Source organism: Akkermansia sp. 54_46 (assembly GCF_001917295.1).
Lineage (GTDB): Bacteria > Verrucomicrobiota > Verrucomicrobiia > Verrucomicrobiales > Akkermansiaceae > Akkermansia > Akkermansia muciniphila.
In genome coordinates this window covers 1-57,671 of sequence record NZ_MNUD01000023.1, presented here as the reverse complement: position 1 = coordinate 57,671, position 57,671 = coordinate 1, and the positions used below count along the sequence as shown (strand labels likewise).

Below are 57,671 nucleotides of genomic sequence, written 5' to 3'. Positions count from 1 at the left end.
CACGGTGGCGGCTGACTGGAAAAACCTTCCGGAAACGCTGGAAAAGGCCGTTGAACGGCTTCGGAACGTGTACATTGAACAACGGGACGCCCTGGAACTGATCTCACGGCATGACGACCCGGAAACCCTGCATTTCATTGATCCGCCCTACCTGAAAAGCACCCGCACCCGTGAAGGATCCTACACGCACGAATTCACTGATGCACAACACGAAGACCTGTTGCGGCTGGTTCTGGATTGCCGGGGGAAAGTGGTGTTGTGCGGGTACGACAACGCGCTTTACAACAACGCCCTTTCCGGCTGGTGCAAGGTCAGCTACGGAGCCCGCGCCGGCATGGGGAAAAAACGGGTGGAATGCCTGTGGATGAACTATCCTGACCAACTTTCACTTTTCAAATTTCACGCATGAAATCACACAAGGAACTTGCCGAGGAAATTTTAGGCTATCCAATCGGGGAAGACGGGTGCGCCCCCTGCCCCGGCGCCGCGCTGCATACCACGCAAAGCGGGCCGCGGGATTGGCGTATCTGGTTTGACGGCGAAGGAAAGCCGCATGAATATTGCTTCCATCAATCCTGCCAGAGCGCCCGCGACGACTTCATGAGGGTGCTTTACCGGGCTATCAGCGCGGAGGAACGCGGGGCCCGCAGCACCCGCAAGGCAACCCCCAAATACCAGCGTCCCCTGCCCCCGGCGCCCCAGGCGCGGAAGGTAAAAGCGGAAGAATTGAATGAAGATCTGGCCCTTGCGCTGGCGGGCCGGGTGGAGGAAGAAATCACGTTTGACTGGCTGAGGGATCATAGCCCGGTGGAAATCCCCGGCAACCCCCGCGCCTGGGGGGAACTGCTGCTGAATGAACTATATCCCGCCGGCGCGCGGATCCTGGTATTCACGGCCTTTGCCTCCCAGGGTCAATATATGTATATCGTGAAGGATGGCGTTTACAAGCTGGGGCGGAAACCCGGCGTGGAGCCCGTAAAAGCCCCGCGCCTGCCTGCCGGCGGGGATGCCGGCGTCTGGTACTTAACGGCGCCCGTGACGGGCAAATGGGAACCCAACCCCGGCAAGCGGGATGCCATGGGAAATTTGATGCCGGGGCGGCGGCATGCGGCATGCTGCACGTCCTTCCCCTTCCTGGTCCTGGAAAGCGACGTACTGACCGCGGACGTATGGCTGAAAATTCTGGTGCAGCTTGCGGATCCGGTTGTGGCCGTTTACACCAGCGGCGGGAAATCCGTCCATGCCCTGGTGAAAATTTCCGCCGCCACGCCGGAGGAATTCAACGCCATTAAGTCAGAATACGTCTTGCGGCTGTCCGCCGTGGGAGCGGACGCCGCGGCCATGACGCCTGTACGGCTGTCCCGCCTGCCCGGCTGCATGAGGCACGGAGCCACCGGGGAAAACGGAACCTATTTCAAATACGACCAACCGCGCCTGCAGGAATTGCTTTACTTGAACCCCGGCGCGGTCCACGGCGTTCCCATCCTGACCATGCCCGCGCGGCAACCAAGAAAGGCGGCAAGATCATGAGTGATTTGACCACCGCGCAAATATTAGGCGCGGCGCCCGTCATGGTGGACGGACGCCCCAATATCCGCACCAACCAGCAAGTGAGCCTGATCGCCCAGGCGGTAGCGGACAACCTGCCAAGCGGCGCCCTGTACCGGTATCATGACGAGTATGTGACCATCAGCACCATCAAGAGCACCAACCAGGACGGGGAAACGACGGAACTTGAAAAAAGGCCCATGGATCCCCGGCGTTTCACAACGTGGATCGAACAATACATGACCTTTTCCGCCAGTGCGGAAGATCCGGTGGAAAGCATGGGGAAAAATATGGCGGAATTGATTCTGGCGAGTGATTATCTGCGGGCCGCCGTGCCGGAAATTGCGGAAATCATGCCCGTGCGTCTGCCCGCCTGGGGCGTAGGGCCCAAGGGAGAACGCTTCCTGCGGATCCTGCCCGCCGGCTATGATCCGGCCACGCGCATTTACAGCGCGGAAACCGTGGCATGGGACGCCAACAAGGTTTGGCCGGTGGATGCTGTTCTCCGGGCGATGAACAGAGCCCTGGCGTCCTTCCCATGGGCGGAAAAATCCGCCGGGCCTATCACGCATATCCGTTCCGCATCCTGCTTCATGGCGTATATGCTGGGGCAGTTCTGCCGCCACCTGATCGGGCGACAACCCATGATTCTTATTATAGGCAACCAGCCGGGGACGGGTAAAACGCTGCTTGCCAAATTTGCGCTAGGCCCCATTTATGGAGTGCCGAACGCCACGCCGTTTCCCAAGGATGACGCCGCCCTGCAAAAGCTGTTGTTTACCAAGCTTATTTCCGGGGCGCCGTATGTCCTCATTGATGACCTGATCAATTTAAGCAGCACGACTTTGAACCAGTATGCCACCAGCGAGGCCATTTCTGATCGCGTCCTGGGAGGCAATAAGGAGTTTTGCGGGGTCAACCGCATGCAGATTGTCAGCACGGGGAACAATTTGACGGTAACGCCGGACATTGAGCGACGCAGCCTGATTATTGACCTGTTTGACGTGTGCAAGTCCGTCGAAAAAAACATTGCCAATCCATTAACGGAAAAAGTATTCAGCCGCCCGCAATGGCGCCGGGAAATGCTTATGGCCTTGTGGTCCCTGGTCTGGCATTGGAATGAACAGGGCTGTCCGTCCGTGTGTTCCGCGTCCGCCATGCCGTCCTTTGAAGGATTTTCGGAGGTAGTGGGATCCATCGTCATGACGGCGGGCTTTATCTCCCCCTTTACCAAACGCCCGGCCACCACGGACGGCGGGGACGTCCGGGGGAATGCCCTGGAACGGCTGCTGGTGGCCCTTGCGGACAAGATACAGCCGGAAACGCCGGAAGCGCCCCATACGCAGCTGACGCACCTGTACACGGTGGAAGCTGTGATGGGCGTGGCCGGGGATCTGGGGCTGGTGGACATTATTTGCAGCGGCAAAAACCAGAATCAGAGCATGGGGCATCAACTGCGGAAGCTCAAGGGGCGGCAATTTGTGGACAGTTCCGGGCGCGTCTTTACCTTTGGCCGCCGGGAAGACGCCGTGTCTTCACAATATAATGTAGTCATTCTTTCCGAACCGCGCATGTAAGACGGCCTTTCAAGGGAGATCCCCCTTCCGGGATCTCCCTTTTTTGTCCCGTCAAGCCGTGTGGCCGGCTGTTTCGCCGCCGGTGGCCAGATATTCCGGCGTCAGGGACCAGTAACGCGCGGCAGAATCTTTGGTCAGTCCGCGCATATTCAGGTAACGGGTTTTCAACAAGTCGGTTCCGACATGGCCCATATCATGGCTTAACTGGTTCAGATCATGCCCGGCTTTCATGGAGTAGGATGCAAAAGAATGTCTTAGACAATCATGCGGCCAGGGATTTTCCGGAGAATAGCCGGCGCGGGTGCGGAGGGCAAACAGGCGCGTTTTCAGATCCCGCGGATTGATGACGGGATCATCCGGGCCCGCGTTGTGTGGCCGGCACGCCAGGATCCACGCCTTCAGCACGGGCTGAATGGTCACATGGCGGGCGCCGCCGGTCTTGGAATGTTTGGCCCGGACGGAAACAACGCCGTCCTCTAGGGAGATATCCGCCCATGTCAGCCGGGTAAGTTCCCAGGGACGGATGCCGGCAAAGGCCCCCAGGGCGACATACAAACGTAAATCCGTTGTGTCCTGGGCCGCCACGCGCCGCCGATAAACCGGCGCCGTCCTGTCTATCTCCTGGGGCGGCGAGCATGCCCGGAACAAGGCGGTCAACTGATCCGGGGTCAATGCCACTATTTCCGCTTCTTGCACGGGAAGCTTGTCTATGGGATCCACGGGATTTTTAATGATCCAGCCGCGCTTGATGGCAAAGTTAAACAGGGTGGCAAGCTCGCGCTTCAGGTTGTTCCAGCTGGTAGGGTGGCCGGCGTGGCATGTGTCCAGGGCATCCCGGATCATGGCCGGCGTAATGGCCGCGCATGGTCTGGCCACCAGATCCGGGCAAAGACGTTCCAGGCGCCCCAGGCGCGTTTTCCGGGACAGGACCGTCACGCGGCTGTTGTGCGCTTTAGCCGTGCTGGCCGTGCTGGCAAGTTCCCGGAGGGAGGGGGACATATCCGCGTCCGGCGGCGCCACCCCGCGCCCCAGTTCTACTAATGTTCCCAGCTTTGCCACCGAGCCCGCCCGCTTCACAAGCGCCGCGTAATGGGTGGCGGCCTCTAAAGGCGTCACCCCTATTTCTGACAGTATTTCATCAACCGCGTTCCACTTATAAGCATCAAGATCGATCGTTTTTCCGTTTACCGTTCCAAAACGTTTCAAATTGCGTATCTGTTCCGCAATATATCCTTCAGCCTCGCCTTTTGTGGCGAAATATTTTGAGGTCTGTTTCCCCGTGTGGGATATGCGTTCCGGGATGACAACCCGCCACGGTTTTCCAGGGCGGGAAGTGCAGGGGCGCGGCTTCCAATCGTCAACCAAGCTGTGCATAATTGTGCATGCTTTTTTGACCACATTATACCCTTTTTCACTATTTTCCAGCATGGAATGTAAACTATGCTCTAAAAGTAACAAGCCCCTTAAACCGTTGGATTTAAGGGGCTTTGAAGATGGTAGCAGGGAGGTGATTTGAACACCCGACCAAAGGCTTATGAGTCCTCTGCTCTACCACTGAGCTACCCTGCCGTTAAGTGGTTGATGCCGTAAGGCGGGGAGATATTTAGCCCGGATTGGAAAGAATGTCCAGATTTTTTTATGGTTCAGGAGCATTTTATCATGACAATCCGCCTTTCCCTCCGGGGAAATCATTACTGATGAATCATTTTTCCACTCAACCGTCTCATATGGCCCGCGTCCCGGACCATTTCCTGCATACCGACATTTACAACGCAGGGTATGATTATTCCTCCAGCCCCATGCCATTGACAGAGCGGGACAGGAAATAGAGACCCATAAAGATTTTCGGATCCACCACTTTTCCCTGCTCCATCTGCTCCATCAGCCAGTCATGCACCAGAGTAAGAGGAATGCGGTGCACAGTAATATTTTCGTGGGCCACACCGCCTCCTTCCGATATTCGATGCAGGCCTTCCGCCATATAGAAAGATACCATTTCCGTAGTCAATCCCGGAGAGGAAGGCCCCGCAAGAAGATACGTCCAGGAATCCGCCCGGTACCCGGTTTCCTCTTCCAGTTCACGCCGGGCGGACTGCAGCGAGCTTTCCTCCCCTTCATCCCCGGAAATACCCGCAGGCAGCCCTACGGTCCGGGCATGCAGGGGAACACGGTATTCTTCCACCAGAAGCAGTTCTCCTTCTTCCGTCACGGCCACGATCATAACAGCTCCGCTGGCATTCACCCGGCGCACGTATTCCCACCTTCCCTCTTTCAGGAGTTCCAGAAATTTCCCCCGGCAGAGAGACAGGCATGCTTCCTCTGGCTGTTCCATTTGTTCCATGATGCAGCCCACGTTAGGTTTCCGTCCGTCTGTTGTCAACCATGCGGAACGCCTCCCTTCTGCATCTTCCCGTGCAGTTCCAATCCGGTTCCTGTAAGTGGTTGATTTCCGGCGGCGTAATCATGTCCTTTTCGTCACCCAAGCCTGTAACAAAACCATAATATATTGACAATAAATAATTTATAAAATTACACAGAAAATATACTCAGGAGGACTAAATTATCGGAGGAAGCAAGAACAAAATATTTTTTCATGTGGAACCCCCGTGGAACGTAGGGCCGAGGAACGATGACTCGCGCTGTTTCAAAAAGATATTTTTTTCTCAGTCGCAAATCAGTAATTTGGCGCTCCCGTCAACCGGGGTGTTGAGCTGAAAGCGGATGAGTTCGCCTTCTCCACCCCGATGGACGCCACGAGCTGTCACGGCTGCGGATGAACCTGATCCGGTTCCATCCGCGGGCGGCCTCGTAGCGGGACGGAACGCCTTACGGCTATTTCTAACCAGCAACATCTTTTATTTCCAATAACAATGACGCCGCCATCAGAACTGTCAGCCACCTGGTCCAGAATCACGGGAGCCTTGCAAACAATCATGTCCCCGGAGGTTTATGGATTGTGGTTTCCCAAGTTTTCCCTGCTGGAGGATTCAGGGAAGGCGCTGACGCTGGTGTGCGACGATCCTATGGCCGCCCTCTGGGTGGAAAACAGCTATACGCCGGAGCTGAAGCAGGCCGCCATGCTGGCTCTGGGCACGGAACGCCAGATAAAGTTCATCTGCACGGATGAAGTGGCTTCCATGCCCGCTGCAGAAGGCCAGCCGCAAAAGGCTTCCTCCCGGGCCAAAACGCCGCAGACGGCGGATTCCCCGGCCGCACCGGCAAAAAAACAGCGCACACCGGCCGCCAGGGCATGCCTGAATGACTTATATACGTTCGATTCGTTTGTGGTTTATGAAGACAGCCGCTTTGCTTATCAGGCAGGGCTGTCCGCCGCACAGTCGGAACGGGCCCTGTTCAATCCGCTTTTCCTGTACGGAAAATCCGGCGTTGGCAAAACCCATCTGCTCCAGGCCATCGGCCATGAGGTGCTTCATCAGGATTCATCCACCAATGTGGTGTACGTCACGGGCGAACAGTTCGCCAATGAATTTATTGACGCTTCCCGGACCCAGAACGGACAAAGCTTCACCAAACTGCGCCGCAAGTACCGCAAGGCTGACGTCCTGCTGGTGGACGACGTGCAGTTTATTTCCGGCAAGGAAAAAACGGTGGAGGAATTTCTGCATACGTTTGACGAACTGTTCCATGCCCACAAAACCATCGTGATTTGCGCAGACGCCGCCGCATGCGATATTTCCAATCTGGATCCCCGGCTGGCGGCACGCCTGGAATCCGGACTTACGGTAGAATTGAACCTTCCGGACGACAACGCACGGCTGGAAATCCTGCGCAGCAAGCGCGACCGGGCTGGCATGAACGTATCCGACGAAATTCTGGAGTTTCTGGCCAGCCGCATCCAGAAGAGCGTGCGCCGTCTGGAAGGCGCACTGCTCCGTGTAGCCACCTTTACTTCCCTGTCCGGAGACATGCCTGACATCGCCAAAATTGAGCAGCTTCTACGCGACATCCTGCGGGAAGAAACAAGCCGCATCCTGACCGTGGATTCCATCCAGAAGCGCGTGGCGGATTTTTACGAACTCAAGGTCAGCGATCTGACCGGCAAGCGCCGCCCCAACAGCATCGCCTTTCCGCGCCAGATCGCCATGTACTTGAGCCGCCGCCTGACGGAACGCTCCCTGAAAGATATCGGCCAGGCATTCGGCGGCCGGGACCACGGCACCGTCATCCATGCGAATAAGCTGGTCGCCTCCCGTATGGAAGAAGATGTACGCGTGAGGGACATCGTCCAGAGGCTGGAAGAAGAGTTGAGGGATTGATTTCCTTATCTTCATTCCCTCCCGGCCAGACAGGAAAAGCATCGGTCCCGTTAGCCCCCATGGCTTTTCAGGCGGAAGAAGCGCTTCCGCGGCGCAGGGGAGAATAAGCTTGAGGCGAAAGCGGTTTGGATTAGAATCACCCTGTTCCCATTGATTCCATGATCCACGCCGACCAGCTTTCCAAAGAGTTTGGCCGCTTTCAAGCGGTAAAGAATGCCTCCTTCCAGATTGAAAAGGGGGAAATCGTAGGGTTCCTGGGGCCGAACGGCGCAGGCAAGACCACGACTTTGCGCATGCTGACCGGCTATCTGCCCCCCACTTCCGGCACAGCCACGATTGCGGGGTTTGACATTGTGAAAAATCCCCTGGAGGCTCGCAAACATCTGGGCTACCTGCCGGAACACGTGCCCCTTTACGACGACCAGCGCGTCACGGAATACCTGAAATTCCGCGCCAGGCTTAAAGGCATCTCTTCCAAGCAGATCTGGCCTGCCGTCTCCAAGGTTGTAAAACAATGCGGCCTGGATCCCGTGCGCCGCAAGATGATCCGCACCCTTTCCAAAGGCTACCGCCAGCGCGTAGGCCTGGCGGACGCCCTGCTGGGGGAACCGGACCTGCTGATCCTTGACGAACCTACCAACGGTCTCGACCCCAACCAGATACGCCAGATACGAGAGCTAATCAAAGGTCTGGCGGCCAACCACACCATTATTCTTTCCACCCACATTCTCAGTGAGGTGGAAATGATTTGCAACAAGGTCATCATCATTGACCAGGGAACTATCAAGGCGGCGGATACCCCCTCCAACCTGACGGCCAATCTCCGGGCCGCCGGCAAGATTACGCTGGAATTCCGGGGAGACCTGGCCCTGATTACGCAGAAACTGGAAAATCTGGAACATGTGAAGAAGGTCATCCATGAAGGAACGGACGCCGACGGCTGGCATACGCTGACCGTACGCGCGGAGGCCGGGACGGATACCCGTGAAAAGGCCGCGCGCCTCCTTGCGGAACAGGGATGCCCCCTGCGCCATATTTACCGCCACACCCCCACGCTGGAAGAAGTGTTCGTGGAAATGACCCGTAAAGATTAACTCCCATTTTCCATCCCCGCCCATCCACCACCTCCCATTTCCCTTTTCTCCCCATGTCTCCAGTACTTACCATTTTCAGAAAAGAACTCAGAAGCTACGTAATGACTCCGTACGGATGGGTTATCCTGGCTTTCGTCATGGCCCTTCAGAGCGTCTCCCTGTCCGGCACGCTGAAGGCTTTTCAACTGGCCCCGCAGAAGGAAGGCATCCTGTTCTTCATCCTGCATTCCCCCATGTTCTGGTTTTACTTCCTGTTCATCTTCCCACTGCTCACCATGCGCTCCCTGGCGGAGGAGGAAAAGACGGGAACGCTGGAATCCCTGCTTACCACGCCCATCAAGACATGGCAGGTGGTCCTGGGAAAATACTTCTCCGCGTACGCTTTTTACATCATCTTGTGGCTGCCCATGCTGCTATACCCCCTCCTGGCGGACTGGTCCAACCTGATTGTACAGTGGATTTACGGGTATGATGCGGGCATGGTTCTTCCCTACCGCCTTGCGGACTGGGCCGGGGCATACGCTATTCTGCTGCTGATCGGCGCCTGGTTCACGGCCATTGGCATTTTCGCCTCTTCCATGACGGGCAGCCAGATTATTTCCGGCATCATCACCATCGGCCTGCTGGTTCTGATTTTCTTCATGGGGCTGATTCCCGTGGTGTGGGGGGAATTTCCCGCAGCGGGAATTTTCCACTACATGTCCTGCTCGGAACATCTGGACCGCTTTTCCGCCGGGCTGGTTGACACGCGCCCCGTCATATTTTACCTGACCATGACGGTTCTGACGCTGGCCGTCACCATCCGCATCATTGACCACCGCCGCTGGAAACACTGATTCATTCTGCCTTCACCCTTTTTTATTTTTATCTATCTATGAGCGAAACACCAGACACCCCCGCCGCGGCCGCGGAAGCCTCCCAGCCCGCCTCCCGCAAGGTCAAACGCCCCTGGATGACCTGGATCAAGCTTTTCCTGCTGTTCCTTATCGTCGTATGCCTGAATTACGTGGGCTGCCACGAGTATTACCGCCGGGACCTGACGGAAGACCAGCGCTATGAAATATCCCGTCAGAGCATCAACATGCTCCAGTCCCCGGAAATCCAGAAGCGCAAACCCCCCGTCAAAATCACGTTCGCTTTCCTGCGCACCACGCAGAACTACACCCGCATGCGTTCTCTTCTTGAGGAATACGAACGTTATTCCAACGGCAAGGTGAAAGTGGAGTACGTGGATCCCCTCCGCCAGCCGAACAAGGCCCGTGAAATCTCCAATATCTACGGAATTGAATTCAAGAAGAACCTGGTCATCATTGATGCCCGGGAAGATACGGAAAAAGCACTCAAGACGTTTGAAGGCACCCAGGCGGACGCCGCCCACGTGCGCATCCTGCCCGGAGACGCCTTCGTAGTGTACGCCCCCGGGCCGGACGGCAAAAGCATGAAGGCGGTGGCGCTCCAGATTGAAGACATGATGACTGCCGGCATTTACGGAGCGGCCAACGGCGAACCTCGTAAAATCTATATCGCGGCGGACAAGAGCAACTTCAACGAAACCCTGAGCAACAACCAGGAGGAAAGCATTTTCACGACGCTGGGCAAAATCTGCCGTTCCGTCAACCTGCAGCTTGTGCCCATCCGCATGAGCGGTCTGGAAGAGATTCCGGAAGATGCCGCAGGATTCATGATTATCGGTTCCAGGTATGATCTGTCCCCGCAGGAGGCGGAAGTGCTCCAGCGGTACTGGGCGCGACCGAACGCCGCCATTCTGATCATGCTGGAACCCCAGAATGACACCCCCAAACAGCTTTACCGCTTTCTCCGCGAACAGGGGCTGCGGCCCCAGAATGACCGCGTGATGCTCCGCAACAGGAGCAACCGTTCCGTTTTTGAAATTAACTCCATTTTCGCCCCCTCCCTGAATTGCACCCGTGAATTCTGGAATTCCAGCACCGGACTGGAAGGGGAGAGCATCTCCCTCATTCTGGATTCCGACAACGCGGCCATGGAACAGAAGCGCATTACGCCGTATCCCCTTCTGGTGACTACGGAGGATTATTACGGAGAAACCAAATACAACCAGTTCCCAGCCAAGTTCGACGCAAGGGAAGACAATCCGGGGCCTCTGATGATCGGCGCGGCCCTTATCCGGGGGAATGCCGGAGACGTGAACCAGAACAAGACTACCGGACGCCTGGTTCTGCTTGGCAATACGGACCTGCTTCAGCCCCGGCAAATCAAACCGGAGCAGAGGGATTTCATGCGCACGCTGATCGGCTGGATGACGGACCGTGAAGAATTGCGCGGCCTCGGTTCTCGCCATGACCTGACCGTCAAGCTGAATCTGGACCGCAACGCCCTGGGCGTTTTGGAACTCCTGACGAATATCGGCCTTCCCCTGCTGGCGCTGCTGATCGCCCTGATTATCTGGAACACGCGCCGTCATTAACCCCATCCACGCCCATTACCGGAAGCACATGCGCACATTCCGCTTTATCCTTCTCATCCTCATCACCCTCGCTTCTGTCGGCGCGGCGGTGCTCCTCACCATTGACGGCAACCTGTCCCGCATCATCGGGCGCACCGCCTTCAGTTCCGGAGAACGGCTTTTCCCATACACCCGGGAAGAAATGAACGAGGTTTCCTGGATGCGCATCAATTGCGTGGGGGATGTCGCGGAATTCCGCCGTAAGCCCAACGGCGTCTGGTGGTGCGAAAAACCCTGGAACGACCGTATGGACCCTCGCGCGGCGGCGGCCATTCTCCAGTACACGTATTCCACCAGCATTGTGGACGCGCTGCCTCTGCACAAAATTGATTCCGCTTCCCTGAAGGAATTCGGCGTAAAGACCACCCCCGTTACCATCACTCTCAAGGAAATGAGCGACGACGGAAAGCGTTCCTCCACCGTAGCGCGCTATACGCTGGGTTCCCCGGCGCCCTGGCTGGTGGACGATCCGGAGAACAAGACCACGGATGACACCACCTATATGCAGACGGATTTCTACGGACGGGACACCCGCATTCTGGTGGGCACCGGCAACATCCTTCCTCTGTTCAAATCCGGTATCCGCCAGCTTCGGGACCATCGTCCCCTGCTCCTGCATCCGGCCATGCCCGCCTCCATTGAAATCAACAACCGGGGCCAGCGCATCGCCCTGAAACGCGAGACTCCCGGCTCTCCCTGGAAAATCACGTATCCCCTTTCTCTGGATACGGATCCGGCCATGATGGATGTGCTGCTGGGCACGCTCCAAAAGCTGACCGCCGTTCGCGTGTACAACCCGGAGGAAACAAGCGTACCGGACATGACGGATGATCAGATCACCTCCGTTTCCATCAGGAATTTCACAGGCCGTCTTTCAGAAGACGGCAAATCCCTGCAAATGGAGGAACAGCCCGTCACGCTCCGGATTTACCCCCCCTCCGACAACGGAAGCCTGTCCGAACTGGTCAAGGCCACCGTTTCCGACCGCAAGGCCGTCTTTGAACTGGCTCAAACGACGGAAACCAACAAGGAAATTCCCGGCGTACGCAATATTCCGCTGGATCTGGGCCTTTTGCGTTCCAAGCAATTGACGGACATCGGGGATTACAAAATTACCGGCCTTTCCATCCGCAAGAGCTTTCAGGATTACCCCACCATCGCCCGCTTCATTCAGGGGGATGAGAAAAAAGGCATCAAGCCCACCTGGCTGTACACGGCAGAGGGCGCCCGTTACCAGGAAGCGAATCCGGAACATCTCATTTCCCTGCTGAAAACAGTTAAACAGGGGAAAGTGGCCGGATTCGCCTCGGACAAGGCTACGGATCTTTCCGTATACGGGCTGGATAATCCCAGAATGACGCTCACCATGTCCCTTCTGCCCAAGCCCGGTGAAGAGTCCCGCCCCCCCGTGACGGTATTTTTCTCCAAGGGGGCGGACGGTTCCTGGTATGCCCTCCAGGCCGGAAAACCCACCGTTGCCATACTGGACAACGCCTACATGAAGGATTTGCTGACGGATGCACTGGCCTGGAAAAAAAAGAGGCTCTTCTCCTTCAGCAGGTTTGACCTCAGAGAAATGCACCTGGAACGCATCGGTTCCGGAGGCCCCCTGGTCCTGAAATTCGACCGTCTGGACGATTCCTGGACGGCCTCCAAAGACGGAAAGGATGAAACCCTGAATATCAACCCGAACCGCGCCAACCGCTATCTGGACGAACTGGAAAAAATGGAGGTGAGCGCCTGGCTTCCCTATACGGACGCCACAGCGCATGAAGCCCTGAAAAATCCCGTTTTCCGCCTGAAACTCATCCTCCAGTCTTACAAGGAGGCGCCCCCCGTGCCAACCAAATCCGGGACCGGCGACATTACCTTTGCCCCGGAACCGGAAACGGAGGACAAAGTCATCACGCTGGAAATCGCCCCGGCGGGGGAGGCCGGATACAGCAGATTTTATTACGGCAGAGTAAATACAACCCCGAATTATTTTATCCTGAACATGGACGCCGTGCGTTTGCTCGGCGCCAGCCTTTCGGAAGATAACTAACCATTCCTCCCGCATGAGCAAGATTGAGCTGCACACCGCCATCTCCTTTCTGGACGGAATCCTTTCCGTGGACTCCATTCCGGACGCCCCCCGCGCCCTGAACGGCCTTCAACTGGAAAACGGAGGCTCCGTTTCCAAGGTGGCCGCCGCCGTGGACGGCTCAGAAAAGGCCATTCATGCTGCCCTGGAAACAGGGGCGGACCTGCTCCTTCTTCACCACGGCATTTTCTGGCAGCCCATGCAGCCCATTACCGGCATCGCCTACCGGAAGCTGAAAGCCGCCATGGACGGGAACCTGGCGATTTACGCCGCCCACCTTCCTCTGGACGTCCACCCCGCATACGGCAACAATGCCCTGCTGGCGAAGGCCTGCGGCCTCCGGCCATGTTCCCATGATGGGCTGGACTACCACGGCGTTTCCCTCGGTACGCACGGAGAATTTTCAGGTACATGCGCGGAATTGGAGCAAAAACTGGAAACCGTCCTCGGCGCGCCCGTGCAGGCCTTCTGGAAAGATTCCCCGGAGGCTCCGGCCGGAGATGTCTTCATCTGTACCGGAGGCGCGGGAGATGATCTTGCCCAGGCAGCGGCCCTCGGCTGCCGCACCTACGTGACCGGGGAAGGCTCCCACTGGAACATCCCCCTGGCCCAGGAACTGGGAGTCAATCTGGTCTTCGGCGGCCACTACTTTACGGAGACGTTCGGCGTAAAGGCCCTGGGGCTTCTTCTCAAGGATGTTTACGGGCTGGACTACACTTTTATTGACCTGCCGCCCTCCGCCTACAGCCATTGACCAAACTCCACGGAACATGAATCTGACTACGGACGACGCCGACGGGAAAATCCGCCTGGACCAATACCTTGCCGCCCACCTTCCGGAGCTTTCCCGCTCCAGGATTCAGAACCTGATCAAAAGCGGGGACGTGTTGGTCAACGGCTCTCCCGCCAAGCCTAAAAACCCCGTCTCCCGCGGTGATTCCATCACCGTCCGCATTCCGGAGCCGGAACCGGCGGAAGCCCAGCCTCAGGATATCCCCCTGGACATCCTGTATGAAGATGAAGACGTGGTCGTCATCAACAAGGAAAGCGGCATGGTCGTGCATCCCGCGGCCGGTAACCCGGACGGCACCATCGTAAACGCCCTGCTCCACCACTGCGGGGACCTCTCCGGCATCGGCGGAGTGGAACGCCCAGGCATCGTCCACCGCCTGGACAAGGACACCTCCGGCTGCCTGGTCATCGCAAAAAATGACGCCGCCCATCAATCCCTGACGGCGCAGTTCGCGGCCCGAAGCACGGAAAAGCGTTATCTGGCCGTCGTCCAGGGCATTCCTTCCCAAAGTTCCGGCACGGTCTTCACCCATATCGGCCGCCATCCCGTCAATCGCCTGAAAATGGCAGTAGTCAATCCCGGTTCCGGGAAAGCCGCCATTACGGACTACGATTTGCTCTGCGCGGACCCGTCCACGGACTCCTCCCTGGTTCTGTGCACGTTGCACACGGGCAGAACCCACCAGATACGCGTGCACATGCTCCATCTGGGCCATCCGCTCATCGGGGACCCCATTTACGCCAAACCCGCCCGGCAAAAGGCAAAACCCGGCAGGCTCATGCTCCACGCGTGGCGGCTGGGCTTCGACCACCCGCGCACGGGAAAGCGCATGGATTTCGAAGCGCCCGTCCCGCCGGAATACACGCCGTGGCTCCAGCTCTTCCCCAACGGGCTTTACGGGGCCATCCCGGAGCCGCGCCCGGTACAGGAAGACGGAGGACGGAACTAAACCTCCCCGCCATTTCCCGGCAGCGGAAGCCGCTTCAACGGACAGAATACGGGAAAGCGCCATATTCAAATCCCAGAGCCGGCCCGGCCTTCGTCAGCAATCCGCCGTCATCCGGCGCCCCCATCCTTGCGGACAAAGATGCGGCAATAGACCCGTCGTTCACCTTCTTACGCCCCCTTTCCGGCAGGAGCGTCTACGGTCACAGTCAGCCGGGAACAATATTCTTTTCATCAATCAAGGAGAAATGAACCTGCCCGGCATCTTCCGCGCATGCAAGAAGAATCCGCGGCGGAGACCTCCCCTTTAATCTTGATTTGCCCCCCCGGAACCGCTACCTTGACACGGCTTTAACCACACAGCTTTCACAGAGACATGGAGACCACGCACCACGGGGAGGACGCCTCTCCGGACAATCCCCCCAGGCAGCAAAAAAGCGGAAACACGGATGAACAGACCATCGCCCTGACAAAGGCGCGCCTGGCTATTGACGAGGTGGACGCCCGGATTGTAGAGCTGTTAAAAAAACGCGCCGAATGGGTGCATGAAGTCGGCCGCATTAAAAAGGAAAAAAATTCCCCCATCTTCGTTCCCGAACGGGAAACGGTCCTGCTCAACAAACTGAACCGCCTGAATGCGGGCGTGCTGCCGGAAGCCTCCCTCCAGGCTATTTACCGTGAAATCATCTCCTGCTCCTTCTTCCTGGAAGGCGGCTTGACCATTGCTTACCTGGGCCCCAAAGGGACCTGGAGCCATCAGGCGGCTCTCAAGCAGTTCGGAAAAAGCTGCGAACTCATTCCGTGCCAGAGCTTCAAGGACGTGTTTGACATGGTGGACCGGGGAAAGGCCCAGTACGGCGTAGTTCCCGTGGAAAATTCTTCGGAAGGCTCCGTCACCGCCGTGATGGATCTTTTCGTCACCTCACCCCTCAAAATCTGCGCCCAGATCAATCTGAACATCCGCAACAGCCTGATGGCGGATATTCCGCGGGAACACATCCGCATCCTGTATTCCCACCCCCAGGTCCTCGGCCAGACGAGGAACTGGATCCAGCGGCACTTCCCGAACGCGGAACTCGTGGAAACGTCCTCCACTACGAAAGCCAGCATTCTTGCCAAGGAGAACGCCGCCATGGGCGCGGCGTCCCTAGGCTGCCCGCTGGCCGCGGAATTGTTCGGCCTGAACATCTTGGAAGAAGACGTTCAGGACCAGTCCTGCAACACCACCCGTTTTGCCGTCATCGGACGCCAGGAAACGCAGCCCAGCGGCAGGGACCGCACCTCCCTGCTCATCCGCATCCAGCACAAGCCCGGCACCCTGGCGGAAGTGGTCAACTGCTTCCAGCGGCACAACAATAACCTGATACGCATTGAATCCCGCCCGTCCAAAGTCATCAACTGGGAATACGTCTTCTACATAGACGCCGCCGGCCACATTCAGGAATCCCCCCTCCGGGAAACCCTTCCGGAGCTGGAACAGCACTGTTCCATGCTGAAAATTCTGGGCAGCTACGCGGATACGGACGTCATTTAAGCCGGTTCAGCTTTCCCCCCAGCCTCACACCATCCTGAACAACCATGAACATAGCCACGATTGCCGCCCTAGCCGTCACTCTGGGGCTTCCCGCCCCAGCCCAGCAGTCCGTCACTAAAATCATTACGGAAAACGGGCAGCCCTCTCTGGCCCTGGACGAACAGTTCGCGGCCCGGCTGCGCGGCGGTGGAACAAAGCAGAACTTCCCGGCCACCGTTCCCGCGGAATTTTCGGCAGCCGCGCCCGGACTCCCCCTCCCCGCGGATGCCAACCATGCCGCAGTCAGAGAAACGGCGGAGGAACGTAACCGGCGCATGGAATGGTGGAGGGACGCCAAATTCGGCATGTTCATCCACTACGGCCTGTATTCCGGACTGGCCGGGGAATGGAAAGGCAGGCCCGGAGGTTCCGAATGGATTCAAAAAAACGTGGAAGTGGATACGGACACCTACGCCGCGGAAGCCCTGCCCCTGTTCAAGCCCAGGGAAGGACTGACGGAAGAATGGGCCCAGCTCGCCCGGGATGCGGGGTGTCAATATATAGTGCTCACCAGCAAGCACCATGAAGGCTTCGGCCTGTTTGACAGCGCCTTGACGGATTACGACGCCAAAAGCGCCGTGAACAGGGACATCATTCGCGAATATGTGGACTCCTGCCGCAGGCGCGGCCTGAAAGTGGGCCTCTACCACTCCGTCATTGACTGGCACCACCCGTCTTATGACAACACCATCTGCCCGGATCTCTGCTACCCTGCGGGGCAGGCGGCCATGCTTAACAGGAAAAACATTCCCCGCGACCACGCCGCCTACCAGAAATACCTGCACGCCCAGGTCCGGGAGCTGATGACCCGTTACGCGCCCATCGATATCATGTGGTGGGACTACTCCCAGGGGGCCATGGAGGGGGCCAAAGGCTGGAAAGCGCCGGAACTGATGGACATGGTGCGCTCCATCAATCCCGGCGTCATCATGAACAACCGCCTGTACGCCTATTCCGGCCTGAACAAGGACCAGGCCGGAACGCTGGACCTGCGCTGCGGGGACTATATTACTCCGGAACGCTTCATCCCCCGGCGCGGATATCCCGGCGTGGACTGGGAATCCTGCATGACGGTGAGCGACAAATGGGGCTACAACCGCTACGACACCAACATCAAGTCCCCGGAAACCATCATTGAAAAACTGGTGGAATGCGTTACCAAGGGAGGCAATCTTCTGTTGAACGTCAATCCCATGGCAGACGGCACCATTCCGGAAAAAGTGGCCGCCACCATGCGCGGCGTAGGCCGGTGGCTCAACATCAACGGTGAAGCCGTGTACGGCACACGGGCATTCATTCAACTGGACCAGCCGGCCTCCATCAATCGGCAGGGGGATATCTTCGTCTTCCTGATTCCGCCGCCGGACAAGGGAGCGGCCCAGCCGCCCAGCGAAGGAACCATGAAAGAACTGACGGCGGGCGCGGAACACGCCCGCATGCAGCCGCTGGACGCCACCGGTTATGAAGATGATGAGGGAACGGCCATCACCCTGCCCGCCGGCTATTCCAAAGCATTGCTTTTGGGGGACAACACCGTCCTTCCCGTCGTCAACGGAACGGTTCTGTTCAAGGCTCATGAACATTCCAAAACACCCTGTTCCGTCATCAAACTGAGCAAATAGCCATTGTTCCCACTCATTTGTCCTATGGAGGAAGACCTTTTTTCCCTGGCAGCCGGCAAACAGCCTTCACAGCAGGCAACGAATGAAACGGCATCCCGGGCTGGGGAGGCGCGGGAAAACGCCGGCGCCGGCCACCCCGGAAACGCGGAGGAAACCGCTCCCCGCCGCATAGACTACCTGCGTGCCGAACTGCGCCGCCACAACCGTCTGTATTACGAACAGGCGGAACCGGAGATTTCCGACGCGGAATATGACGCCCTGTTCCTGGAGCTGGAAAAACTGGAAGAAGCCCACCCCGAACTGGCGGATCCGGACTCCCCCACGCGCCGCGTAGGCGGCGCCCCCCTCCAGGGCTTCAACCAGATCAGGCATGCGGTGCCCATGTTGTCCATTGACGACATTTTTGAGCAACGGGACGCCCCCGTGCCGGATGAAGAACTGGCGGAATTCTACCATAAGCTGGCCAGGGCGCTGCAAACGGAGAAAGTTCCCGTCTCCGTGGAACCCAAGATTGACGGAGTGGCCCTTTCCATCATGTACCGCGGCGGGAAGCTGGCTTACGCGGCCACGCGCGGAGACGGAGACGTTGGGGACGACGTAACGGCCAACGTACGCACCATCCGCAGCGTCCCCCTCACTCTCCCTCCCGGCGCGCCGCCCGTGCTGGAAGTGCGCGGGGAAGTCTTCATGCCCAATGAAGCCTTCGCCAAACTGAACGAAGAACGGGACGCCGACGGGCTCCCCGCCTTCGCCAACCCGCGCAACGCCACCGCCGGAACCCTCAAGCAGCTGGACCCCCGGCAGGTGGCCGCCCGTCCGCTGGCCTTCCTGGCCCATGGACTGGGCGCGTATGAAGGCCCGGAACTCAGGGACGCAAAAGGCTTCTGGGACATGCTCCGCCATTGCGGCATCCCCTGCAATGAACCGGTGTATTACACGGACAGCCTGGAATCCACCCGCCAGGCCGTGCGGGATATTGACAGCCTCCGCCATACGCTCCCCTACGGCACGGACGGAGCCGTTATTAAAATCAGTTCCATGGCTACGCGGGAAGCGCTGGGCACTACGGCGCGCGCGCCCCGCTGGGCGGCGGCGTATAAATTCCCCCCGGAACAGAAGGAAACCACCCTGCTGAATATTATCGTGCAGGTAGGACGCACCGGGGTGCTGACGCCTGTGGCGGAATTGCAGCCTGTGCTTCTGTCCGGTTCTACGGTAGCGCGGGCCACCCTCCACAACCAGGATGAAATTGACCGGAAGGACGTCCGCATCGGAGATACGGTGCTGGTGGAAAAGGCGGGGGAAATCATCCCCGCCGTTCTGAAAGTGAACCTCTCCAAACGCCCGGCGGACGCCAGGCCCTACAGCATTCTGGAAGCCACGCAGGGTCTGTGCCCCGCCTGCGGCAATCCCATCATGAAGGAAGAAGGGAAAGTAGCCTGGCGCTGCACCAACTTCACCTGCCCCGCGCAGGCCGTGACGGGCATCACCCACTTCTGTTCCCGTTCCGCTCTGGATGTGGAGAGCATCGGCTCTTCCGTGGCGGAAGCGCTGAGAAGCTCCGGTCTGGCATCCTCTGCGCTGGACCTTTTCTCCCTGACTACGGACCAGCTCGCCAACCTGAACCTGGGCACGCCGGAGGAACCGCGCCGCTATGGGGAAAAAAATGCCCGGAAAGCGCTGGACGCCCTGCAAAACGCGCGAGGGCTTCCGCTGGAACGCTGGCTCATCGCCTTCGGCATTCCTCTGGTGGGGGAAGTTGTCGCCAAGGCGCTGGCGGACACGCATCCCGACCTGAAGCATGTGGCGGATTCTCCCTACCTCCGGGACATCGTCCGCCTGGATGAACTGATGGAAAAGGCCGCCAAAACCAACCCCAACACCCGCGGCAACAAAAAGGCGGTGAAGGAAGGCGCGCTTTCTGCAGAAGCGGTACAGGAACGCCACCAGGAACTGATGGAGGAAATCGACCGCCTGACCGCGCCCTATCTGGCAACGGGCTACCTGCGTAAAAACACGGCCAAATTCAGCTATGGCTCCGAAATAGGCGTGGCGGCGGCCAAATCCCTCCAAAGCTTTTTCGCCTCCGCAGCAGGGAATCACACCATGGACGTCCTGAACGGATTGGGCATCAATCCCCAGTCCCAGTCCTACCGGGCCAACTTTCTGGAAATCCCGGCGGGATCCCTGTCCGGAAAAACCTTCGTCATTACGGGAACGCTCAGCCATCCGCGGGACTACTTTGAACAGCTTATCGCCTCCCACGGAGGAAAAGCTACCGGGGCCATCTCCAAATCCACATCCTTCCTCCTGGCAGGCAGCGGAGGAGGCTCCAAGCGGGACAAGGCCCTCAAGCTGGGCGTGCCCGTCATTTCCGAGGAAGACTTCTACAAAATGATTGGAAATTAATTGCCGCAAAACAGCGGGAACGGAAAGCAGAAACTGAAACGCGCGCATCATGCGTCCGGCTGCCTGTATCTTCGTATTCCCTTCTCTTTTTTCCGTACGCCTTTTTCCGGAAATTTCATTCCTGAATCCAGCAAAAAAGCTTGCTACGGGCAGACATCTGTCCCCTAATAAACCGCGTATGCTGAACCTGCCCAATGCCATTACCCTGACGCGTATTGCCCTGGTAGTCGTCTTTACGGCAGCAGTCAGCGTCGCGGACCAGTATTCCTGGGGATACCTGGCCGCCCTGGTCACGTTCATTCTGGCTGCCTGCACGGACTGGCTGGACGGCTACCTGGCCCGCCGCCTGAACCAGGTCACTACCTTCGGCAAGCTGATTGATCCTCTGGCGGATAAAATAGCCGTCTCCGCCGCCTTCATTTACCTGACGGGGGAAGGGCTCTGCCCCGCCTGGATTACCATTCTCATCATCAGCAGGGAATTCCTGGTCACCGGACTGCGCCAGATTGCGCAGGATCATGGCGTCATCATCCCTGCGGGAACGTCCGGCAAATGGAAAACCGCATTCCAGCTGGCCTTCTGCATCGCCTGCCTGCTGGCCCTGACATGGACGCATACGCCGGAATACCTGCCCTCCATCGCGGACCGGCTGGCCGCGCTCTGCCTGTGGCACGGTTCCGGCGCATCCAACTTGCTGTACCAGGTTACGCTGTGGGGCTCCGTCATCCTGACCGTTTATTCCGGAGCCGTTTACTGCGCGGGCGCCCGCAAATTCCTGAAATAGGAGGGCATACGTCCTTTACCACCCTTTGTTCATTTCTTCCTCAATATCCCTCCGGGATAACACCCGGGAACATTCCTCCCACTGGTCCGCTTCCGGATCCAGGCGGTCATCATACGTCAGCGTGAAAGCGTTCCGCGCCTCGTCACGTTCGTGAACGTATTTATCCAGCCGCTCCTGAAGGGATTCCTGCTCATCTATCCACGCGTCATCAATCGTCTCCGGCAAAGACCCGAACAAATCGTAAATATTCTTCATGCGTTCGGACAAAACGGAATAAATACGTTCATCCAGCGTTCCCCGGTAAACCAGATTGAGCATATCCACGCACTCCCTGCTCTGCCCGAACCGCTTGATGCGCCCCAGCCGCTGCTCCATGCGGGACGGATTCCACGGCAAATCGCAATTAATCAGCGTTCCCAGAGTCTGGAGGTTCAACCCTTCACAGGCGGCGTCCGTAGCTACCACGACGCGGATTTCCCGGTTCTTCACGGCGCGCTTAATCGGTTCCCGCTCTTCCGCGGCGGAAGAATGGCCCAGGAACAGGCGGCTGCGCCCCACCCCGGCGTACAGGGCTACCGGCTCATCGCCCAATTCCGCCGCCAGCCAGCCGGCTACATGGGCGGCGGTATCATAATACTGGCTGAAAATGATGCAGCCATGTTCCAGCCAGTTTTTTCCGTCCGTTCGGAACTCCGTCAGGAACCACCTGATTGTCTCCAGTTTTTTATCCCGGGCGCTTTCCTGCTCCAGCAGGCGGCTCACTGTTTTCAGGCAGGCTTCTTCCGCCGGGGAAAGATTGCTTAAAAAACTTTCCCGCATTTCCTCTTCGTCATCCTCCCCTTCCGCCCAATCCTCTTCCATGGAGCCGCGGCCCAGCAATTTTTCCGCAGTAGAACGCCCGGCCTCGTAGCTGGAACAGATGCGCTTCAACAGCAGTGATTTCATAAATCCCGCGGACGGCGTGCGCGCCGCCAGCAGACGGCAAAATTCCTCTGCGGCCGCATAAGCTTCGTCAAAGGAAGGCTGGGTCGGCAAGGCCAGCCCATTGAAATGATACCCGTATTTCCTCCCGGCGTCAGCGTCCGTTCCCAGCGGATGCAGGCGCACCCCCACCCGAACCAGCAGCCCCTTCTCTTCCAGCATGGAACGTTTGCGCAACACGGTGCACCTCAACACGGGATTGTGGAATTTGAACCAATCCCTCCCGGCGCAGGCGTCCAGGGCGGAACGGAACTCATAAGCCCCGGCCAGATCCCTGTACAGCGCGCGGGAGACAAAACACCCGTCATCCTCTCCGGCGGCATCTCTCAAGTCATCCAGGGCAGGATCCTCAAAACGGGGCGGCATGGGATTGCACAGCCATTGCCACCGTTCCTCCTCCCTCATGCCGTCAGCGCCCGCCTCTCCCGTCACCAGCGGCAGGGCGCGCTCCATATCGCGCCATGGGGACAGGGCATCCCCCAGCACATGGGGGGCATCCCCGCCCAGGGTCTCCAGCAAATCCCACAGTTCCCGCACCTGGGTCTGGATCGGCGTGGCGGTGCCCAGAATCATGTGCCGGGTTCTGCGCCCCGCGCGCTCCATGAAGCGCAGCAGGTTGTTTTTCTTTCTGCGCTGTTCCGTCCCCTGCGCCCGGGCCCGGTGCGCCTCATCCAGAATCACCAGGCCGTACACCCCGTTCAGCAACACCTCGCTCTCACGGGTAAACTTTTTCGTCCCCGCGTCATACTGGTGCATGATAATCCCGGTGGACACAATGCCGATGCGGCACGGGCAGCGGCCGATGCTCTTCAGATCCTTCCGGGGGGATAACATGCGGCCGTCCACGCTCACCCACGCTTTTTCCACGGAAGACCACACGGCGGAGGGCACGCCCAGCCTGTCCTTCATTTCCACCTGCCATTGAAACGTCAGCGTAGAGGGGGAAAGAATCAGCACGGGGCCGTCCCCCAGCAGGGCGCTGACCACGGCGCTCCCCGCCATGGAGAGGGTTTTGCCCACGCCCACTTCATCCGCCAGCAGCAGGCGGGCCTTGCCGAACCTGCGGCGGTCCTGCAAAAAACGGACCACGAATGCCCTTTGCCAGGGCTGGAGCTGTTCGCCGCCGCGGTAGATCGGCGCCTCCGCCAGGGCGGCCCGCGGCATGGACTCCGGCGTCCGTCTTGCCTCCGCCAGGGGAATTTCCTCCCGCCGCGCCAGACGGAACACCTCCTGCCTGATCGCCTCCGGCAAAGGCACGGCCGTGTTCCACAGGGCAAAAAACTCCCGTTCCACCCAGACCGCGCTCTCCTCTCCGTCATCAGACCACAGCAGTTCATAATTCCTCTTCCAGCCGTTCAGGCTTTCATTGACGGAACCCACAAAAGCGCGGCGGGGCCGCCCGGATTCCGGAGAGTAGGAGATGCAGCCCGCCTTGCCGTGCAGGAACATTTTTTCTCCAGGAACCAGCCGTATTTCCAAGTTCCCCTGCTCCAGCATCCGCGCCAGCCGGCGGTACTGCTCCCGGCGCAGCAGGGAGGCCATGCCGGGGTCTTCCTCATTCCAGCGGGCTTTCAGCTCCGCCTCTCCCCCCGCCGCCATCAGATCCGCCGCGTCCAGGTCGGAATTGCACAGTATTTTCACCTCCGGCACGGCTTCCAGCGCTTCTCCGGCCACCTCAAAAACGGAACTGCGGAAATACCCGGCAATGCGCAGGTAGCGGCGGGCGCCCTTCAGCGCCTCCGCCAGAAAATCCCCGTGCAAATCCGCCGTGCGGGAACTGTAGCGTTGCAGGCTCATCGCTTTCCGTCAGTTTTTCCCTCCCCCGTCAGGCCCGGTGCGCGCGCAGCGCCTCCGCCAGCACGCGGGCGCATTCCGCCTCCTTTTGCGGGGTAAACGCGCCTTTGTCCGCCCTGCCGCCGCGCGTCCGCGCCAGGAACTCCGCCATGCCCGCCAGCGTCTCCCGCAGCAGGGCGTAACGGCCGCGGCAGTCTTCCGCCAGCGCCGCCAGAACCTGTTCCGCCTCTTCCCCCTGCCGCAGCAGGCGCATGGCGTTCAACAGGGCGCGCAGGGGGGAGCCGCCCCATTCATCCTCCGGGTCGCGGTCACCGCTACCCAGTTCATCTGACAGCTTCAGGCGGGCGTTATTGGCGCGGGATTCCGCGCTCATCAGGCGTTCATGGCCCGCCACGCGCAGCGCGCGCGCCATGTTGGTGTACATGTCCAGCTTTTGGGAGCCTTCCCGTTCCAGGGCGGCCGTCTTCAGGTAAAAGCGCTCCGCGGCGTTCAGCATGTTCCAGCCGCGTTCCAGCGCGGCTGGCAGCCCGGCAGGGCGCAGCAATTCCTCCGCCACATCCTGCGCGTAGCGGATCAACGCATCCACCATGGCCACCGCGCGGACGCCGGGCGCTTCCGCCTCACGCCGCATCTCCACGCCGTCAATGACGTCACAGCCCGTCAGCACGCGCATGGCTGCCGTATAAGCCGCCATCTGGAAATCCACCGGCTGGTACAGGCCGCCGCTTTCCTCCCCCGCCAGGCGGCTGTTCTGCCCGTTCATGCGCTCCACCTGGGCGCGCACTTCTTCCTGCAGCTCATATTCCAGCTCATCCCGCCAGGCCCGATGTTCCCCGGCGGCGCGCCGCAGCGTCAGCAGCACCGTCCCCGTCACGTTCGCCCCGGTGCGCAAGGCGCAGTCCGTCTCCGTCACCACATACCAGGAGGCGGTCACCCGCAGCCCCGCCGCCCAGATGATCCAGGCCAGTTCCCCCCACAGCTCTCCGCTCTTGTGCGTGAACATCAGCGTGATGGAACCGCCGGAACTCATGTGTTCCGCCAGCCGGCGGAACGCCCGGACCATCCCTTTCCGGAACCCTTCTCCCGTTCCTTTCACCGCCAGCGCGCGGCGGGAATCCCAGACCCAGCCCCGGAATTCCTCCGGCGGGTTCCGCCGCATCCACGCGATGAAGAATTCATAAATTTCCTCATAATTCACGGCATCCCCGTAGGGCGGATCCGTGACGCAGAAATCATATTCCTCCTCCCACTGTTCCGCGGGGCGGTTGAGCACCTCCGCCGCAACCCCCTCCGGCAGCGGACAGGGGCTCATTCTCCCCTCCACCACATTTCCCAGATACGCGCTTCCCCGGCAGCCGTAATTGTTCTGCGTGTTCAGCGCCTGGTTGTAAAAAACATTTTGAACAATACCACCACCACCCGCCGCCGATGCCTTATTCCAAACGCTTAAACGGGCATTCCAGTTCAACGCGTTCATCACGAAGGGAGCCGTCTCCGCCGTCATATGCCGCCGCAGGATGGCCCCCGCAAGCAACTGGCGCGGATTAAACAAATGCCGCCAGTGCGTCCAGCCGCGTTCACGCATCGGTTGATTTGTATTATATCCAGCCTCAATCTTCATGTCCGGCAGCAGGCCTGCCGCCTCCCAGTCCGCCAGATGGGCGCGGACGTACTCCGTCACCCGGCGTTCCCGTTCCAGATCCGCCTCCGTCACGGCCCGGAATTGGGATTCCGCCCGTCCGGCTTCCTCCGTCTCCCGGATCCACTGCACGCAGTAGAGCCGCTCCTGCAGGATGTCCTCCGGGCGGGGGACGATGTCCTCCTTTTCCCACGGGCGCAGGCGGTTGCGGTTGTTCCCCTGTTCATCCCTGTAATCCCCGCGGATGGTGCTCATCCGGGTGCGGTACGCGGTAATTCCGTCCGGGGAATGAACCAGCGTTCCGTTCCCCGCCCTGGGCAGGGTGCCCTGCGCCTCCGCCCGTTTCTTCTCCTCCGGCCATCGGGCCGCGTCCACGTACTCAATGGAAATGTCATACCGCTTGCGGACGGGGTCCGGAACCAGCCGCGCCACCACCCGGCGCCCCTCGCTGATCACCAGCGTGGGCAGCACGGGCACCATCCAGCCGGACTGGGGGCAGCGCACCTCCAGGCAATACAGGTAGGCCCGGCCGCGCCAGCCGCGGCCGTCCCGCTCCACGCCCAGGGCGTCCATCTCCCGCGCCAGCGCGCGCGCCAGCTCACGGCGCGCCTTCTCCTGCCGCGCGGCGTCCGCCTCGGAGCAGCCCGCCACATGAAAAGCGCCCCAGCTCAGCAGGCAGGCCACGGGGTTCAGGTCCGCCGCGCGCGCGTCACAGCCCAGCCGCGCCGCCTCAAAGGGGATCTGCCCGCTGCCGCTGAAGGGATCCGCCATGCGGGGGCGGCGGCCATAGCGCGCCACGCCCAGCTGCTCCACCAGCTCCGGGAAGGAGCGTGCCTCCGTCCCCAGGCGGGCGTTCACCTCATCCCAGACGCCCTCCCAGAACCCCTCCCCCATTTCCTCCGGCCGTTTGGCCTCCCGTACCAGATCCGCGTAGCTGAGTTCCCCGCGCCGGTAACGCTCCGCCATTTCCGCCGCCTGAGGCGCGCGGGAACGGGGCAGCGCGGCCCGCAGGCGCGCCTGCAGCGCCTGCGGGTCCATCCCCATCAGGCGCTCAAACAGGCGCAGGTCCCCCACATCGTCCCCTGTGGCGGGCAGCAGCGTCCCCAGCACGCATGCCTTGTTCAGGATGAGCGGCTTGCGCCCCTTCCAGTAACTTCCCAAAGAAGTCAACGTCTGCCCTCTTACTGCCTGTCTTTCTTTAAACACTTCCGCAGACAAACGCTGCACGGGAAAAATCACCTCCATCAGGGAGGGGGCATGCTGTAAACTGAAGGGAGCAATCATAAGGATGAATTCAGGTTCAGGTGATAAAGATACAAACAATTAAGATTCAAGCTTCAAAAAAATCTGCGCGCCTTCTTCCCCGCCACGCCCGGCGGCGCCCTCCCGCCGCCTGAGGCGCGCGGAGGGAGCGGCCTCTCCCATCATCAGCGCCAGCGCCCTGCGCCAGCCGCGCTGACAGTCGTCCGCCAAGGGCGCGAAACGAGCCGTTCTGCCGAACAGCCACAGCCGCTCCTCCGGGCGGAACCCCTGCCACGCGTTGGCCATGCGCAGCGCCTCCGCGCCGGAGGCGGCGTGTTCCAGCGCCCAACACAACACGCACAGCTCCCGGCCCAGCATGCGTTCCAGCCACACGCCGCCCGTACGCCACCTGCCGGGCAGCTGCTTCCCGGCCTGCAGGCGCTCATTGAACTCCCGCATCACCAGCTCGCTGACGGCGGACCAGCAGGAACGCTTCACCCGCGCCCTCAGCAGGGCGCCCTCCGGGCGGCTGCCGTCACCGGCAAAGCCCATGTCCTCATACAGGGCAACCGCCGCGCGGGAAGCCTGGGGAATTTCCAACCGGAAACGGTGAGCGCCGCATGCCGCCGGCGCGCCAAAGTCAATCCATTCAGGCATCCTGTCTCAATTCTTCAGGTTGATAAGCAATGGCGGCATTTTTCAGAAAGCGTTCCAGCTCCCGGGCAGCAGGAGCCAGACAGGTCTTGAATCTCAATTCCATGCCGGCGGAATCCGGAAGAAGGGTTTTACCGCCGTCTCCAGGCGCGAGGATGGCGGCCGCCAGGCCCTTCAGGCGGCCCGCCGGTATCTCCAGCCTCCCCAGCTTCAACTGGACGCTCTGCTCCCCGGACCCGAAGAGCAGCTGCGCCTCCCGGAAGGTGACGCCGCACTCCTCCGCCACGTCCAGCGCCTTCGCCGCGCTGACGCCGGGGCTTTTATACCCCCCGGCGGCATCCAGGCGCGCCGGAGCGTCCGGGCTCAAAACGGCCATGGGATCGCTGACCGCCCCCCCCTTCCGTTCCGCCGGCAGCGTAAAGCTTTCTCTGGTTTCCAGCCCCTCATGCTCCGCGAAGGCCTCAATCCGGACCTCCCCGGCGCCTACCTCCAGCGGGCCTTCATAAAGGAGGCCGTCTCTGGGATTGCTGCCGTCCAGCGTATAGCGGATGGGAATATCCGGGCGCGCGGGAGCCAGCAGCAGTTCCGCCAGCCCCGTTCCCGGCCTGCGGTTGACGCGCAGGCGCAATTCATTCCGCCAGCATTGGGGGTCCCCCGTCTCAAATTTGCCCGTGGGGTCTTTGACCAGGAATTCCACCCGCAGGGCGCGGGTTTCCAGCCTGTCGGACGTCAGGCAGGGGCTCTCCTCCGTCACGGCGCCGTCTTCCTCGTAATGGATTTCCGGACAGGGGCCTCCGTCCACGGGATCCACCGCCAGACGAACCAGCCCGCTGTCATCCGGACCGTATTCCCGCGTCCACCGCAGGGAAGCGCGGCGGGGGCGCGGCTCGCGGGTGATGGAGCCGTTGCCCAGGTCTTCCCAGCGTTCTCGCCGGAAGGCCTGCCGTTTCAACTCATCCAGCCCCTGAGGGCCGACGGGGAGCAGCGGCATTTCCGTCACCGTTTTGAGGCGGGAACGCAATTCCGTAACGGCAATTACGGGAGAGTCCGGATTGAACAGGCAGGCTTCCGCCCGGGAACAGAGCATGTCCGCATGGGCTTCCACATCCGCGTACAGCCTGATGGGGGGGGCCTCCAACGCCTTTCTGACGCGGATTTCCCCGTTGTCTTTCCCGGAGGTATCCAGTTTTTTCACCGTGAAACGGGAGCCATGGAAATAATGAAGGGAGTCAAACGTGGCCAGGACGGCGGCGTTCCAGCTGTGTTCGTCATTGTTCAGGCGTTCCTGCAGTTCCGCGTACTGGGGATGCCCGTTCCCCATAGTCTGGGCGGCGCGGCGGGCGGCGTACACGCGGCGGGCGGCTTCATCCAGATTCCCCATGCCGCGGGAGCCGTAGAGGAGCAGCAGGTTGTTCTTTTCCGGGAAATCCCCCAGGGCACGCATGCAGGCCTCCGGCGTGGGCGCGTCCCCCGGCATGGCGATGTACAGCACGCGCTCGCGCGCCAGGGCGGCGCGCACCCTGTCCGGAGCCTCAAAACAGAGGACGGAGGCGTAAGCCAGCTTTTCCGCCGGCGCGAAAGTTTCCAGAAGCCGTTCGCGAAGCAGTTCCCGGATGCGGGCGGCCGGAGCGTTCCGCGCGTAACTGGCCAGTTTGCTGGTCAGGTTCTCATTGCGGTCAAAATAAAGCCGCCCGTCTTCCTCATGCAGGTACCACGCGCGGCCGCGCAGCTCCTCAAGAGCTTCCCGGAACGGGGCTACCGCCGCGCCGGGCGCCGTCACGTAACGGAACAGTTCCCGGGGAGCCAGGCCGCGCACCGTTTCCGCCCCGGCGTTTTCCGCCAGGCTGCTCATCATCAGCATCATGGCCGCCCGGGTGGCGCAGGCATGGCCGTTCCTGCGGTCCAGCTCCTGCGCGAAGGCGTCCCCCTGCTCATTCCAGATGTCGCGCGCCAGGGCGCCGTCCAATCTGGCAATATCCCGGAACTTGTCCCGGACATCCGCCAGGGAGGGGTCAAAGTGCTGGGCGCCCGCCAGGCACGCGTCCCCGGAACTGCCCTGCCAGATGGATTTGAGCAGGCGGGAGGCCAGCTCCAGCAGGCCCCGCGTTTGCTGGAAGCCCTCATTATCCTTGAACAGCGCCGCGATTTTGGAAAAACTGGGATGGAAGGGATACGTCTGCCTGATGGAATCCGCGTCCTGCAGGGCGGCGGCATCCAGCACGCCGGCTTTCACCCCTTCTTCCAGACTGCGGCGGAAGTCTTCCGCCACTCCGGCAATGACTTCCTCCGGAGGCAGGGACCGGAACAGGCGCCTGCGCAGAATTCCGTAAATCTCATTCCCCTCCAGCTCCACGGGCGTGACGGAATCCAGCATGCGCCTCTCCCCGTCATTAACGGCATCCCGCAGGGCATGGTTCATGAAACGGGAACCGCGGGCATGCGCCCCTTCCAGCGTGGAGACGATCATGAACGCCTGCCCCGTTTCCCGCGCCGCCACCAGCATGTTGGTGTACGCGTTGGAAATGATGTCCGCCACGGTGCCGTTCCCGGAGGGCTGCGTGGCGTAATATTCAAAGTACGGCGGCATTTCATCCAGCATCACCAGCAGGGGGCCTCCCGCCCGGCGGAACAGATTTTTCCAGGCGCCGGAGTCCGGAGCTTCCAGCGTCGTAAAAGCATTCGGAAGGCCCAGCTGCCGCGCGATTTCTCCCCAGAAAAAGCCCGGCGGCCGGTTTCTCCCGTTGAACGCCGCCACCCGGGCGGCGCCAAAGTCATTGATATGCGGCACGCCCGGCATCACCTCCCGCCTCAACTCCGGATCCGCCGCCAGAAGAGCCGCGCATTTCATCAAATGCGTCTTGCCGCCCCCCAGCGCCTGCTTCAGAACTACCCCGGCGCAGGAGGATTGGCCCGCCAGACGGGCAACCGCCTTGCGTACCAGCTCTTCCAGCCCGCGCGTCACGTACGTTCCGGCAAAAAAAGCTCTCCCGTCCGTCCCGCGTATGTCTTCTTCCAAATTCTCAATCTGTTCCCCTACTCTGACCTCCAAAGCGCCATCCCTCAATTCACACAGCTCCTTGATGCTCTTCACCGTTTGAAACTAGCTGATTCCCTATCCGTCAATCGAGCGACTTTCCAAATAATTATAGATGTTCATGAATCTGAAATTCTGACATCTAGCGTCTCAACAACATATTTCATCTCTGATTTTTACGCCCAAAATCGCCAAGAGGCATTTATTAAATGCCCAGAAAGGAGACTTCTTTCTCTTACACGAAGTGGGACGACAAATTCATCAAAACATAAAACATTCATTATCAATATAATAATAAGACAACATTTTAGGATTGACGACGGATAGGGAATCCGTTGCTTATGCTACATCCATGAACAAGATGCACTTGACGGAAGAAGAAACGCTTTTGATACAATGGATAAGAAAAACGCGCCTTTCCCCCGCGGAGTTGATGCTGACAACCCAAATGCTCCGCAGAGCGGCAAGAGGAACCAGGGGAAGGCAACAATGCGTGGAACTGGGAATTCAGGCCTGGAGGGAGATGAAAAGAACGGTTTCTTTTAAGACATGCGTGGAGGAATCTCTGAAGGCCAGAGCGCACCGGCGACCGCGCACCCTGGGAGAAATACGTTCCGTGAGCGCGCGCATGATGAGGGAATGGCCTGCCTTGCAGGGGAAAATGATGAGAAGCCTGCGTACGGAAGACTGCCGGGCCATCCTGTCACGCTTCCCGACACCGGGCGGAATGCGGAAAGCCAGAGTGATTCTGCACGGCATCTGCGCGTTTGCCTGCCGCCGGGGCTGGGCAGGAGGAAACCCCGTGGAGGGCACGTTCGCCCCGGCCGTCATTGAAAAAAAAATCCCCGTCCTGATGCCGGAAGAATGCGGCCGACTGATCAGAACCGCACAAAAGGAATATGACGGCGCGTGCCTGCCGGCGGCCGTGCTCATGCTGTACGCGGGAGTGCGCCCACAGGAGGTCAGAAGATTAAGGTTCCGGCATCTCCGCCTGGAGAATGGGGAACTGATCATTCCGTCAACGCACAGCAAAACGGGAGGCTCCCGGCTGGTAACCCTGCAGCCGGTGGCCCTGCGCTTCCTGCGCTCATTCCGGCGCGTTCCGCCGGATACCTTCATTTGCCCGAAAGGCTGGGAAAGGAAATGGAGAGAGGTGCGCGTACGGGCGGGCTGGAACAAAAACCACCCTTGGGCGCAGGACATATTGCGCCATACCTTCGCCAGCTATCACGCTGCGGCCTTTCGGGATTATACCGCTCTTCAATGGGAAATGGGCCACCGGGACGGAAGACAGCTGCGAACGCGGTATATGAACATGGATTCCATCGGACGAAAACACGCGGCTCTCTTCTGGAAAGGCAGGGAACGCCAGTATGAACGCAGGAGCCTCAACATCAACCAGAACGGCTTTTTTGGCTGAGCTGAAATTTTTCCCGCCGGTTTTTCCATTTCCCGTCAATAACCGGAACCGGCGAAACGGACGCATTCTCCCTGCTCCTTATTCAACAACTTTTAAACGGTCCGGAAAGCGCGGAAACATGATTTTAATCATTCAAAAAACTTTTGAACGGAATTGAAGTCAGCGCGGTCTCACTTGCTGCAAACGGTTCGCCGGACCGTTCCAGTCGGGAAGCTTCAACCGGAGTTTCAATCATGAAAATAACCTCGTTCATCATCAGGACACTATGCGCGGGCACCGTCGGTTCCCTCGCCTGCCAGGCCGCCATGCAGGCTTACGCGGATGACGTTCCCTCCACCTTCGTGGAAGGAAATTATTCCCCGGAAGTAGCCCGCTACGTGCAGAGCATCGCAGGCGTGGCGCTGGCCTCGGGCATTCATGATTACGACGAAAACGCCACCAGCAGTTATCAGGTTCTGGCTCAGGTCCTTAATAGCGGCAATGTAACGGAATTGCCGGAAGATCTGAAACGGGCCATTGGAATGCTGACTGGCTACGTCCCCGACCCGAATGAAATCATCCAGCCTATCATGTCCAGAAAACAGATTGAGAGGATGAGAAAGATGGCGGACCGCATCAAGAACCTGATGGAGGAAAAATACGGAGTGGACCTGGAAGACTGTACGAACATCATGAAGCGCACTCTGGCCCCGTCCATCCCGGACATCCTCCGCTCCTGCGGCATGGAAGGCACCCAGCTGCCTGCCACCACCGCTTTCCGCCCCAGGCTGGGCAAGGCTCTGAATGAAGCCTATGCCAGGCTTGCGGCGCCAAAACTTCCCGCCGCCGGCATGGCGCAATAACCGGACCATCTACGGATGATCGGGAAGATAATCCCGATTCCACGGCACGCGGCCCCCTGCCAGGGTCCCCTGAATAGAAGCCGCAGGAAACGGAATGATCTTCCCCTTCTCCGGGAACGGAAACGGCAGCCAGCGCCGGCGGCAACAAACAACACCCTCCGGATGTCCTCCGATGCAGGGCCGATCCTTCGGAACGCGGAGCGGCGATACGCCCGCTCCCCTGCTTTATTCCCAAGCAACGGCATGCAACATCGGCACAACCGGATGATGCCCTTACAGGCCCCGTCCTTCCCGCGCTGCGGCAGGACCGGGGCTTTTTCATATCCGGGATTTTCAAAAGGCGGCGGCATACCCTCCTGATTCTCTTCAGGAATCAGGGATATTCCGTTTTTACAGAGGAATGCATTTTTTCATCATCTGTGAAAGAAAGCTTCTCAAGCCTCAGTATTTATGGCAGACTAGGGATTCAAATCCTTCATACAATTACCATCCATGGATAATTCATCATCACGCCGTCGTTTCCTTCAGACCCTGGGCCTGGCCACTGGCGCCCTTGCTGCCGGTTCCTTTGCCAACGCCCAGGAAGTAGCCCCCCTGGCTCCCAGGAAAATCACCATTCCGGACCCGAATAACATCGGCCCCATGACCACGTGGCCCCCGCGCAAGCCCGGCGCCATCTACATGGGCGGCTTCAGGGCTCCCAAGCTGGACAAGGTGCGTGTGGCCTTTGTCGGCGTGGGTGAACGCGGTTCCATGCACGTGGGCCAGATGGCCGTTATAGAAGGTGCGGAAATTGTCGGCATTTGCGACCTGTATGAAGACTGGGCCAAGCGCAGTGCGGACGTCGTGGAAAAGAAGACGGGCAAGCGCCCCCCCATTTTCACGAAAGGACCGGAAGACTACAAGCGCATGATGAAGGAAGTCAAGCCGGACGCCGTCATCGTCTGCCCCAGCTGGGAATGGCACTGCCGTGTTACCTGCGACGTGATGAAGATGGGCGCCCACGCCTTTGTGGAAGTGCCTATGGCCGTCTCCATCAAGGAACTCTGGGAAATCGTGGATACCTCCGAAGAAACCAGGAAGCACTGCATGATGATGGAAAACGTCAACTACGGACGTGAAGAACTCATGTACTTGAACATGGTGCGCCAGGGCGTCATTGGCGATCTGCTGTACGGAGAAGCCGCCTACATCCATGAACTGCGCGGACAGATGAAGCAGGTGGAACGCGGCACCGGTTCCTGGAGAACCTATCACTACGCCAAGCGCAACGGCAACGTGTATCCCACGCACGGCCTCGGCCCCATTGCCCAGTACATGAATCTGGCCCGCAAGGACGACTGCTTCGGCAGGCTCGTCTCCTTCTCCAGCCCGGCCCTGGGCCGCGCCGCGTACGCCAGGAAAAATTTCCCGGCGGACCACAAGTGGAACAAGCTGGACTTTGCCTGCGGCGATATGAATACTTCCATCATCAAGACCACCATGGGCCGCACCGTCCTGGTGGAATGGGATGAAACAAGTCCGCGCCCCTACTCCCGCCTGAACCTTATCCAGGGCACCCTGGGCACCCTGGCCGGCTTCCCGACCCGCGTAGCCGGCGAAAAACTGGGCAACGGAAATTATCATGAATGGATTGAAGGCAAAGAAAAACTGGCCCCCATTTTTGAAAAGTACGACCACCCGCTCTGGAAGAGAATCGGGCCGCTGGCCCTGAAGATGGGCGGTCACGGCGGCATGGACTTCGTGATGCTCTTCCGCATCATCGAATGCCTCCGCAATGGCGAACCGATGGACCAGAACGTTTATGAAGGAGCCTTCTGGTCCTCCGTCTCCGAGCTTTCCGAATACTCCGTGGCCCAGGGCGGCATGCCCCAGGTATTCCCGGACTTCACCCGCGGAGACTGGAAAACGACTGCTCCGCTGGGCATCGTCCAGTAACAACCGGCGACTTTCCCCGGCCCGGAGCTTTTCCGCCTCCACGGCGGGCTTCCGGGCCGGGGCCAATGCCCTCTTTGCAAAAAAACAGGCCCAGCTTGCAGGCGGCCTGTTTTTTATTGCGTCAACGACATCCTATTCCAGAAGTTGAAAGACGCTGCACGCGTTTCACTTGTCCGGAAAGCCCCCGTATGGCGCCAAAAAGCGGAATTCCGTGAAATTTTCTTTCTCCGCTGAGCTGTATATAAACGTGGGAAACATCCCGCAGCGAACCGCCGTTCCCTTTACATCGCACACGCCTCCATGCTTTCCTACTGCACCAATATTCATCCCGCCGAATCCTGGGCGGAAACCAGGGAAGCCCTTTTCACCTGCGTTCCCCGCATCAGGCAGGAACTTGCGGCGATGGACTCCCCTCTGAAGAATCTCCCCCTGGGCATCGGCCTGCGCCTGTCCGCCAGGGCGGCGGCAGAACTTCTGGAAACGCCGCACGCCGCGGAAACCCTGAAATCATGGCTGGAAGACCAGGGCGCGCGCGTGGAAACCCTTAACGGGTTCCCTTACGGAAATTTCCACGGGCAGCGCGTGAAAGAACGCGTTTTCCAGCCGGACTGGACTACACCGGAACGTTTTGAATACACCTGCAACCTGTTTCGCATTCTGGCACTCATTGGAGACGAACAGGCTGACAGGCTGACCGTCAGCACGCTCCCTGCCTCGCACAGCTGGTTTCATGCGGATGAAGAACGCATCTTTTCCCGGCTGGACGCCATGAGCGGATTCCTGGATGTGCTGGGCAGGCAGACCGGCCGCCTGATGCAGCTGGGGCTGGAACCGGAACCCTTCGGCCATTTTCACGATACGGATGGAGCCATCCGTTTTTTCAACGGCCTTCGCAACCGTTCCCGCCGTCCCGAACTTATCGAACGCCACCTGGGGCTGACATACGATACCTGCCATTTCGCCATTCTCCGGGAAGAACCGGAATTCACCCTCTCCGCCTGGGAGGAAAACAACATCGCCCTCTGCAAAGTGCAATTCTCCAACGCCCTGGAATGCCGCATATGCGGGGAGGAAGACCTGGAACGCCTCCGGCAGTTTGACGACGGCGTTTATTTCCATCAGACCAGCATCCTCCACCGGGAAGGCGTCATGCTTTTCCCGGATCTGCCCAATGCCCTGGCCTATGGACGGGACTATGCGGAGGAAATGCGGGATTCCCAATGGCGCATCCATTACCACATTCCCCTGTACGCTTCACCGGAAACACCCTTGAAAGGTACGGAAGAATTCATCCTGAAAACACGCAATTTCCTCCGATCCCGCAAAGGCCCGCAGCCGCATCTGGAAGTGGAAACCTATACCTGGAGCGTCCTGCCGGACCACATGAAAATCCCCCTGGCAGCCCAGATTGCCCGTGAACTGCATTATATTGAAACCCTGTAAAGCCATGATGCCCCGCATGCATCCCTCCGCCGTCCTGTCTTCCGGATTCCTGCTGCTGTCCACCGGTCTTTCCTCCTGCACATTTCTTCCCATGTTTTCCTCCGGGGGGCAGGAAACGCCGCGGACCCTGGGCGCACGCATGGAAAAACACACGGAAGTCCTGCAAAAAGACATCGGGGCAAGAAACGCCAGCCAGCCCAAATCCATGGAAGCCGCCGCCAAATACATCGCCGGGAATTTCTCGGACATGGGGTACGCCGTCACCATGCAGCCCGTATCCAGAGGAAACGTGAAAAAAGGAGCGGCCATTTACAACATCCTGGTTTACAAGCCCGGCCTGTATTCCAACAATCAAAGCATCGTCGTGGGAGCCAATTATGATTCCAGCGGACGGCGCAACAACGGCAGCGGAACGGCCCTGCTGCTGGAGACGGCAAGAGGCCTGAAAGACATCCCCACCAATCACAATATCTATTTTGTCGCATACGCGAACGGAGCGGAGCCCGCAGGGAAATCCATCTCTTCCGGAGCCTGCGTGCATGCCGGCACCCTAAGCGGCAGCATTGGAGCAACCAACATCCTGGGCATGATCAATCTGGAACCCCAGAAGCTGGATGCCGGAGGGGAACGAAAACAGCCGGGCCCGGAAGCCTCCCGGGAAGCCGTTCTGTTCACGACCACCCCGCACGGCAAGAAATTTGCAGGCCAGTGCGCCGCCCCCTTCGCCAAATCCTGGGAGCAGGCGCCCACTACCTTCTACCGGGAACCTTCCGCCCTCACAGGCAATGACCGCCATTACGCGGTCCTGGGCATTCCCACGGTCTCCTGCCGGAGCAAGTATCCCGTCACGGATGCCCGTACGGAAGAGTATGTGCAGGCGCTGACGGACATGATTCACCAGATAGCGGACAACGACGCGCCCGAACCGGCAAAAAACGCCGGCCAAGGCGAAAAAGCATCCTGACGTTTCCCTCTCTCCCCGTTACCGGGACAGCTTTCTCCTTCCGTGGCCGCCGCCCAGCATCAGCACAGGCATGAAGGAAAGGGCCACCAGCGCAATAACCATAGGCATCCAATTGTCGGAATACCTCTGCATCAGGAACGAAGTCAGGGAAGGGCCGGCCAGCGTGCCCAGGGAATAACTCAACAGCAGAAGCTGGTTCATAGTCACCAGTTCATCCCGGGAAGCTTCCTCGCATCCCCAGGCCATGGCAACAGGGTACAGGGAAAATCCGGCCAGCCCCAGAGCAATCAGGGAGGGAGCCATCAGCCCCCCCTTCAGCATCAGCCCGGCACAGGCCGCCGCCACCAGCAGGGACTGGCATTTCATGACGAAAGCGCGGCCGTACCTGTCCGCCAGCCGCCCCATGGGCCACTGCCCCAGAATGGCAGCGGCAATCAGCAGGGCCATCCAGTATCCCACGGAAGAGTGATCCATTCCCTGGTGCTTCAGGAACAGGGGCATCAGGCAATAAATAGTACCCAATACCACGCCGGAAATCACACATCCCACAACACCCAGAAAGACGCTGCGGCGTCTCAGCAGTGTCCGAATCTCTATATGGGAGGATGATGAAACCTGTCCATTGCCCGGCTCCAGACGCGCAAACATCAGCGGAACCATGCCCGCCACTGATAAAATGCAGACTTCCGTCACAATCAGGGGCATATCGCTGGGGAACCAGCCCAGAAGCAACTGCCCCAGCACCGTGCCCAGATAATAAACCACCATATAGGAAGCCAGCAGAATGCCGCGGGTTTGCAGCGTTCCGGCCCTCAGCAGGGCGCTTTCCACCACCACCCAGACCAGGGCGCAGCTGATCCCCGCCAGCAGCCGGAGGCCGCTCCAGGCCGGCACGCCGGGAAACACAGGCAGCAGAACGGTGGACACTGCACATAAAAAGCATGCATATTGGTAACTTCCTTTGAACCCGGCCCGTCGAATCACGCCGCCAGCCAGCAGCGTTCCGGCCAGGTTCCCGAGAAAAAAGAAAGCCCCCACCAGCCCTGCCTCCCAGGTGGCGGCATCAAATTGCTCCATCCACAGGGGAACAACCGTATTCAATACGGCAAACGCCACTGTCTGGAAAAGAAGCCCCGCCAGCAGCAGGGCAATAGGCCAGGTAAATGTACGCATCACGATAAAGCGAGGACTATAGCACCAAAGCCGCATCAGTCAACCGCCTCTTCCGTCGGAAAGAAAAACAAAAAAAGAGCCCCATCAACAAAAGACACAATACATTGATTGTAAAATTGTTAATAAACAATTCAAAATATAAGGGACTATCATATTCCCCGGCGCAGGGAAGCGGGCAGTATCTTCATCTGCTCCCGATATTTGGCCACCGTCCTGCGGGCGATGTTCACCCCTTTTTCTCGCAGCGCGGCCGCCAGCCCGGCGTCACTGAGGGGTTTGGATGAATCTTCCTCCGCAATCAGCCGCCGCATCAGCTCCTGGACGGCTCCGGAAGCCACGGCTCCGGAGGCCGCACCCTCCGGGGAAACGCCGCCTTCAGACGGAACTCCCGCACTGAAAAAGGATCTCAGCTCTTTCATCCCCCACTTGCACAACAGGTACTTGTCCCGGCACGCCCGGGAAACCGTGGAAACATGAACCCCCATCTCCTCCGCCACTTCTTCCATGCCCATGGCCTTCAGGCGGGACGGGCCGGACCTGAAAAAATCCTCCTGCCTCCGCACAATGACACGGGCCAGGCGCAAAACGGTCTCCTGCCTCATATCCAAAGCCCGCAACAGCTCCTGTCCCTCACGGAACGCCCTGCGGAGATATTGCCTCAGCTCCCGGCTTCCGGAACCCTCAGCCATTAACTCCATATACCGTTCATTCATGGACAGGCGCGGAAGATACTCGGAAGTGAGGATAACCTCCAGCACGCCGGAAGGCCCCTCCTCCACAATGACGTCAGGCAGCAGATGAGGGTTTCCGCCGGGGGCGTAGGCTCCCCCTGGATCAGGAGTCAGGCTCCTAATCACCTCCAGAGCCGCCGCCACGGCCCCCGGTTCCACGTCCAGCAGGCGTGCGGCTTCCTCATACTTGTGCGCCGCCAGTTCCCGCCAGCAGCGCTTGACCAGGCGGAAAGCAAGCGAACGCTTCAAACCGCGCTGTTCAAGCTGGATCAGCAGGGAATCCCTTAAATTCGCCGCCCCCACTCCGGGCGGGTCCATTTCCCTCAGCGCAGCCAGAGCTTCCTCCATGTCCCGCATGCTGAAACACCCCTGCTCTTCCAGCTCCTGCGGAGACTCCGTCAGAAACCCGCGTTCGTCCAAAGCGTCAATCAGCAGGAACAGGGCGTCCCGGGCGCGGCCCGTCAATGCGGAATGCTGCGCCTGATCCATCAAATGGGTTTTCAGGGATTCCGGAGCCACGACGGATTCATACATGAAATCACGGCGGGCGGCCGCGTCCCCAGACAGGCGGCCTTCCGCCGTAAACTCGTTCCACCCGTCCTCCCGCTCATTCCAAGCATCCCCGTCCGGACCGTCTTCCAGCGCTTCCGGGGAAGCGTCCGGCAACTCATCAAGCATGGGATTGGTTTCCAGCGCCTGACGGATAATCTGCCTTAATTCCAAAGCGGAAGCCTGAAGAATCTGCATCCCTGTCTGCATGGACTGGGAGACGGCCATCTGGCGCGTCATTCCATGCTGCAGGGATACCTCACTCATACCGCCCACAAGCTACACCACCCCCCGGAATCTGGCAAGGGGGAACACCCTGCAGCAAAAGCTGCCCGCACACCGCAGCAGCAAAAAAGGCCACCACTTTCATGTGGTGTTTTTGGAAAACGTTCATACAATAAATGCCAATGAAGATCTTACATATACTTTCTTTCTCCCTGCTGGCCTCCCTTCTCTCAACGGCTGCGCCGTCCCCTCTGACTCCGCTGCCACGGGAACAGCCCCAATGGTGGAGGAAGCAATATGAACAGCAGGTGGAACAAATAAAGAACAACCCCTGCGGCGTCCTTTTCCTAGGAGATTCCATTACGGACTACTGGAAAAGGGAAGGAAAACCAATATGGGAAAAGGCGTTCTCCCCCTATCATCCCTGCAATTTCGGCATTTCCGGGGACCAAACCACCAACCTGATTTACCGCATCACGGATTCCGGCATCCCGGCCCAGACGGACCCCAAACTCTGCATCGTCATGATCGGCACCAACAATACCGGTTATTTCAAAGGAGGGGAAGCCCCGGAAAAAACGGCCATGGGAATTCTGGGTACCGTTGAACACCTGCTGGTCAGGTTCCCGGACACCCACGTCCTCCTGCTGGGCATTTTCCCGCGCGGCACAGGCCCCCAGGACAAGCTGCGCCAGCACAATGACCGCATCAACGCCATTCTGGCCCAGTGCAAGCTGCCCCGCACCACTTACGCCAACATCAACAGGCGCTTTCTGGACTCCTCCGGCAAACTGCTCCCCGGCATCAGCAGGGACAACCTGCACTTTACGGAAAAAGGCTACGCCATCTGGGCAGACGCCGTGCTGCCCTATATCAAAAAATACTGCAAATAGCTTTCTTTCCCATCCTCGACGCATGACTGTCGGAATGCCCCCTTCCGCCAGTCATGCGTGCGGTTCGGGAACATATTTGTCAATCAATGATGAAGCTTACGCAGCAACAACTGTCCAGCCTTCATTTTGAAACTGCGGTTATGGAGCCTGAAAAGCACCACTCATGTCCATCAATTCATTTTTCCCGGCGGCTCCGCCCTGAATGCTTATGAGTAACGTCCGGACTTTGGGGAGCCCGCTTTAATAAACGGTTAAGATACAAAAGCAATACGGAGCATGGAAAGTATTTACCGCCAAGCCCGCAAAAAGCTGCATGGATGCCAGGGCCCGCGTCTGAAAATTTTGCGCAGAACCGAAGTTGCAGTTGATTTGGAATAAATATATTATAACGAGATAATATATCATAGACGCCTTTACTGACAAAGTTTTTCATGGAAATCCCGCGGCGATTTGCATTTTAGAACAATGGCCGTCCGGGGAATTGATGTTAAATATGGCCGTTGAAAACAATCTTTCAGAAACGGCCTTTGCTGTCAAAAAGGGGGGGAGCTATCATCTGCGGTGGTTCACCCCCGGTGGAGAGATTAACTTATGCGGTCATGCGACATTAGCCTGTGCCTATGTTATTTTGAACTTCCATGAAAAAGAAGCGGCAAAAGTTGTTTTTCAAACTTTAAGCGGTGATTTGGCGGTAGAACGGCATGGTGATCTTTATGAAATGGATTTCCCCGCCTATGAATTAAAATCAGTTCCCGTAACGGAGCAAATGATCGACGCTATCGGCGCTACCCCCAGAGAAGCGTATATGGGGCGTGACCTTTTATGCGTGTTTGATGATGTAAAAATAATCGAACATCTCAATCCGGATCTATCAAAAGTTCATGCCCTGAACGGTCTTTTGCTCCATGTAACCGCAAAAGGTGCGGAAACTGACTGCGTTTCCCGTACCTTTGCCCCCAAATGCGGAGTGCCGGAGGATGCCGTTTGTGGTTCCGGTCATTGTCACATTATACCTTACTGGGCGAACAGATTGGGAAAAGACAACATCATAGGTTATCAGGCTTCCAAACGCGGTGGAACACTTTATTGCCGCATGGATGGAGCACGGGTAAAATTAGCAGGAAAAGCAGCCTTATATTCCATTGCCGAAACACAATCAAGATGAAGCGTCAATAGGTTAAGAACATATGCCGGGCGACGAAAAAAAACGTCGTTCGACAGAAATTATACATGCCCAATGACACAAACGGCGGTTTTGAACAATCAAGGCCGCCGTTCTTTTATTCCCTAAAAAATAATGCAACTATGCTTTCAAACATGGCGGCCAACGGGAATAACTGCCATGAAGCACAAAGCATGCCGACAAATTCCGACGAGGTCTATATCAAAAAACACATCCGCCGCAGAATATCATATCCCCAAACGTGAATCATACCATGTAGCAAAAGTGAATATTTTTTCAAACTTCCATCCGGTATGCTTGTGTCTTTACGGGTGTGTTTTTATAGGAAATACAACAAAAAATCATGAAACAACCAAATCCTCCGGCCGGAAGCAGGAATCCAGCCGACCCGCCTGTGCCGCATTTGGAATCAGGAAAAAGCGCAAGGAACAAAAAAATTGCTTTTTCCCGGGGATATCCTAGAGTGCCTCTCCGCAATGAGCATGCCGCTTGCCGACTTGATCTTCCTGGCTTTTGCCCTCTCCGTGGACGCTTTCGTCGTGGCGTTCTCCTACGGCCTGCTCATTAAGCAAAAGCGTTTGAGCAACGGAATCAAGCTCTCCCTGTCCACCGGGGCCGGTCAATTCCTGATGCCCGTGCTGGGTTTTCTGCTTACAGGCTCCGTGCACCGGTATATTGCGGCCTGGGACCACTGGCTGGGCTTCGCCGTGTTCACCTTCCTCGGGGTCAACGTCCTCCGCGAAGGCTGGAATCACCGCAACGAAGAAGAGGATATGCCCCACGTCACCAGCCTGACGCTTCCTACCCTTATGGCTGTGGGAATCGCCACCAGCATCGACGCGCTGGTAGCGGGCGTCAGCATTTACCTTTCATCCGCCCAGTGTGGAACCGACCCTACCCTCCACGCGGTGCTTCTCCCCGCCGCCGCCATCGGCTTCACCACCTTCCTGTGCACGGCGGCCGGCTTTTTCCTGACCAGACGGCTGCACCGCTTTCCGACCTTTCATCTGGAAGCGGGAGCCGGGCTCATCCTCATCGGCCTGGGCGTCAAAATGCTCTGTGACCATTTGTGCTGAAATATGCCGCGAAGGATGATAAAAACGTCCTTCCGGCATCGTAATAAGTCGAAAAACGCACTGGTCCCCTCCCCCCTCTTTCTGCTATTATCAAGTAATCCCTTCCACATGAATATTTCACATCTTCTTCTCTGCACTTCCCTGCTCTCGGCGCCCGTCTGCACGGCGCAGGGCCCGACGGAAATTGAAACGGAAACGCCGGCCTCCTCCAGCCGTCTGCCGGCGCCCCTGGCACAAAAAATTGCCTCCGGAGACTTTGACGGTCTACAGACGGAACTGCGCTCCACCCTCCTGAAGGCTGGAGAACAAACGAAATCCGAACAAAAACTGCTCCAGAACAGGCAGTACCGCCATTTGCTGGACATGCACGAACTTCTGCGCGTCACGGGACCGGACAAAGTGAAAGCCGTTTTCTCCAAAAGCGCACAGGATGCCGCTTTCATCAAAACCTTTTTACAGGACCCGGCGTGGATGGAGCTTTATCTTGGAGCGGGCCTGATTCCGGAAAATTCACCGGCAGGCCTTCAAATCCTTTCCGACATCTGGAAAACGGACGGCAAGAGCCCGGATTTCCGGAATTACCAATCCCTGGCCACCGGACTGGCCTCTGTCTTTTCCACCGGCCCCGTAGCGGGAAGGCTTAAAACCAACTCCGCCAACAGCAATCCGGTACGCCGCTACCGGATTTTCAAAAAACTGCATCAGGAAAACAAGCTGCATCCGGGATTCATCAAACTGCGCCCATGGGAAATGCGCTTCGTCGTGGGAAGTCCCTGGGACGATAAATCCTACGAATGGAGCAACGAACATGTCAACCTCCCCTGGCGGCGGTACACGGCCGCCTGCTGGGCCGCCCCCTATACGGGCCATAATTTCTTTGGCGATACCATTCAGGGGCCGCTTTTCTACGTGCCGTGGAGGGATCTTCACACGACTGCGGAAAACACGCAGATCATCGGCGGCGTCTGCGGCGGCCTCTCCTACTTCGGCACCATAGCGGCCCAGGCCCACGGCATCCCGGCCTATCCGGTAGGGCAGCCCGGCCACTGCGCGTACGCGGTGCGCGTGAAGCGGGGGGAATGGAAAGGCGGCTTCGGCGGACCGGACGGAGGCATGCACAACCATATCTTCGGCTCCCAGGCTCCGACTTCCTACCTGCTGATGGAAAATGTCTTTGCGGACAACGATAAGGCGGACCAGGCCTACCTGTGGGCCGCCCAGGCCCGACTGGACGAAGCTTCCGGCAACAAGGACAAGGCCATCCAGGCATGGGAGGAAGCGCTCAGGCAAACACCGCTGCACCCGTTCTTCCGCACGGAACTTCAACGCCTGCTGATGGAAAAGGAAGGCATGCAGCCTGTCGACTGGTACGTTTACGCCAAGGACGCCCTTTCCCACTATCAGGGCAACGGCTTTGCCGCATTCGACATCCTCAAGGACGTGCAGAATAAATTCCTGATGGATATTCCGCCCGCGGACCGGATTGCCTGGTTCCGGGACCTGCATGAAGCCATCGCCACCACTCCCACATCATGGGCAGTGAAATTCCAGCCCGTGCTGGACTCCCAATCCGCCTTCCTGGCAAATCCGCAGGAAAAAGCGGCCTATCTGGAAACCGTCCTATCCACCCACCTGAAAACGGGGGACGGCACCAACTTTGGCCAGGCATTGGAATGGGGCGTGAAAAACTTTGTGGAAAACGGACAGGCGGACGTGTTCTCCAACGCATTCGCCAAGGTAGCCCAGCAAACGGGAAAAACCGGGACCTCCGGGAAAGCCCCCGACCCCAAAAAGCTGAAGGAAGCCTACGGCAAAGCCATCTATGCCACGGAAACGGCCCGCTCCATTCCGGCCTTCCAGGCCTTGAGCAAAGCGGCGGCCTCTTTCTCCGGCGCCAATACGACGAACAATACGGTCAAGGCGTCCATTCCGCAGGGCTGGAAACTGGTGCCCGCAGACGGCATGGTCCGGTGCTCCACCACGAGCCAGTGGGACAGCCCCTGGGACCATATCAACCTGCTGCGTCCCTGCGGCGGCGCCCAGCATACGGACAAAGAGTCCAATCCGAACGTTATTGTAGAACTGAAAAACGGCGTGAATCTGGCCGGGCTGGTAGTCACCAAGCGCGACGGCAATGAAAACCGGATGAAGAAAATGGAGGTCTCCACGTCCACGGACGGAGCCACCTGGTTCCCCCTGGCCGCCACGGAAAACATGCCCAAGGAATGGGTCATCACCGCTCCGGAAGGCACCAAAGCCAAGTGGATCAAGGTGGAAGCCAAAAACGCACAGCCGGAATTCATGCACCTGCGCCATATCCTCGTTTACGAAAAATAAATTCTCCATTAACGCCATGCTTCATCACTTCAATCCCGTTTCCGGCCTGCTGGCCGCAGCCCTCTTCCTGTCCGCCCCCGTCCAGGCGGCTCTCCCCGCTTACAGCGCCGTGAAAGACGAGGCGAAAACCGTCAATAAATACATGATCGTCGTATGGGCCGGCACGGACTGGTCCCCAAAATCACGTGAAATCACCCGCGCTGTGGAACATCTGGCCAAGAACTCCCCGGAACCCGTGCTCTGGTGTATCCAGGACGAGCGTGAAGAAATGACGGAAGAAGAGCAGAAACTGCCCAAGCCCCCGGGGGAAATCTGGAACATCCCCGCCATCCAGGTGGTCTCCCCCACCGGAAACATGGTATTCCTGTCGGAAGGCGTCTCCAGGGAAACATTGCCAGCCGTCATGAAGCAGGCAATGGAAGCCGTAAAACAGCAAAACAAGGCCAATGCCCTGTGGGAAAAAGCCGCCGCTTCATCCGGAACGGCCGCGGCCCTTCTTTACGGAGAAGGGCTTCAGCAGCTTCCTCCTTATGCGGCCTCTTCCAGAAAGGATATTCTGGAAAAAATCAAGAAGGCGGATCCGGAAGACATCAAGGGAGTGCACTTTAAATACACGTTCAGGCATCTGCCCTACATCGAAAAAGTGCAGAGAATGGTGAATGATTCCGCCAAAGACGGCGGTCCAAAGGATTACAAAACCGCCCATGCCTATGTAAACAAACAGCTCAAAACCCCCGGCCTGACTCCCCTTCAAAAACAACAGGTCATGGCGGCCAGGTTCTGGCTCTACCGCAATGAGGGGAAAAAGGACCAGGCGCTGAAGACCCTGACGGACATCGCCAGGATATCCCCTAAAACCCTCATGGGAATAGGCGCCCAGAACTACTACCGCTACCTGACGGAACCCGTCACCCTGAAAAGTCCTCACTTCACAGGCTACGACCTGCGTCCGGAACTGACGCCTACCCGCGTCAACGTCAGCAGCATGCTTGACGGCCCCGGAAACTACAAGATCACCTTCAAGATGAACAGCGGCGGCTGCAATATCCGCAACCCCCGCTTCATGAAGGGCAACCGCGTAGTCAGCGAACTGCCCAAGGACCGACAGGACAAAAACGGGCGCGAATTCACCCTGCGCCTCTCCGGTTCCGAAAAGCCGGACCTGGTTTTCGACTGCCAGGGCCACGGCTGGTTTGATGCGGATTGCGACATCATCGTGACCAAGGAATCCTGATTCCTGCCGGCAAACAACAAAACCGCCATACCACAACCTTCACTAAGGCAGGACATCCCCAAGGGATGTCCTGCCTTTTTTACGGAGGGATAAGAATTTCCAACCGGCTCTCAAGCGAAATCATCCCCTCTTTCCCTGCCTTTTGCCGGTTCAGGCCGAACAACATTCCCGGCAGCTTCAAGGGATCAATAAGGGAAACGTTCTTCCCATTCCCGCGCCTTCAAAGGAAGTCACCCCTTCTTCCCGCCTTCCCCGGCGTTCTCCGCCAGTTGACGGCGGTATTCCATGCGTTCCCGGATCCTCAGTTCCAGCCCGTTTCCGGTGGGGGTGTAATACACGCGGCCTTCCGGGAGGTAGGCCTGGGGTACGTAATGTTCCGGATAGTCGTGGGAATAAAGGTATTCCAGCCTGGCGGCGTCCGCGCCTCCGGCGGCAGCCAGCTTCTTGCGCGTTGGCGTCCGCAGGTGTTCCGGCACTGCCAGCGTTTTCCCATTGCGCACGTCATCCATGGCGGCATTGATGCCCACGTAGGCGGAATTGCTCTTGGGGGCCGTCGCCAGGTAAACCGCAGCATGCGCCAGAGGAATGCGTGCTTCCGGCATGCCGACCATTTCCGCCGCGCGCGCCGCGTCCAAAGCTACGCGCAGGGCGTTGGAATCCGCCAGCCCTACATCCTCCGACGCGGCGATGACCAGCCTTCTTCCTATAAAGCGGATATCCTCCCCGGCTTCCAGCATCATACCCAGCCAATACAGGGCGGCGTCCGGGTCAGAGCCGCGCATGGATTTGATGAAAGCGGAAATCGTATCGTAATGGGAATCCCCCAGGCGGTCGTATCTGATAGCCTTGCGCTGGATGGATTCCTCCGCTACGGAGATGTCCACATGAATGACGCCGTCTTTCCCCGCAGGAGTGGACAGAACAGCCACTTCCAGAGCCGTGAGCGCCTTCCTGGCGTCTCCGTCCGCTTTGGCGGCCAAATGGTTCAGGGCTTCCGCCTCCATATCCACGCGGGATGCGCCCAGCCCGCGCACCTCATCCGCCAGGGCGCGCTTCAGCAGGGCGGCCAGCTCCTCCTCCGGCACCGGCTCCAGCGGAAAAACCTGGGAGCGTGACAGGAGGGGGGAGTTAATCGCAAAATAGGGGTTTTCCGTGGTCGCCCCGATAAACCTGACCGTACCCTTTTCCAGATGGGGAAGCAGAACATCCTGTTGAGCCTTGTTGAACCGGTGCAGCTCATCCACGAAAAGAACGGTTTTCCGCCCGTGCATGCTCATCCTCATCTGCGCCTGGGCTATTTTTTCCCGGATGTCCGCTACATTGGATTCCACGCCGTTGAGCATCATGAAATGGGCATTCGTCGTCCGGGCGATGACGGCGGCCAGAGTAGTTTTTCCGCACCCGGGAGGCCCGTAGAAAATCAGGGACGTAAACCGGTCCGTCTCAATTGCCCGTCTCAGCAGCTTACCCGGAGCCAGCAGATGCTTCTGCCCGGCCACTTCATCCAGGGTGCGCGGGCGCATGCGCGCGGCCAGCGGCATGGCGGAAGTGTCCGCCCCGGGCTCAAAGCCTTCCCTCGCTTCCGCTTCCTGTAAACTGAACAAATCCATCGGAAACACTTTACCCGGTTGAAAGGCCGGAGAAAAGGCCAATCCCCGGAATCCTGAAAGTTTGGCGGAAGCGACACCGTTCCCCCCTCAGGACGGAAAATGCACCTTTATCCAAACATGGACCAGCAGGACAGCATGAAAACCATGCTGACAGGAGCCAAAATGCTGAACAGCAGCCCCGCAACAGCCAATCCCCTGCGGTTCACCTCCCAGTAATGAAGGGAGGCGATCAGCATCCAGATGGGAATCACAACCATGTGGACGAGACCCAGGAGCCCCCAGCCCGCCAGCACCAGCAAAAAGAGCCATGACTGCGAGCCGTCCGCATTATTGCTCGGCATGACAAGGCCAAAGAAGCGGTACACAAGCAAAAAGAAGACGAATATGGCAAAAGGTATCCATCCCTAGCGGGCTTCCTCCTTCCGGCGGGCCATGGCCAATTCGAAACAGGGATCTTTAAACGCAGGCAATTGCTTGGCAGAAGAATCTCTGAAGAAATACATATCGCCCGAAGTCTCTATTATTACGCCTTTCTTCCGTCAATAACATTCAATGCCAGCCCGGATTTTTTCCGCAGAAAATTTTCCTCTCTAACAAATACGGAATATCGGTTTCCGCCCATTACCTTATTGTCAAACCAAAAGGCTTTGAAAATTCATGAAACGCTCTTGATTATAAATAATTTTTCCCTTTTTCGGACACTTGCTCTTCGTCTTTTCCCATGATAAAAAAGTCTTTTTGCATCATCCGAATTTCAACACCCGTTCAATTTGTCATACACAGCCCCGGTTTCCCATAAAAAAGACTGCCTCCGCTGCAGGAGCGGAGGCAGTCCGGGGGTAATATAAAACCGGAAATTACAGAAGGTTACCTGCCCAGAATGCCCTTGAAGTATTCCAGCGTCGTCGCCAGGCCTTCCGGCAAAGTATGCCTGGGCTGCCATCCGGCATTGCGGAGCTTGTCCGCACAGGCGCGGGAATGCTTGACGTCTCCCGGACGTTCCGGGGCATGAAGCACCTTGGAGGAAGACTCGGCAGCCTTGATGATGTTCTGCGCCAGCTCTTCAATGGTGATCTGGCCGCCGTAACCGGCATTGAACACTCCGGTGACTTCCGGGTGTTCCGCCACAAAGGTAAGGGCTCCTACAATGTCTTTCACATAAATGAAATCGCGCGTCTGGGAGCCGTCCCCATACACGGTGATGTCTTCTCCTTTGACAGCTTTTTCAATGAAAATGGGCACGGCCGCAGCATAGGAGCCCTTGGGGTCCTGCCGGGGGCCGAAGACATTGAAGAAGCGCACGGCTGCCGTATTGATTTTTCCTTCCGCCCGGAACATGTTGAGGTAGTATTCCCCATCCAGCTTGGTAATGGCATAGGGACTCTTGGGCTCCGGGTACATGGCTTCCAGTTTGGGCACCGTGGGATTGTCTCCGTAAATGGCGGCGGAAGACGCCAGCACGATTTTTTTGACTCCGGCGGCGGAAGCTTCCTCCAGCACGTTCAGCAAACCGTTGACGTTGATGTCGATGCATTCGCTGATCTTGCTCATGGATTCCGGCACGGAGACGAGCGCGGCCATGTGGAAAATATAGTCCACTCCCTGCACCGCCTGGCGCACCAGCTCCCGGTCGCAGATGGAACCTTCGATGAACGTGTGCCTGAGCCCTTCCAGGTTCCTGAGATAGCCCGTGCGCAGGTTGTCCAGCACACGGATTTCCTCCGCCTTATCCTGATAGTGTTCCACAATGTGGGAACCGATGAATCCGGCGCCGCCGGTTACGAGAATCTTCATGTTTTTCCGATGTTGGTAGATATTGGTTAATAGCGGTCCACAATGGCCTTCATTTCATCCATCTGCGCCTCAATGGATTCTACCAGGGCCATCTGCGTGCGGCAGCGGTCCAGGTTGTGTTCCGGACGGTGGATTTTAAAATACACGTCACCGGACAGGTAGTCCGTCAGGAAGCGGATGCCGCATTCCATCGTGAGCAATTTGCCGGAGAACGGCAGCAGGCTCTTTTCCAGAGGCGTCAGGAAACTCTTGGCGGAACTCAGGTAACCCTGAACCAGAGCTTCAAACATGAACATGCGCATCGTGACCTTGGAGACGTCCTTTTCATCTTCCGCGGCGGGAGACGTGGCCGTCCGGATCATGTCGCCGAAGTCGTAAATGGCGGAACCGGGCATCGTGGTATCCAGGTCAATCACGCAAATGCCTTCTCCGGTTACATCGTCCAGCATCACATTGTTCAGCTTGGTATCATTGTGCGTACAGCGCAGGGGCAATTCCCCGGATTTCAGGTAATCCACCACCAGATGGCAGTCCGACTCACGGGAAAGGTACCAGTCTATTTCCTTCTGCACTTCCTTCACGCGCCCCAGGGGGTCGGACTGGATGGCTTCTTTCAGAGCCGCCAGGCGGGAAGTAGTATTGTGGAAATTGGGAATGGTTTCAAACAGAGGCTCTCCGGGCAGGTCTGCCGTGAGCTTCTGGAACTCGCCGAAGGCGCGCGCCGCTTCCTGGCACTGCTTGGTAGTTTCAATCTGGTCATACGTGCGTGCGCGTTCAATGAACGGGTACACGCGCCAGCAGTTGCCGTCCGAATCCAGGGCGTACGGCTTGCCGTCCACGGAGGGAACCAGCGTGAGAGTGCGGCGGTAAGCTTCCGGGCACTGTTCCTCCTTCAGGCGCTTCAGGGCGTGGTCCGTCACGCGCTTTACGTTCTCCATCAGAGGGATGGGCTGCTTGAACACATTATGGTTCACGCGCTGGAGGATGTAGCGGATACGCTGTCCCGCCTGATCCACCCAGATACAGTAGGTGTCATTGATGTGGCCGCTGCCGTAGGAATAACCGTGGACAAAATCGCCGCGGAGATCGAACAGGGTTGATACAGCCTTGAGATCGTGCATAGGGAAAAAGGCTTAGTTGAGCTTTTCAGGGTATACGCCCTGCTGGATAAGTTTGTTGATGCCTTCCACAACCATGGGCTTGTCCCCCGGATAGGTCATGCCGAACCAGGAGGAAGAAGTGGGAAGAACGGCGCAATCCGCCCGGTCCGCATGAATCAGGGCGTCCACCACGGTGGGAATAAAGCATTCGCTCTTGGGTTCCTGGCCGTGTTCTTTCAGGAAGTCAATGAAATGATCCTCCGTCAGTTCAATGAAGGAGGGGGAGAACAGCCAGAAATTCATGGAAACCAGTTCTGCAGGATCCACCGGCAGGCGTTCGCCCTTCAGGTTGTTACCGCGCACTACGCCGTCTTCGTCAGCCTGGATTTTCACGAATTCCTCCACGCCATCCAGAAGGCCGCCCTTGATGGAGCAAATGCCGCGGTTCACGTCCCCGTTGTCGGAGAGGGTGTTCTTCAGCGGATAGCCGATCATGCCGTAATGGGCCTTGCCGGGTTCATCCGTAGTGGAGGTCAGGAACTTGGCGGCCTGCACAAAAGCGTCCGCACCGTAAAAGTCATCCGCATTCACTACGGCAAAGGGTTCCTTCACCACGTGGCGGGCGGCACGCAGGGCGTGGGCGGTGCCCCAGGGCTTTTCCCGGCCTTCCGGCACGGAGAAGCCTTCCGGCAGGTCGTCCAGGGACTGGAAAGCGTAATCCACCTCAATCTTGCCGGCAAAACGGCTGCCGACCTTTTCCTTGAAAATATCTTCAAAGTCACGGCGGATAATGAATACCACTTTTCCGAAACCGGCCCGGATGGCATCATAAACAGAGTAGTCAAGAACTACTTCCCCGTTGGGGCCCATCGGGTCAAGTTGCTTGAGACCGCCGTAACGGCTGCCCATGCCAGCTGCTAAAACAAGAAGTGTAGGCTTCATCATACGCAGGCCATTATGACCAAGCCTCCCCGTTTGGCAACAGGAAAATGCCGGAAAACCGGAGAAATCCGCCCGTTAAAAAACGTAAGAGCACCAAAGCCCCAGCACTACTTTTTTGAAATCGTCCCGCCCGTAGCCGCAATACCACCCCAGGAAAGGCTCCACCCGCAGACCGCCGGAAACGGCCCACAGCGCCCCCGTGCGCACCATCAGCTCTTTCAAGCCGTTCCTCCCCAGATAATCGTGGGCAAAACCCAAGGAAACCGTATTCACCATGGCGACGGATTCGCACAGCAGGGGCTGCCAGGTAACGCCCCACTGGGAATATGCACCCTCCTGTCCGGAATCATACAGGAAGGAACCGCGGAAAGACCAAGAAGGGGTGGGATTCCATTTAAGGGACAGGCCCGGCTCCGTCCCGTTCTTCAGGGGACAGGAATCGTACCACTGCCCGTTGACAAAAAGCCCGGCCGTACATTCGTCCGCCAGATAATACTGGACTTCCCCGTGTAAAGTGGCCTGACTGAAATGGCGGCCCTGCCAGTTGCGGATGGCGAAAAGTTCCCCGCTCACCGCCCAGGAATCAGACAGGGAGGCTCCGCCGGAAATCTGGCCCTCCGTGGAATCAGCCCCCATCTTTTCCCCCCGGTGGACATAGTATGAACGGTAGCCGCCAAGCATCTCCCCGCCCATGCGGATGGGGGAACGGCCGTCCACCTCCGTCAGGGGCGGCGGCCCGTCATACCCCAGGACGGCCTGCACGGCACAGCACAGGATGATGGAAAACAGCCTCATGAAAGACTTTTAACACAATTCGCTGCGCCGCTCCAACGCCAAAACGGTGCATGCACATTCTCCGGGCTTGGCAAAACGGAAATCTGCCCTTACCCTCTCGCGCATGGTTCATTTCACCCTGTTCGGGATACCTGTTTACATCCGCCCCAGCTTCTGGGTGGTGCTGGCCATTTTCGGCGGTGCCCTCAGCATCAGCAGTGTGGAAGATCTCATTTATCCGGCCCTGTTCGTCATTGCCGGCTTCGTCGCCATCCTGTCCCATGAAATGGGGCACGCGCTGGTGGGCCGCAAGCTGGGCGGCGGCCAGCAGACGATTGTTCTGGAACTCTTCGGCGGCCTGACAAGCAGCCATGGCATGCAACTGACGCGCGGAGGGCGGGCCCTCATGATTCTGGCAGGCCCCATGATGACCCTGCTGCTGGGCATTATCAGCCTGGGGCTCACCTGGAACATCGTCGCTCCAGTCATGACTTCTTACAACCTGAACTTCTGGGACCTGGCCATCAGCCCCTTCACAGCAGCGCTCATCTCCCCCAAGCTGTACATTCTCTCCTGCCTCATCATGATTGGAGAATGGTGGACTATCCTGAATCTGCTGCCCATCTACCCCCTGGACGGCGGCCAGCTGATCGCACAGTACATCCGCTCCCCCAGGAAAGTATTCATGACCGGATTCATCACGGCCATCCTCATCGGACTGCTCAGTTTCCAGCTCTTCCACGGCTACTTTATCCCCATCTTCATGGCCCTCTTCGCCTACAGCAATTACCGGGAATACAAAAACGCCCCCTTTTAATATTATTCCGAGTTTCCTTCGCGGGCCCTGCCCGTTCTATTCAACAAACCATCCAATATGTCTCAGCAAACCGCAATCACCCCTACCCGCGCCCAGGATTTCCCCGAGTGGTACCAGCAAGTCATCAAGGCCGCCGACATGGCGGAAAATTCCGAGGTGCGCGGCTGCATGGTCATCAAGCCATGGGGCTACGCCATTTGGGAACTCATTCAAAAGGACCTGGACCAGCGCTTCAAGGACACCGGCCATACGAACGCCTATTTCCCCCTCCTGATTCCTATCTCCTATCTGGAAAAGGAAGCGGAGCATGCCGAAGGCTTCGCCACGGAATGCGCCGTAGTCACCCACCACAGGCTGGAAGCGCAAAAGGATGAAGCCACCGGCAAGACACGCATGATTCCCACCGGGGAGCTTACGGAACCCTTCGTCATCCGGCCCACCTCGGAAACCGTCATCGGCGCGGCTTTCGCCCGCTGGACCTCCAGTTACCGGGACCTGCCCCTCAAAGTCAACCAGTGGTGCAACGTGATACGCTGGGAAATGAGGCCCCGAATCTTCCTGCGCACGGCGGAATTCCTGTGGCAGGAAGGGCATACGGCCCATGAAACCCGCGAGGAAGCCATTGAGGAAACCCTCACCATGCACAAGGTTTATGAAGAATTCCAGCGAGACGTGCTCGCCATCCCCACCATTCCAGGGGAAAAGACGGAGGCGGAACGCTTCCCCGGCGCGGAACAAACCTACACGGTGGAAGCCATGGTGCAGGACCGCAAGGCCATCCAGGCAGGGACCTCCCACTTTCTGGGGCAGAATTTCTCCAAGTCCCAGAACATCTGCTTCGCCGGAAGGGACAACACCCAGCAATTCGCATGGACAAGCTCCTGGGGCGTTTCCACCCGCATGATCGGAGCGCTCATCATGATGCACTCCGACGACGACGGACTCGTCTGCCCGCCCCGCGTCGCTCCCCAGCAAATCGTCATCATTCCCGTCACACCCAAGGAAGAAAGCCGCCAGGCCGTTCTGGACCACTGCGAAGAACTGGCGCGCACCCTCCGCGCCAAAACCTTCCACGGCCAGCCGCTGCGCGTGCTGGTGGACAGGCGCGACCTGGGCGGCGGAGCCAAGAAATGGGAATGGGTGAAAAAAGGCGTGCCCGTGCGTCTGGAAATAGGCCCCCGGGACCTAGAAAAAGGCTCCGTCTGCCTTCAGCGGCGCGACCGGTCCTCCAATGAAAAATCCTTCGTCCCGGAAACGGAACTGATCGATACCGCTGCGGATATTCTCCAAAGCATCCAGGACACCCTGCTTCAGCGGGCCATTGCCTTCCGGGACTCCCATATCCGCCCCGCCTCCACTCTGCGGGAATTGGAAGAAAACTTCTCCGGAGAGGGAGATGCAGACTGGCTCCAGGTGCCGTGGGACGGGTCTCCGGAAGAAGAAGAAGAACTGGCTAAACGGCTGCGCATTTCCATCCGCTGCATCCCGCTCGGCGAGTTGGGCCGCGGCGAGCCGGCACCCTGCATCCTCACCGGACGCATGACGAAACGCCGTGTTCTCTGGGCCAGAAGCTACTGAACCCTGACACCCCCTTTCAACGGGATTGTTCCAAGACAGGCAAAACGGGCCTTTTCGGAACAATCCCGTTTTTTACGCCTCTCCACTTTCCCCAAAAACGGCATGAACAAGAAACGGAGCGGCATACCCCACAGGGCAGAATTCTCCCCTCTCCTGCCCCATACGCCGGCAACAACGCACACATGTCGGCAAAACAGGATTTTTCTCTAAAAAAATCTTGCCAAGGCAAAAAAACCTTATATACTTTTGGCACACGGACGCCGTAAGGCTCCAATCGTTCCAAGCGGATGTAGCTCAGGGGTAGAGCGCAACCTTGCCAAGGTTGATGTCGTGGGTTCGAATCCCATCATCCGCTCCAACTTTTTATAGCAAAAGGCCCGCACAAATGTTGATGATGTGCGGGTTTTATATTATGGTTCGTACAGAAAAACCTGCCCCCCTATTGCAACACCGTTCCAGGAAACATTTTCATCTGCTCTGGTGAGGCCCACCGAACGACCCTCCTCCATGCATTTCATGGAAATGTTGTCGAAAGGCGGCCTCCGTCAACATTGCAGACGTTGCCGGTTATCACAGGCGCATCCTGTATTATTGCTTAATGATTCAGTATTTATCCTCCGGGACACAGGCGGACTTAATGATCACCGTATCAAGAACCTGACGCCATCTGTCATACGCGGAATGATATAACGCAAATCAGGTTTCCTCATCTAAGCATTCGAATATTCGCTGAAGAATCAGCGACAGTTTCATTCCTGCCACGTTCTATTCTCTCTTGACGGCCAGACTGACCATAAGAAGCGTATTCGTGCAAAGCACACTGTCCTGAACGATTCCCCAGATAGAGCGTTCGTGTTCTTGAACGTGTCGTGTGTATAGTACAACTCTTTCATATGGGTTTCCGTCTCATTGTAGACAGAAAAGCGAATGTTTTTGTCGAATAGCGTTACACAAACTATAGGAAACAGGATCAATGATGGCACATGCTTAAAATAATCTTATAACGCTTCGTTCATCAACTGCCGCAGAAAGTCGGTCGGCAACGATGAGAATCTGGCTCCCTCCATCAAGAATTAGAAAAAGATAAGACAAGCAGAGCAATTCCCGTAGAAATAGGGAACATAATTCCGCTGGAAAATATATTTTTTCGCAACAAACCCTGTAAGGCTCTTCTTTTGATTCAGGGGGAATTTTGATTTGCACTTCGATACGGCAGCCTTTCACGAGGTCAGGGTTGTTTAACAGATACTCCTCGACTTCCGGAGGAATCCGGGCATTCGTTCCGTCTTCGACAACGAACCAGATCTCACAAGTTTTACCTCTCCAGGAAGCTCCATCGCCTATTAATTTCATTCCATGCCGGGCAAATATCTTATGGAGTTCCAAATCCTTTTTCACTGTTTTCAACAGAGTTACACTCCTCTTCATACCGTTTCCCTTATCTATGCCCGACCAGAAGAGGGAGAACGGTAAATAAATGAAGTAAAGAGCGGCTATTCCTATTACAATCCATATTTTCTTTTTCATTGTAAATAATTTATCGGCATTATTTACTTTAGTCTTGTTTCGTTGACCTTCCCGATTTTTTATCGAAGCAATTTACTGAATATCAACATCAAGAATATTCTAGAAATCTTACAGCAAGATTATTCTACATAATTCCGAAATTAAATAACTGAATCAGAAAAAAAATATTGAGCATGTCTACTCAATTAAACAATTGGCATAAATTTACATTCATGCCAATTATTGTTTGGGATGATATTTCCCCTCAAAAGGAGTATGTACTTTACCCGACACCCATGTCCCATCTATAGGAGATATGTCTATATAATATGATCCAGGAGAAAGGAAAACCTTTTCTTCTTTATCTCGTTTCGCGTATAAAATACCTTTACGCAGGACAAAATCAATGCCAAAGAATTTTATATGCTGATTTTCTTTAAGTATAATTTCTTGTGTTCCCCGGGAGGAATGACCAAATGTTACAATGACTTGTAAATTTTTAGTCAGATCTCTCAAGATAATTCGACCTGGCTCCATATGTTGATTTTTATTTTCTTCAGATATTGCACAATCAATCAACAATATTGAAAATAAAATGATAAAGAATATTGAAATATATTTATTGATTTTCATCGCATGGACATTCGATATTTTTTTAAATAGCATCTATTTCATGTTGATTGACTTTTCCATAATATGTCCTTCATTTCTATTCATTTAATAGAAAAGTCTCCAAGGAAAATATATTTTTTCACAATAAGTAGTGTAAGGATAACCATTATTTGGAGGTGCCATGATTTGTACTTCGATACGGCAGCCTTTCACGAGGTTAGGATTGTTTAACAGATACTCCTCAACTTCCGGAGGAATCCGGGCATTCGTTCCGTCTTCGACAACGAAACAGATCTGACAAGTTTTACTTCTCCAGGAAGCTCCATCGCCTGTTAATTTCATTCCATGCCGGGCAAATATCTTATGGAGTTCCAAATCCTTTTCCACTGTTTCCAA

The 57,671-nt window shown here is 57.8% G+C and carries 43 protein-coding genes and 2 tRNA genes (1 of these 45 running past the window's edge); 27 read left to right on the top strand and 18 right to left on the bottom strand.

The annotated features are described in order from the left end of the window. The 3 genes in view from BHW66_RS03850 to BHW66_RS03840 are tightly spaced (each overlapping or abutting the next) and all read left to right on the top strand, a layout consistent with a single transcriptional unit that may run on beyond the window. A protein-coding gene (locus tag BHW66_RS03850) for a DNA adenine methylase (RefSeq protein WP_237973553.1) crosses the window boundary here: on the top strand, window positions 1–409 show its 3' portion. The gene continues 389 nt to the left of window position 1, outside the view; only the last 409 of its 798 coding nucleotides appear in the window; its start codon lies beyond the left edge, outside the window; the stop codon is at window positions 407–409. Continuing rightward, a complete protein-coding gene (locus BHW66_RS03845; protein ID WP_237973552.1) occupies window positions 406–1,530 on the top strand; it encodes a hypothetical protein in 1,125 nt (374 codons plus the stop codon). Before BHW66_RS03850 ends, BHW66_RS03845 begins: the two co-directional genes overlap by 4 nt. Further along, window positions 1,527–3,125: a hypothetical protein gene (locus tag BHW66_RS03840; RefSeq protein ID WP_237973551.1), complete on the top strand. Its 1,599-nt coding sequence runs from the start codon at window positions 1,527–1,529 to the stop codon at window positions 3,123–3,125. The genes BHW66_RS03845 and BHW66_RS03840 overlap by 4 nt, the downstream gene beginning before the upstream one ends. Window positions 3,126–3,176: 51 nt before the next feature. Here the strand turns inward: BHW66_RS03840 and BHW66_RS03835 are convergent, their stop codons facing one another. The 3 genes from BHW66_RS03835 to BHW66_RS03825 form a co-directional block, all read right to left on the bottom strand. Continuing rightward, a complete protein-coding gene (locus tag BHW66_RS03835; protein ID WP_165477153.1) occupies window positions 3,177–4,499 on the bottom strand; it encodes a tyrosine-type recombinase/integrase in 1,323 nt (440 codons plus the stop codon). Between the two features lie 120 nt (window positions 4,500–4,619). Then, window positions 4,620–4,694 (bottom strand) — tRNA-Met (locus BHW66_RS03830). 214 nt (window positions 4,695–4,908) lie between these two features. Then, the gene (locus BHW66_RS03825) at window positions 4,909–5,466 is read right to left on the bottom strand and encodes an NUDIX hydrolase (RefSeq protein WP_094140422.1); all 558 of its coding nucleotides are present in this window, start codon (window positions 5,464–5,466) and stop codon (window positions 4,909–4,911) included. Between the two features lie 529 nt (window positions 5,467–5,995). On the opposite strand from BHW66_RS03825, the gene dnaA reads away from it, so the two are divergent. From dnaA to pgsA, 11 genes are all read left to right on the top strand, one after another. Then, on the top strand, window positions 5,996–7,402 hold the full coding sequence (gene dnaA / locus BHW66_RS03820; RefSeq protein ID WP_094140339.1) for a chromosomal replication initiator protein DnaA: 1,407 nt from the start codon (window positions 5,996–5,998) through the stop codon (window positions 7,400–7,402). 158 nt (window positions 7,403–7,560) lie between these two features. Continuing rightward, window positions 7,561–8,496: an ABC transporter ATP-binding protein gene (locus BHW66_RS03815; RefSeq protein ID WP_286688915.1), complete on the top strand. Its 936-nt coding sequence runs from the start codon at window positions 7,561–7,563 to the stop codon at window positions 8,494–8,496. A 53-nt stretch (window positions 8,497–8,549) separates the two neighbouring features. Beyond that, window positions 8,550–9,332 (top strand): ABC transporter permease subunit, encoded by a 783-nt coding sequence (locus BHW66_RS03810; RefSeq protein WP_102732741.1) that lies wholly within the window; start codon window positions 8,550–8,552, stop codon window positions 9,330–9,332. A 38-nt stretch (window positions 9,333–9,370) separates the two neighbouring features. After that, on the top strand, window positions 9,371–10,942 hold the full coding sequence (locus tag BHW66_RS03805; RefSeq protein WP_102758892.1) for a Gldg family protein: 1,572 nt from the start codon (window positions 9,371–9,373) through the stop codon (window positions 10,940–10,942). A gap of 28 nt (window positions 10,943–10,970) precedes the next feature. Beyond that, entirely contained in the window at window positions 10,971–13,025 is a 2,055-nt protein-coding gene (locus tag BHW66_RS03800; RefSeq protein WP_102739754.1) for a DUF4340 domain-containing protein, read from the top strand. 13 nt (window positions 13,026–13,038) lie between these two features. Then, a complete protein-coding gene (locus tag BHW66_RS03795; RefSeq protein WP_102738166.1) occupies window positions 13,039–13,818 on the top strand; it encodes a Nif3-like dinuclear metal center hexameric protein in 780 nt (259 codons plus the stop codon). A gap of 16 nt (window positions 13,819–13,834) precedes the next feature. Next, entirely contained in the window at window positions 13,835–14,806 is a 972-nt protein-coding gene (locus BHW66_RS03790; protein WP_022198047.1) for an RluA family pseudouridine synthase, read from the top strand. Between the two features lie 372 nt (window positions 14,807–15,178). Continuing rightward, window positions 15,179–16,336 carry a prephenate dehydratase gene (pheA, locus tag BHW66_RS03785; RefSeq protein WP_087393356.1) on the top strand — a complete coding sequence of 386 codons (1,158 nt, stop codon included), beginning with the start codon at window positions 15,179–15,181 and terminating at the stop codon, window positions 16,334–16,336. A gap of 44 nt (window positions 16,337–16,380) precedes the next feature. After that, window positions 16,381–17,997, top strand: coding sequence for an alpha-L-fucosidase (locus BHW66_RS03780; RefSeq protein WP_217730392.1), 1,617 nt, complete (start codon window positions 16,381–16,383; stop codon window positions 17,995–17,997). A gap of 24 nt (window positions 17,998–18,021) precedes the next feature. Further along, a complete protein-coding gene (gene ligA, locus BHW66_RS03775; protein ID WP_215440072.1) occupies window positions 18,022–20,406 on the top strand; it encodes an NAD-dependent DNA ligase LigA in 2,385 nt (794 codons plus the stop codon). Window positions 20,407–20,584: 178 nt separating this feature from the next. Next, the gene (gene pgsA, locus BHW66_RS03770; protein ID WP_022198043.1) at window positions 20,585–21,190 is read left to right on the top strand and encodes a CDP-diacylglycerol--glycerol-3-phosphate 3-phosphatidyltransferase; all 606 of its coding nucleotides are present in this window, start codon (window positions 20,585–20,587) and stop codon (window positions 21,188–21,190) included. Between the two features lie 15 nt (window positions 21,191–21,205). On the opposite strand, the gene BHW66_RS03765 is transcribed toward pgsA, so the two are convergent. Genes BHW66_RS03765 through BHW66_RS03750 form a run of 4 tightly spaced genes read right to left on the bottom strand, consistent with a single transcriptional unit; the run spans window position 21,206 to window position 30,591 of the window. Beyond that, on the bottom strand, window positions 21,206–23,968 hold the full coding sequence (locus BHW66_RS03765; RefSeq protein WP_123052237.1) for a phospholipase D-like domain-containing anti-phage protein: 2,763 nt from the start codon (window positions 23,966–23,968) through the stop codon (window positions 21,206–21,208). A 28-nt stretch (window positions 23,969–23,996) separates the two neighbouring features. Continuing rightward, entirely contained in the window at window positions 23,997–26,888 is a 2,892-nt protein-coding gene (locus BHW66_RS03760) for a DUF1156 domain-containing protein (protein WP_286688914.1), read from the bottom strand. Window positions 26,889–26,927: 39 nt separating this feature from the next. Further along, a complete protein-coding gene (locus BHW66_RS03755) occupies window positions 26,928–27,503 on the bottom strand; it encodes a DUF3780 domain-containing protein (RefSeq protein ID WP_286688913.1) in 576 nt (191 codons plus the stop codon). Continuing rightward, entirely contained in the window at window positions 27,496–30,591 is a 3,096-nt protein-coding gene (locus BHW66_RS03750; RefSeq protein ID WP_286688912.1) for a DUF499 domain-containing protein, read from the bottom strand. The genes BHW66_RS03755 and BHW66_RS03750 overlap by 8 nt, the downstream gene beginning before the upstream one ends. 295 nt (window positions 30,592–30,886) lie before the next feature. Here BHW66_RS03750 and BHW66_RS03745 point away from each other — a divergent pair, with 295 nt between their 5' ends. The 5 genes from BHW66_RS03745 (at window position 30,887) to BHW66_RS03725 (ending at window position 37,141) form a co-directional block, all read left to right on the top strand. Beyond that, window positions 30,887–31,954 (top strand): tyrosine-type recombinase/integrase, encoded by a 1,068-nt coding sequence (locus BHW66_RS03745; protein WP_022196857.1) that lies wholly within the window; start codon window positions 30,887–30,889, stop codon window positions 31,952–31,954. Between the two features lie 233 nt (window positions 31,955–32,187). After that, window positions 32,188–32,796, top strand: coding sequence for a hypothetical protein (locus BHW66_RS03740; protein ID WP_022196858.1), 609 nt, complete (start codon window positions 32,188–32,190; stop codon window positions 32,794–32,796). A gap of 492 nt (window positions 32,797–33,288) precedes the next feature. Then, on the top strand, window positions 33,289–34,734 hold the full coding sequence (locus BHW66_RS03735) for a Gfo/Idh/MocA family oxidoreductase (protein ID WP_102732753.1): 1,446 nt from the start codon (window positions 33,289–33,291) through the stop codon (window positions 34,732–34,734). 300 nt (window positions 34,735–35,034) lie between these two features. After that, complete coding sequence (gene eboE, locus BHW66_RS03730; protein WP_102732754.1) at window positions 35,035–36,177, top strand: metabolite traffic protein EboE; 1,143 nt, start codon at window positions 35,035–35,037, stop codon at window positions 36,175–36,177. Continuing rightward, on the top strand, window positions 36,149–37,141 hold the full coding sequence (locus tag BHW66_RS03725; protein ID WP_286688911.1) for a hypothetical protein: 993 nt from the start codon (window positions 36,149–36,151) through the stop codon (window positions 37,139–37,141). Before eboE ends, BHW66_RS03725 begins: the two co-directional genes overlap by 29 nt. An 18-nt stretch (window positions 37,142–37,159) precedes the next feature. Here the strand turns inward: BHW66_RS03725 and BHW66_RS03720 are convergent, their stop codons facing one another. Then, complete coding sequence (locus BHW66_RS03720) at window positions 37,160–38,314, bottom strand: MFS transporter (RefSeq protein WP_102738179.1); 1,155 nt, start codon at window positions 38,312–38,314, stop codon at window positions 37,160–37,162. A gap of 149 nt (window positions 38,315–38,463) precedes the next feature. Next, entirely contained in the window at window positions 38,464–39,861 is a 1,398-nt protein-coding gene (gene rpoN / locus BHW66_RS03715) for an RNA polymerase factor sigma-54 (protein ID WP_215440103.1), read from the bottom strand. A 140-nt stretch (window positions 39,862–40,001) separates the two neighbouring features. Between rpoN and BHW66_RS03710 the strand changes: the two genes are divergently transcribed. The 5 genes from BHW66_RS03710 (at window position 40,002) to BHW66_RS03690 (ending at window position 46,542) form a co-directional block, all read left to right on the top strand. After that, window positions 40,002–40,712: a GDSL-type esterase/lipase family protein gene (locus BHW66_RS03710; RefSeq protein ID WP_161994121.1), complete on the top strand. Its 711-nt coding sequence runs from the start codon at window positions 40,002–40,004 to the stop codon at window positions 40,710–40,712. 400 nt (window positions 40,713–41,112) lie between these two features. Beyond that, window positions 41,113–41,877 carry a PhzF family phenazine biosynthesis protein gene (locus BHW66_RS03705; RefSeq protein ID WP_102734188.1) on the top strand — a complete coding sequence of 255 codons (765 nt, stop codon included), beginning with the start codon at window positions 41,113–41,115 and terminating at the stop codon, window positions 41,875–41,877. A gap of 500 nt (window positions 41,878–42,377) precedes the next feature. Further along, window positions 42,378–42,971 carry a manganese efflux pump MntP family protein gene (locus BHW66_RS03700; RefSeq protein ID WP_161994255.1) on the top strand — a complete coding sequence of 198 codons (594 nt, stop codon included), beginning with the start codon at window positions 42,378–42,380 and terminating at the stop codon, window positions 42,969–42,971. Between the two features lie 108 nt (window positions 42,972–43,079). Further along, window positions 43,080–45,308, top strand: coding sequence for a discoidin domain-containing protein (locus BHW66_RS03695; RefSeq protein ID WP_180975871.1), 2,229 nt, complete (start codon window positions 43,080–43,082; stop codon window positions 45,306–45,308). Between the two features lie 16 nt (window positions 45,309–45,324). After that, window positions 45,325–46,542, top strand: a complete 1,218-nt coding sequence (locus BHW66_RS03690) for a hypothetical protein (RefSeq protein ID WP_102738459.1) — start codon at window positions 45,325–45,327, stop codon at window positions 46,540–46,542. A gap of 230 nt (window positions 46,543–46,772) precedes the next feature. Here BHW66_RS03690 and BHW66_RS03685 read toward each other — a convergent pair whose 3' ends face one another. The 6 genes from BHW66_RS03685 to BHW66_RS03660 form a co-directional block, all read right to left on the bottom strand. Beyond that, on the bottom strand, window positions 46,773–48,152 hold the full coding sequence (locus BHW66_RS03685) for a replication-associated recombination protein A (RefSeq protein ID WP_102735826.1): 1,380 nt from the start codon (window positions 48,150–48,152) through the stop codon (window positions 46,773–46,775). A gap of 107 nt (window positions 48,153–48,259) precedes the next feature. Then, window positions 48,260–48,517 carry a hypothetical protein gene (locus BHW66_RS03680; RefSeq protein ID WP_286688910.1) on the bottom strand — a complete coding sequence of 86 codons (258 nt, stop codon included), beginning with the start codon at window positions 48,515–48,517 and terminating at the stop codon, window positions 48,260–48,262. A 502-nt stretch (window positions 48,518–49,019) separates the two neighbouring features. Further along, the gene (locus BHW66_RS03675; protein WP_253822293.1) at window positions 49,020–49,946 is read right to left on the bottom strand and encodes an NAD-dependent epimerase/dehydratase family protein; all 927 of its coding nucleotides are present in this window, start codon (window positions 49,944–49,946) and stop codon (window positions 49,020–49,022) included. Between the two features lie 26 nt (window positions 49,947–49,972). After that, window positions 49,973–51,067 carry an aminoglycoside phosphotransferase family protein gene (locus BHW66_RS03670; RefSeq protein WP_065529434.1) on the bottom strand — a complete coding sequence of 365 codons (1,095 nt, stop codon included), beginning with the start codon at window positions 51,065–51,067 and terminating at the stop codon, window positions 49,973–49,975. Window positions 51,068–51,079: 12 nt separating this feature from the next. Beyond that, window positions 51,080–51,991: a sugar phosphate nucleotidyltransferase gene (locus BHW66_RS03665; protein WP_232051430.1), complete on the bottom strand. Its 912-nt coding sequence runs from the start codon at window positions 51,989–51,991 to the stop codon at window positions 51,080–51,082. A gap of 72 nt (window positions 51,992–52,063) precedes the next feature. Then, window positions 52,064–52,783: a hypothetical protein gene (locus tag BHW66_RS03660; RefSeq protein ID WP_253822292.1), complete on the bottom strand. Its 720-nt coding sequence runs from the start codon at window positions 52,781–52,783 to the stop codon at window positions 52,064–52,066. Window positions 52,784–52,886: 103 nt separating this feature from the next. Here BHW66_RS03660 and BHW66_RS03655 point away from each other — a divergent pair, with 103 nt between their 5' ends. The 3 genes from BHW66_RS03655 to BHW66_RS03645 all read left to right on the top strand — a co-directional run bounded on the left by BHW66_RS03655 (window position 52,887) and on the right by BHW66_RS03645 (window position 55,515). Beyond that, window positions 52,887–53,579 (top strand): site-2 protease family protein, encoded by a 693-nt coding sequence (locus BHW66_RS03655; protein ID WP_102732764.1) that lies wholly within the window; start codon window positions 52,887–52,889, stop codon window positions 53,577–53,579. A gap of 57 nt (window positions 53,580–53,636) precedes the next feature. Then, complete coding sequence (gene proS / locus BHW66_RS03650) at window positions 53,637–55,157, top strand: proline--tRNA ligase (protein ID WP_253822291.1); 1,521 nt, start codon at window positions 53,637–53,639, stop codon at window positions 55,155–55,157. A 283-nt stretch (window positions 55,158–55,440) separates the two neighbouring features. Beyond that, window positions 55,441–55,515 (top strand) — tRNA-Gly (locus BHW66_RS03645). A gap of 629 nt (window positions 55,516–56,144) precedes the next feature. On the opposite strand, the gene BHW66_RS03640 is transcribed toward BHW66_RS03645, so the two are convergent. The 3 genes from BHW66_RS03640 to BHW66_RS03630 all read right to left on the bottom strand — a co-directional run. Then, window positions 56,145–56,684 (bottom strand): hypothetical protein, encoded by a 540-nt coding sequence (locus tag BHW66_RS03640; protein WP_286688909.1) that lies wholly within the window; start codon window positions 56,682–56,684, stop codon window positions 56,145–56,147. 219 nt (window positions 56,685–56,903) lie between these two features. Next, entirely contained in the window at window positions 56,904–57,296 is a 393-nt protein-coding gene (locus BHW66_RS03635; RefSeq protein WP_128153673.1) for a hypothetical protein, read from the bottom strand. An 84-nt stretch (window positions 57,297–57,380) separates the two neighbouring features. Continuing rightward, the coding region (locus BHW66_RS03630) for a hypothetical protein (RefSeq protein ID WP_286688908.1) at window positions 57,381–57,671 on the bottom strand (291 nt) is incomplete at its 5' end.

Bases quoted from the DNA above. Each gene is read 5' to 3' on its own strand.
- BHW66_RS03655 (WP_102732764.1), top strand. From the start codon at position 52,887: ATGGTTCATTTCACCCTGTTCGGGATACCTGTTTACATCCGCCCCAGC.
- BHW66_RS03685 (WP_102735826.1), bottom strand. From the start codon at position 48,152: ATGGATTTGTTCAGTTTACAGGAAGCGGAAGCGAGGGAAGGCTTTGAG.
- BHW66_RS03720 (WP_102738179.1), bottom strand. From the start codon at position 38,314: ATGCGTACATTTACCTGGCCTATTGCCCTGCTGCTGGCGGGGCTTCTT.
- dnaA (WP_094140339.1), top strand. From the start codon at position 5,996: ATGACGCCGCCATCAGAACTGTCAGCCACCTGGTCCAGAATCACGGGA.
- ligA (WP_215440072.1), top strand. From the start codon at position 18,022: ATGGAGGAAGACCTTTTTTCCCTGGCAGCCGGCAAACAGCCTTCACAG.
- BHW66_RS03745 (WP_022196857.1), top strand. From the start codon at position 30,887: ATGAACAAGATGCACTTGACGGAAGAAGAAACGCTTTTGATACAATGG.
- BHW66_RS03800 (WP_102739754.1), top strand. From the start codon at position 10,971: ATGCGCACATTCCGCTTTATCCTTCTCATCCTCATCACCCTCGCTTCT.
- BHW66_RS03675 (WP_253822293.1), bottom strand. From the start codon at position 49,946: ATGAAGATTCTCGTAACCGGCGGCGCCGGATTCATCGGTTCCCACATT.
- BHW66_RS03665 (WP_232051430.1), bottom strand. From the start codon at position 51,991: ATGATGAAGCCTACACTTCTTGTTTTAGCAGCTGGCATGGGCAGCCGT.
- BHW66_RS03670 (WP_065529434.1), bottom strand. From the start codon at position 51,067: ATGCACGATCTCAAGGCTGTATCAACCCTGTTCGATCTCCGCGGCGAT.
- eboE (WP_102732754.1), top strand. From the start codon at position 35,035: ATGCTTTCCTACTGCACCAATATTCATCCCGCCGAATCCTGGGCGGAA.
- BHW66_RS03690 (WP_102738459.1), top strand. From the start codon at position 45,325: ATGCTTCATCACTTCAATCCCGTTTCCGGCCTGCTGGCCGCAGCCCTC.
- BHW66_RS03840 (WP_237973551.1), top strand. From the start codon at position 1,527: ATGAGTGATTTGACCACCGCGCAAATATTAGGCGCGGCGCCCGTCATG.
- BHW66_RS03810 (WP_102732741.1), top strand. From the start codon at position 8,550: ATGTCTCCAGTACTTACCATTTTCAGAAAAGAACTCAGAAGCTACGTA.
- BHW66_RS03765 (WP_123052237.1), bottom strand. From the start codon at position 23,968: ATGAGCCTGCAACGCTACAGTTCCCGCACGGCGGATTTGCACGGGGAT.
- BHW66_RS03780 (WP_217730392.1), top strand. From the start codon at position 16,381: ATGAACATAGCCACGATTGCCGCCCTAGCCGTCACTCTGGGGCTTCCC.
- BHW66_RS03695 (WP_180975871.1), top strand. From the start codon at position 43,080: ATGAATATTTCACATCTTCTTCTCTGCACTTCCCTGCTCTCGGCGCCC.
- proS (WP_253822291.1), top strand. From the start codon at position 53,637: ATGTCTCAGCAAACCGCAATCACCCCTACCCGCGCCCAGGATTTCCCC.
- BHW66_RS03760 (WP_286688914.1), bottom strand. From the start codon at position 26,888: ATGATTGCTCCCTTCAGTTTACAGCATGCCCCCTCCCTGATGGAGGTG.
- BHW66_RS03755 (WP_286688913.1), bottom strand. From the start codon at position 27,503: ATGCCTGAATGGATTGACTTTGGCGCGCCGGCGGCATGCGGCGCTCAC.
- pgsA (WP_022198043.1), top strand. From the start codon at position 20,585: ATGCTGAACCTGCCCAATGCCATTACCCTGACGCGTATTGCCCTGGTA.
- BHW66_RS03660 (WP_253822292.1), bottom strand. From the start codon at position 52,783: ATGAGGCTGTTTTCCATCATCCTGTGCTGTGCCGTGCAGGCCGTCCTG.
- BHW66_RS03700 (WP_161994255.1), top strand. From the start codon at position 42,378: ATGCCGCTTGCCGACTTGATCTTCCTGGCTTTTGCCCTCTCCGTGGAC.
- BHW66_RS03795 (WP_102738166.1), top strand. From the start codon at position 13,039: ATGAGCAAGATTGAGCTGCACACCGCCATCTCCTTTCTGGACGGAATC.
- BHW66_RS03640 (WP_286688909.1), bottom strand. From the start codon at position 56,684: ATGAAAAAGAAAATATGGATTGTAATAGGAATAGCCGCTCTTTACTTC.
- rpoN (WP_215440103.1), bottom strand. From the start codon at position 39,861: ATGAGTGAGGTATCCCTGCAGCATGGAATGACGCGCCAGATGGCCGTC.
- BHW66_RS03735 (WP_102732753.1), top strand. From the start codon at position 33,289: ATGGATAATTCATCATCACGCCGTCGTTTCCTTCAGACCCTGGGCCTG.
- BHW66_RS03805 (WP_102758892.1), top strand. From the start codon at position 9,371: ATGAGCGAAACACCAGACACCCCCGCCGCGGCCGCGGAAGCCTCCCAG.
- BHW66_RS03790 (WP_022198047.1), top strand. From the start codon at position 13,835: ATGAATCTGACTACGGACGACGCCGACGGGAAAATCCGCCTGGACCAA.
- BHW66_RS03635 (WP_128153673.1), bottom strand. From the start codon at position 57,296: ATGAAAATCAATAAATATATTTCAATATTCTTTATCATTTTATTTTCA.
- BHW66_RS03825 (WP_094140422.1), bottom strand. From the start codon at position 5,466: ATGGAACAAATGGAACAGCCAGAGGAAGCATGCCTGTCTCTCTGCCGG.
- pheA (WP_087393356.1), top strand. From the start codon at position 15,179: ATGGAGACCACGCACCACGGGGAGGACGCCTCTCCGGACAATCCCCCC.
- BHW66_RS03835 (WP_165477153.1), bottom strand. From the start codon at position 4,499: ATGCACAGCTTGGTTGACGATTGGAAGCCGCGCCCCTGCACTTCCCGC.
- BHW66_RS03815 (WP_286688915.1), top strand. From the start codon at position 7,561: ATGATCCACGCCGACCAGCTTTCCAAAGAGTTTGGCCGCTTTCAAGCG.
- BHW66_RS03845 (WP_237973552.1), top strand. From the start codon at position 406: ATGAAATCACACAAGGAACTTGCCGAGGAAATTTTAGGCTATCCAATC.
- BHW66_RS03740 (WP_022196858.1), top strand. From the start codon at position 32,188: ATGAAAATAACCTCGTTCATCATCAGGACACTATGCGCGGGCACCGTC.
- BHW66_RS03710 (WP_161994121.1), top strand. From the start codon at position 40,002: ATGAAGATCTTACATATACTTTCTTTCTCCCTGCTGGCCTCCCTTCTC.